Origin of the sequence: Pseudocolwellia sp. AS88 (genome assembly GCF_030551755.1) — a bacterium.
GTDB lineage: Bacteria > Pseudomonadota > Gammaproteobacteria > Enterobacterales > Alteromonadaceae > Pseudocolwellia.
This window is the reverse complement of record NZ_JAUPEC010000010.1, coordinates 57,672-115,342: the sequence shown is the minus strand read 5'-3', so window position 1 is coordinate 115,342 and position 57,671 is coordinate 57,672. Positions and strand designations below refer to the sequence as shown.

53 protein-coding genes (2 of these 53 cut by a window edge) are annotated in these 57,671 nt (G+C 35.3%); 39 read left to right on the top strand and 14 right to left on the bottom strand.

Going from position 1 to position 57,671, the window contains the following annotated elements; genetic code table 11:
* The 6 genes from flgL to fliD all read left to right on the top strand — a co-directional run.
* A protein-coding gene (flgL, locus tag Q5N69_RS09330; RefSeq protein WP_304368623.1) for a flagellar hook-associated protein FlgL crosses the window boundary here: on the top strand, positions 1-694 show its 3' portion. 515 nt of this gene lie to the left of the window's left edge; only the last 694 of its 1,209 coding nucleotides appear in the window; its start codon lies beyond the left edge, outside the window; its stop codon occupies positions 692-694.
* A 163-nt stretch (positions 695-857) separates the two neighbouring features.
* Positions 858-2,333 (top strand): flagellin, encoded by a 1,476-nt coding sequence (locus Q5N69_RS09325; RefSeq protein ID WP_304368622.1) that lies wholly within the window; start codon positions 858-860, stop codon positions 2,331-2,333.
* Positions 2,334-2,569: 236 nt separating this feature from the next.
* Positions 2,570-4,030, top strand: coding sequence for a tetratricopeptide repeat protein (locus tag Q5N69_RS09320; RefSeq protein WP_304368621.1), 1,461 nt, complete (start codon positions 2,570-2,572; stop codon positions 4,028-4,030).
* A gap of 216 nt (positions 4,031-4,246) precedes the next feature.
* On the top strand, positions 4,247-5,725 hold the full coding sequence (locus Q5N69_RS09315) for a flagellin (protein WP_304368619.1): 1,479 nt from the start codon (positions 4,247-4,249) through the stop codon (positions 5,723-5,725).
* Between the two features lie 147 nt (positions 5,726-5,872).
* Entirely contained in the window at positions 5,873-6,268 is a 396-nt protein-coding gene (locus Q5N69_RS09310) for a flagellar protein FlaG (protein WP_304368617.1), read from the top strand.
* A gap of 99 nt (positions 6,269-6,367) precedes the next feature.
* A complete protein-coding gene (fliD, locus tag Q5N69_RS09305) occupies positions 6,368-7,786 on the top strand; it encodes a flagellar filament capping protein FliD (protein ID WP_304368616.1) in 1,419 nt (472 codons plus the stop codon).
* Positions 7,787-7,800: 14 nt separating this feature from the next.
* On the opposite strand, the gene Q5N69_RS09300 is transcribed toward fliD, so the two are convergent.
* Positions 7,801-8,142: a hypothetical protein gene (locus Q5N69_RS09300; protein ID WP_304368615.1), complete on the bottom strand. Its 342-nt coding sequence runs from the start codon at positions 8,140-8,142 to the stop codon at positions 7,801-7,803.
* On the bottom strand, positions 8,142-8,540 hold the full coding sequence (gene fliS, locus Q5N69_RS09295) for a flagellar export chaperone FliS (RefSeq protein WP_304368614.1): 399 nt from the start codon (positions 8,538-8,540) through the stop codon (positions 8,142-8,144). The genes Q5N69_RS09300 and fliS overlap by 1 nt, the downstream gene beginning before the upstream one ends.
* 549 nt (positions 8,541-9,089) lie before the next feature.
* Here fliS and Q5N69_RS09290 point away from each other — a divergent pair.
* The 33 genes from Q5N69_RS09290 (at position 9,090) to wecA (ending at position 45,231) form a co-directional block, all read left to right on the top strand.
* Positions 9,090-10,556 (top strand): sigma-54 dependent transcriptional regulator, encoded by a 1,467-nt coding sequence (locus Q5N69_RS09290; protein WP_304368613.1) that lies wholly within the window; start codon positions 9,090-9,092, stop codon positions 10,554-10,556.
* Between the two features lie 319 nt (positions 10,557-10,875).
* Positions 10,876-12,099: a PAS domain-containing sensor histidine kinase gene (locus tag Q5N69_RS09285; RefSeq protein ID WP_304368612.1), complete on the top strand. Its 1,224-nt coding sequence runs from the start codon at positions 10,876-10,878 to the stop codon at positions 12,097-12,099.
* Positions 12,086-13,429, top strand: coding sequence for a sigma-54 dependent transcriptional regulator (locus Q5N69_RS09280; RefSeq protein WP_304368611.1), 1,344 nt, complete (start codon positions 12,086-12,088; stop codon positions 13,427-13,429). The genes Q5N69_RS09285 and Q5N69_RS09280 overlap by 14 nt, the downstream gene beginning before the upstream one ends.
* 267 nt (positions 13,430-13,696) lie before the next feature.
* Positions 13,697-14,038 (top strand): flagellar hook-basal body complex protein FliE, encoded by a 342-nt coding sequence (gene fliE, locus Q5N69_RS09275; RefSeq protein WP_304368610.1) that lies wholly within the window; start codon positions 13,697-13,699, stop codon positions 14,036-14,038.
* Between the two features lie 76 nt (positions 14,039-14,114).
* Positions 14,115-15,821 (top strand): flagellar basal-body MS-ring/collar protein FliF, encoded by a 1,707-nt coding sequence (gene fliF / locus Q5N69_RS09270; protein ID WP_304368648.1) that lies wholly within the window; start codon positions 14,115-14,117, stop codon positions 15,819-15,821.
* On the top strand, positions 15,814-16,872 hold the full coding sequence (gene fliG, locus Q5N69_RS09265) for a flagellar motor switch protein FliG (RefSeq protein ID WP_304368609.1): 1,059 nt from the start codon (positions 15,814-15,816) through the stop codon (positions 16,870-16,872). The genes fliF and fliG overlap by 8 nt, the downstream gene beginning before the upstream one ends.
* On the top strand, positions 16,872-17,651 hold the full coding sequence (gene fliH, locus Q5N69_RS09260; protein ID WP_304368608.1) for a flagellar assembly protein FliH: 780 nt from the start codon (positions 16,872-16,874) through the stop codon (positions 17,649-17,651). The genes fliG and fliH overlap by 1 nt, the downstream gene beginning before the upstream one ends.
* 29 nt (positions 17,652-17,680) lie before the next feature.
* The gene (gene fliI, locus Q5N69_RS09255; protein ID WP_304368607.1) at positions 17,681-19,036 is read left to right on the top strand and encodes a flagellar protein export ATPase FliI; all 1,356 of its coding nucleotides are present in this window, start codon (positions 17,681-17,683) and stop codon (positions 19,034-19,036) included.
* A 72-nt stretch (positions 19,037-19,108) separates the two neighbouring features.
* The gene (fliJ, locus tag Q5N69_RS09250) at positions 19,109-19,549 is read left to right on the top strand and encodes a flagellar export protein FliJ (RefSeq protein ID WP_304368606.1); all 441 of its coding nucleotides are present in this window, start codon (positions 19,109-19,111) and stop codon (positions 19,547-19,549) included.
* A gap of 107 nt (positions 19,550-19,656) precedes the next feature.
* Complete coding sequence (locus Q5N69_RS09245) at positions 19,657-21,786, top strand: flagellar hook-length control protein FliK (RefSeq protein WP_304368605.1); 2,130 nt, start codon at positions 19,657-19,659, stop codon at positions 21,784-21,786.
* 78 nt (positions 21,787-21,864) lie between these two features.
* Positions 21,865-22,413: a flagellar basal body-associated protein FliL gene (fliL, locus tag Q5N69_RS09240; protein ID WP_304368604.1), complete on the top strand. Its 549-nt coding sequence runs from the start codon at positions 21,865-21,867 to the stop codon at positions 22,411-22,413.
* Positions 22,414-22,521: 108 nt separating this feature from the next.
* A complete protein-coding gene (gene fliM / locus Q5N69_RS09235) occupies positions 22,522-23,589 on the top strand; it encodes a flagellar motor switch protein FliM (RefSeq protein ID WP_304368603.1) in 1,068 nt (355 codons plus the stop codon).
* 76 nt (positions 23,590-23,665) lie between these two features.
* Positions 23,666-24,058 carry a flagellar motor switch protein FliN gene (gene fliN, locus Q5N69_RS09230; protein ID WP_304368602.1) on the top strand — a complete coding sequence of 131 codons (393 nt, stop codon included), beginning with the start codon at positions 23,666-23,668 and terminating at the stop codon, positions 24,056-24,058.
* A gap of 10 nt (positions 24,059-24,068) precedes the next feature.
* Positions 24,069-24,521, top strand: coding sequence for a flagellar biosynthetic protein FliO (gene fliO / locus Q5N69_RS09225; protein ID WP_304368601.1), 453 nt, complete (start codon positions 24,069-24,071; stop codon positions 24,519-24,521).
* A 58-nt stretch (positions 24,522-24,579) separates the two neighbouring features.
* Positions 24,580-25,302: a flagellar type III secretion system pore protein FliP gene (gene fliP / locus Q5N69_RS09220; protein WP_304368646.1), complete on the top strand. Its 723-nt coding sequence runs from the start codon at positions 24,580-24,582 to the stop codon at positions 25,300-25,302.
* Positions 25,302-25,571, top strand: coding sequence for a flagellar biosynthesis protein FliQ (fliQ, locus tag Q5N69_RS09215; protein WP_304368600.1), 270 nt, complete (start codon positions 25,302-25,304; stop codon positions 25,569-25,571). The genes fliP and fliQ overlap by 1 nt, the downstream gene beginning before the upstream one ends.
* The gene (fliR, locus tag Q5N69_RS09210; RefSeq protein ID WP_304368599.1) at positions 25,571-26,353 is read left to right on the top strand and encodes a flagellar biosynthetic protein FliR; all 783 of its coding nucleotides are present in this window, start codon (positions 25,571-25,573) and stop codon (positions 26,351-26,353) included. Before fliQ ends, fliR begins: the two co-directional genes overlap by 1 nt.
* Complete coding sequence (flhB, locus tag Q5N69_RS09205; RefSeq protein WP_304368598.1) at positions 26,353-27,483, top strand: flagellar biosynthesis protein FlhB; 1,131 nt, start codon at positions 26,353-26,355, stop codon at positions 27,481-27,483. Before fliR ends, flhB begins: the two co-directional genes overlap by 1 nt.
* Positions 27,484-27,589: 106 nt before the next feature.
* Complete coding sequence (gene flhA / locus Q5N69_RS09200) at positions 27,590-29,695, top strand: flagellar biosynthesis protein FlhA (protein WP_304368597.1); 2,106 nt, start codon at positions 27,590-27,592, stop codon at positions 29,693-29,695.
* 37 nt (positions 29,696-29,732) lie between these two features.
* Positions 29,733-31,298 carry a flagellar biosynthesis protein FlhF gene (gene flhF, locus Q5N69_RS09195; protein ID WP_304368596.1) on the top strand — a complete coding sequence of 522 codons (1,566 nt, stop codon included), beginning with the start codon at positions 29,733-29,735 and terminating at the stop codon, positions 31,296-31,298.
* Positions 31,299-31,480: 182 nt separating this feature from the next.
* The gene (locus Q5N69_RS09190; RefSeq protein WP_304368595.1) at positions 31,481-32,323 is read left to right on the top strand and encodes a MinD/ParA family protein; all 843 of its coding nucleotides are present in this window, start codon (positions 31,481-31,483) and stop codon (positions 32,321-32,323) included.
* Positions 32,324-32,350: 27 nt separating this feature from the next.
* Positions 32,351-33,070, top strand: coding sequence for an RNA polymerase sigma factor FliA (locus Q5N69_RS09185; RefSeq protein WP_304368594.1), 720 nt, complete (start codon positions 32,351-32,353; stop codon positions 33,068-33,070).
* 56 nt (positions 33,071-33,126) lie between these two features.
* Positions 33,127-33,510, top strand: a complete 384-nt coding sequence (gene cheY, locus Q5N69_RS09180) for a chemotaxis response regulator CheY (RefSeq protein ID WP_304368593.1) — start codon at positions 33,127-33,129, stop codon at positions 33,508-33,510.
* 39 nt (positions 33,511-33,549) lie between these two features.
* Positions 33,550-34,305, top strand: coding sequence for a protein phosphatase CheZ (locus tag Q5N69_RS09175; RefSeq protein WP_304368592.1), 756 nt, complete (start codon positions 33,550-33,552; stop codon positions 34,303-34,305).
* Positions 34,306-34,315: 10 nt separating this feature from the next.
* On the top strand, positions 34,316-36,457 hold the full coding sequence (locus Q5N69_RS09170) for a chemotaxis protein CheA (RefSeq protein ID WP_304368591.1): 2,142 nt from the start codon (positions 34,316-34,318) through the stop codon (positions 36,455-36,457).
* 11 nt (positions 36,458-36,468) lie between these two features.
* Positions 36,469-37,557: a chemotaxis response regulator protein-glutamate methylesterase gene (locus Q5N69_RS09165; RefSeq protein WP_304368590.1), complete on the top strand. Its 1,089-nt coding sequence runs from the start codon at positions 36,469-36,471 to the stop codon at positions 37,555-37,557.
* Positions 37,558-37,632: 75 nt separating this feature from the next.
* Entirely contained in the window at positions 37,633-38,406 is a 774-nt protein-coding gene (locus Q5N69_RS09160; RefSeq protein WP_304368589.1) for a ParA family protein, read from the top strand.
* A gap of 7 nt (positions 38,407-38,413) precedes the next feature.
* Complete coding sequence (locus Q5N69_RS09155) at positions 38,414-39,217, top strand: chemotaxis protein CheW (protein WP_304368588.1); 804 nt, start codon at positions 38,414-38,416, stop codon at positions 39,215-39,217.
* Positions 39,218-39,268: 51 nt separating this feature from the next.
* Positions 39,269-39,763, top strand: a complete 495-nt coding sequence (locus Q5N69_RS09150; protein WP_304368587.1) for a chemotaxis protein CheW — start codon at positions 39,269-39,271, stop codon at positions 39,761-39,763.
* 17 nt (positions 39,764-39,780) lie between these two features.
* Positions 39,781-40,236, top strand: a complete 456-nt coding sequence (locus Q5N69_RS09145) for a DUF2802 domain-containing protein (RefSeq protein ID WP_304368586.1) — start codon at positions 39,781-39,783, stop codon at positions 40,234-40,236.
* A gap of 152 nt (positions 40,237-40,388) precedes the next feature.
* Complete coding sequence (locus tag Q5N69_RS09140; protein WP_304368585.1) at positions 40,389-41,150, top strand: VacJ family lipoprotein; 762 nt, start codon at positions 40,389-40,391, stop codon at positions 41,148-41,150.
* 173 nt (positions 41,151-41,323) lie between these two features.
* On the top strand, positions 41,324-43,981 hold the full coding sequence (locus tag Q5N69_RS09135; RefSeq protein ID WP_304368584.1) for an SLBB domain-containing protein: 2,658 nt from the start codon (positions 41,324-41,326) through the stop codon (positions 43,979-43,981).
* A gap of 191 nt (positions 43,982-44,172) precedes the next feature.
* Positions 44,173-45,231, top strand: coding sequence for a UDP-N-acetylglucosamine--undecaprenyl-phosphate N-acetylglucosaminephosphotransferase (gene wecA / locus Q5N69_RS09130; protein WP_304368583.1), 1,059 nt, complete (start codon positions 44,173-44,175; stop codon positions 45,229-45,231).
* A 148-nt stretch (positions 45,232-45,379) separates the two neighbouring features.
* On the opposite strand, the gene rfbD is transcribed toward wecA, so the two are convergent.
* The 12 genes from rfbD to Q5N69_RS09070 form a co-directional block, all read right to left on the bottom strand.
* Positions 45,380-46,240, bottom strand: coding sequence for a dTDP-4-dehydrorhamnose reductase (rfbD, locus tag Q5N69_RS09125; RefSeq protein WP_304368582.1), 861 nt, complete (start codon positions 46,238-46,240; stop codon positions 45,380-45,382).
* Between the two features lie 111 nt (positions 46,241-46,351).
* The gene (gene rfbB / locus Q5N69_RS09120) at positions 46,352-47,413 is read right to left on the bottom strand and encodes a dTDP-glucose 4,6-dehydratase (RefSeq protein ID WP_304368581.1); all 1,062 of its coding nucleotides are present in this window, start codon (positions 47,411-47,413) and stop codon (positions 46,352-46,354) included.
* 42 nt (positions 47,414-47,455) lie between these two features.
* Entirely contained in the window at positions 47,456-48,004 is a 549-nt protein-coding gene (gene rfbC / locus Q5N69_RS09115; protein WP_304368580.1) for a dTDP-4-dehydrorhamnose 3,5-epimerase, read from the bottom strand.
* Positions 48,004-48,882 carry a glucose-1-phosphate thymidylyltransferase RfbA gene (rfbA, locus tag Q5N69_RS09110; RefSeq protein ID WP_304368579.1) on the bottom strand — a complete coding sequence of 293 codons (879 nt, stop codon included), beginning with the start codon at positions 48,880-48,882 and terminating at the stop codon, positions 48,004-48,006. Before rfbA ends, rfbC begins: the two co-directional genes overlap by 1 nt.
* Before the next feature lie 862 nt (positions 48,883-49,744).
* Complete coding sequence (locus tag Q5N69_RS09105; protein WP_304368578.1) at positions 49,745-50,521, bottom strand: glycosyltransferase family 2 protein; 777 nt, start codon at positions 50,519-50,521, stop codon at positions 49,745-49,747.
* A gap of 214 nt (positions 50,522-50,735) precedes the next feature.
* Complete coding sequence (locus tag Q5N69_RS09100; RefSeq protein WP_304368577.1) at positions 50,736-51,668, bottom strand: SIS domain-containing protein; 933 nt, start codon at positions 51,666-51,668, stop codon at positions 50,736-50,738.
* A gap of 2 nt (positions 51,669-51,670) precedes the next feature.
* Positions 51,671-52,423, bottom strand: a complete 753-nt coding sequence (gene kdsB / locus Q5N69_RS09095; protein WP_304368576.1) for a 3-deoxy-manno-octulosonate cytidylyltransferase — start codon at positions 52,421-52,423, stop codon at positions 51,671-51,673.
* Positions 52,423-52,878, bottom strand: coding sequence for a hypothetical protein (locus Q5N69_RS09090; RefSeq protein ID WP_304368575.1), 456 nt, complete (start codon positions 52,876-52,878; stop codon positions 52,423-52,425). Before Q5N69_RS09090 ends, kdsB begins: the two co-directional genes overlap by 1 nt.
* Before the next feature lie 1,080 nt (positions 52,879-53,958).
* The gene (locus Q5N69_RS09085) at positions 53,959-55,047 is read right to left on the bottom strand and encodes a glycosyltransferase (RefSeq protein ID WP_304368574.1); all 1,089 of its coding nucleotides are present in this window, start codon (positions 55,045-55,047) and stop codon (positions 53,959-53,961) included.
* The gene (locus tag Q5N69_RS09080; RefSeq protein WP_304368573.1) at positions 55,044-55,628 is read right to left on the bottom strand and encodes a DapH/DapD/GlmU-related protein; all 585 of its coding nucleotides are present in this window, start codon (positions 55,626-55,628) and stop codon (positions 55,044-55,046) included. The genes Q5N69_RS09085 and Q5N69_RS09080 overlap by 4 nt, the downstream gene beginning before the upstream one ends.
* A complete protein-coding gene (locus tag Q5N69_RS09075) occupies positions 55,615-56,730 on the bottom strand; it encodes a glycosyltransferase (protein ID WP_304368572.1) in 1,116 nt (371 codons plus the stop codon). Before Q5N69_RS09075 ends, Q5N69_RS09080 begins: the two co-directional genes overlap by 14 nt.
* Positions 56,731-56,732: 2 nt before the next feature.
* Positions 56,733-57,671 carry the 3' portion of a hypothetical protein gene (locus tag Q5N69_RS09070; RefSeq protein ID WP_304368571.1) on the bottom strand. Its footprint extends 45 nt past the window's final position, so 939 of the gene's 984 nt are visible here — the last part of the coding sequence; its start codon lies off the right edge, out of view; its stop codon occupies positions 56,733-56,735.

Below are 57,671 nucleotides of genomic sequence, written 5' to 3'. Positions count from 1 at the left end.
TATACCAATTAACCAATCAGGTGAAGAAGTTTTTCAGAACGTTGCTAATGCAACGGGTGATTTTTCAGCAAACTACACAGTCAATGAATCAGGTGTATCACTTGCGAGTGCCACTATTACTAATCGTGATACATACAATAGTACCGCTAATAATCCTCAAGATTATACCTTTACTTTTTCAGACCCAGACCTTTTAACTGTTACTGATTCTGGCGGTAATGACGTTTATCCGGCAACACCTTATGTTGCAGGGCAAACAATTACCTTTGAAGGTATTGAAGTAGAGCTAAACGGCAATCCATTGCCGGGTGACACATTTACTATAACTCCAGAAAGTCAGTTAAGTGTTTTTGACACCATAAAAGATTCAATTAATTGGTTAAATTCAGGTAGTTCAGTTGCTTCAACTGAGCAAGGGCAGGTTGATTTTAATACTATTTTAAATCAATTCAATAATGTACTAAATCATATTACCTATCAACAAGCTGATGCAGGTATAAACCTTCAACAAATTGATCGCCAAAAAAACATTCATTTAGATACAGAGCTGTATTTAGAACAAGGTCGAAGCCAAATTGAAGATTTAGATTACGCTCAAGCTATATCAGGTTTTGAACAGTCACAGCTCGCTCTACAAGCGGCTCAGCAAACCTTTACACAAATTCAAAGTATGAGTTTGTTTAATTATATTTAAAATATTTAGTCATTTTTTTTTAGAATAAATGTTTTTTGGCAAGTGTTTTGCATTTTAAAAGTTAGTTCCGCATAAACGTGGAAAGTAAGAGGCTATAGTTGTAACAGCTTCTAATTACATAAAATTTATTTAAGCAATTATTTAAACATTAGGAGTTTATATTATGGCTTTATCTGTCGTAACAAATACATCATCATTGAATGCACAACGTAACTTGACTAAATCAGGTGAAGGTTTAGCCACTTCAATGCAACGTTTATCATCAGGTATGCGTATTAATAGCGCCAAAGATGATGCCGCAGGTTTACAAATTTCAAACCGTTTAACATCTCAAATAAATGGTTTAGGTGTTGCACAAAGAAATGCTAACGATGGTATTTCAATGGCGCAAACCGCTGAAGGTGCAATGCAAGAGTCTACTAATATATTACAACGTATGCGTGAGCTTGCATTGCAATCAGCTAATGGTTCAAATTCAGCATCGGATAGAGAAGCATTACAAAAAGAAGTCGGTCAATTACAAACAGAATTAACCCGAATTGCAAATACTACTTCTTTTGGTGATACACAGTTACTTGACGGCTCTTTCGGAACTCGATCTTTTCAAGTGGGTGCTAATGCTAACGAAACTATTTCATTAGGCTTAAACAGTATTAGAGCAACCGATATTGGTACTAAACGTCTTGATATAGGTGGAGCTACGCTAGGTTTAGGTGAAGCTACAGCAGCATCTGGTACATTACCTGCGGGTAATGGTGTTGTAGGTAATGCAGCAGGTTTAGTTATTACAGGTAAAGGTGGAGAGTCTGTCGATATATTTGTTGGAGATGATGGTACTGCTGCAGATATTGCAGCATCAGTAAATTCATCAACAGACACTACAGGTGTAACGGCTGACGCTAAAACACAAGTTAAACTTTCAGGTTTAACTGCTGGAGGGTTATTATCGTTTTCACTTAACGGTTCAGTGGTATCTGCTAGTCCAGAATCACAGTCAGATGTTTCAGCGATTGCAACGGCGATAAATGAAAGGTCTGGTACAACAGGTGTTAGTGCAACTATCACGAGCGATAATGCAATTATTTTAACAGACGAAATGGGTTCTGATATAACAATTGAAGATTTTACTAGCGCAGGTGATATGGATGTTGTTGGTCTTAATTATGATGGCACTGATGGTGCTACATCTTCAACTTTAACATCTGCAAACCATTCAACGAGAGTTGCAGGTACTATTCGTCTTGACTCGAATGAATCATATTCAGTACAAGCATTTTCAGACACTATAGCTGGAGACACAAACGCAAATGTATCTGGTTCTGTTTTTGTTTCAGAGGTTGATATATCTACAGATACTGGTGCGCAAAGCTCATTAGATGTAATAGATAGCGCTATTTCGCAAATTGATGCACAACGAGCTACATTAGGTGCAATTCAGAACCGTTTTAGTCACACTATTAGTAACTTGGCTAACATTCAAGAAAATGTTTCAGCATCACGTAGCCGTATTCAAGATACCGATTTTGCAGTTGAAACAGCAAATATGACGAAGAACCAAATATTGCAACAAGCGGGTACGTCTATTTTGGCGCAAGCGAATCAAATACCACAAGCGGCTATTAGTCTTATTGGTGGATAACTTATTAAGTTAGTTCAAAAAGGTTGAAAGTGATTTCAACCTTTTTTTTTAAGTATAAGTTTTGTTATAAAGGTATGGATCAACTTTTGCAGCTGAAGCTCCTCATATTATAAATCATAAAAATATCAATCATACTTTTTCAGAAATATATCTTATGTATAGTTTGTGAAGAAAAAATCCATTTTTTGGTGAGTAATGATGTAAGAGTTCACTTATAAATAGGTATTGAAATAATTATGAATATTAAAAACAATATTAACCAAGCAGAAATTTTATATAAAAAAGGAATGTACCAAGAGTCCCTTGATATTTGTGATAAGTTGTTAGAAAAAAAACCTAATTTATTTAACGCTTTGCAAATTAAAGCTTTAAATTACCAGGCTACTGGCAATTTAAAAAATGCACTTATATTATTTGAGAAAGCTATTTCAATTAAGCCTCAACATGCATCAACTTATAATAATATAGGGAATATATACTTATCTTATAATGACTTCAGAAAAGCTAGTAAATCGTATATCAAAGCATTATCTATAGAGTCTCTAATGCCTGAGGCTCTTAATAACCTTGCTACATGTCAAGTCGAGCTTAATGATAATTTAAGTGCAGTTGCTAATTATAAAAAAGCTATCTTATTAGAGCCTTTAAAAGCAGAGTTTCAACTTAATTTAGGTATATTACTAACCGACGATGGTGACTTTGCACAGGCACAAGAATATTTGATGAATTCACTCTCGCTAGATCAAAGTATAACATCTGTTTATTGGCAAATATTTAAAATCCAAATATATTCACATCGTTATCAAGATGCTATTGAAGTTGCAAATATGGCGATTATGAGTCAGTCATTACCAGAACATGAACTGTGTGAGCTGTTGGTAGGACGAGCTATAATATTCTGGCTTTTTTATAACTTTGATGAAGCAAGTCAGTCGATTGAACTTAGTCAAAAGATTTATGAATTTGAGCACTTATCCGACAATATAGTTAATATGGCAATCTTTCACCGTTACATTAAAAAATTACTTGTAATTAGAAATGCAAGGACTGAGCTTTACCTCCCTAAAAAAACAAACGAAGTTAAAGAAATATACTTTATTTCAGAAAGCCATGGTTTTGCTCCTAATGGTGTAATCGTTGAATATAATAAAGAAGAATATCAGATACGCTCTTTGTTTGTGCTTGGAGCTAAAATATTTCATTTGATTTCTAAAAATGAAAATAAATACCAAGTGAGCTTAGCTTCACTCTTAGATGGCCTCACTCCAGGTAGTAAGGTAGTTCTGGGTTTTGGAGAAATTGATTGTCGTAATAATGAAGGTATCTATGCGTATTGTTTAAAGTCAGGTGAAGAACCCAAAAAAGTTATTGATAATATGCTCGTTAAATATGTAGACACATTAAAGGCAATCGCTGAACATTATCATTTAGAAATAATCTTATATGGAGTTCCTGCACCTCACCCTTATCATGTTAACAGCCTTGCAAAAGAGGAACAGCAAGTATTTAAGGATGTAATATTCTCTTTTAATGAGTCACTAAAGAATGCATGTAAAACAAATAAAGTAAATATGTTGGATGTATATTCACTTACTAATGATGATGGTCAGAGCAACCTAAAATATCATATAGATAGTATCCATATAGCCCCAGATGCGGTGCCCAAACTTTTTTCTTGTATGATAAAGAATAATTAAAAAATGCCTATCAATATTAAATATTTTAATAAAAACAACAACTTGTACACCTTGTTTGTTTTATAAAATACAATTTTAAATTATATTAAAAAAAAGATTAAAGTTATTTTTGGCGCTGCCGTTACTGTAATTAGAACGGGAGCTTGATGAATAATTTGTAAAGCGCCTGACTAAAATTAACCAACATATTACATTATAGTAATTAGGAGTTTTAAAATGGCTTTATCAGTAATCACTAATACATCTTCACTTAACGCACAACGTAACTTATCTGCATCTGGTTCTGACCTTGCAACTTCAATGGAACGTTTATCATCAGGTATGCGTATTAACAGTGCTAAAGATGATGCGGCTGGTCTACAAATTTCAAACCGTTTAACATCTCAAATCAACGGTTTAGGTGTAGCGCAACGAAATGCTAACGATGGTATCTCAATGGCACAAACGGCTGAAGGTGCAATGCAAGAGTCAACCAGCATATTACAACGTATGCGTGACTTAGCACTACAATCAGCTAACGGTTCAAACTCAGCAGCTGACCGAGAAGCACTACAAAAAGAAGTAGGTCAATTACAAACAGAATTAACACGTATTGCAGAAACAACTTCGTTTGGTGATACACAATTATTAGATGGTACTTTTGGTACTAAATCATTCCAAGTAGGCGCTAATGCTAACGAAACAATTTCATTAGGTTTAAGTAGTATTGCTGCCAATGATATTGGTACTAAACGTCAAGACCTTCAAGGTGTAACTGGATTTGGTCAAGTTGGGGCGGCGGTAGCTGATGCAGCTGCAAACACTACTGCTACCAACGGTGTTGGCGCAACAACTTTCTCTATTACAGGTAAGAGTGGTGCAGCTGTTGATGTTGCAATAGGAGCCGGTGCATCTGCTGCATCTGCTGCAGATTCGATTAATGCTGATTCAGCTGAAACTGGTGTTACGGCTGATGCAAGGTCACAAGCTCAATTGTCTGGTTTTTCTGCAGGACAAACATCATTTCAACTAAATGGCTCAACAATATCTGCCAATGCTGAAGGTCCAACGGATTATTCTTCAATCGCATCAGCTATTAATGAAAAAACAAGTAGTACAGGCGTTTCTGCAACGGTAACAGACGATGGTGTTGTTCTTACTGATGAAACAGGTGCAGATATTAAAATTGAAGATGTAACAGGTGGAAGTGTTACTGTTACTGGGATGAACTACGCTGGTGAGGTCAATGGTGCTGGTGCAGTTACTCTAGATGGCGCAGCAACTGGTGGTGACTCTACAACTATAGCTGGTACTGTCCGTTTAAACTCTACAGAATCTTTCTCTACAACGTCTAGTACTACGAGTGTAGCTGCTGCTACTACAGCGACTACATCAACACGTGTTAATGTAGATTCAGTTGACTTAGGAACACAAGACGGTGCACAAAGTGCTTTAGATATTATTGATGGTGCGATTGCTCAAATAGATAGTCAACGAGCTGACTTAGGTGCGATTCAAAACCGTTTTGACCACACTATTAGTAACCTTGCAAACATCCAAGAAAACGTATCTGCATCACGTAGCCGTATTCAAGATACTGATTTTGCGACTGAAACAGCACAAATGACGAAGAACCAAATATTACAACAAGCAGGTACTTCAATTTTAGCGCAAGCGAACCAATTACCACAAGCAGCACTAAGCTTAATCGGTTAATTGATAGCGTTTCTACATAGTTGAGTGATGTAGTAATTACTCAAAATAATTTGGAAGACCTATCTTAGATAGCGTCTTCCTTTTTCGCTTTATACCGTTTTGCTGAGTATTGTAAATAGTGTAGAAAGTTGAATAAGGAACACGATTATGAATACTATTAGTAATAATTCTGTTGTTGATCCCAGTGTTAGTGAAGTAAATACTAAAAATAACCTCGGTAACATTGATCGTCAAAATATTGAACCTAAAAAAACAGAACAATCTCAACCAGTAAGCGTTGAAAGTAAAGACAATGATAACGTACCTAAAGCTGACTTTTCTGTTAAGCAATTAGAAATGGTGGCGCAACAATTGCAGGATTTTGTTGGTGAAATGAGTAAAAGTCTTGAATTTGTTGTCGATAAAGATTCAGGTCGAGATGTCATTAAAGTGGTTGATAAAACCAATGGCGATGTTATAAAACAATACCCGTCTGAAGAAGTATTAGATTTAGTGTCTAAACTTTCAGAAGCTACGGGATCGTTTATTAACGAAGAAGTTTAATTTTACGTTTATCTCATTAGTTTAATTATTTATTAGTTTGTTTTTATTACGTTGATGCTTAAGTATATGAGCTAGGGCGTTAATTCGAGGAAAGTTGTTATGTTATCATTTACAGGTATTGGATCGGGTTTAGCCGTTTCTGACATAGTTGATGCACTTGTTGGTGCGGAACGCACACCTTTCGAATCTCGATTAAACACTCAAGAAGCAAAATATACCACGGATATTTCTGCGGTAGGCGCATTAAAATCTGCAGTAGAAACGGTTCAAGCATCCATTGAAAGCTTATCTGATGCTGATAACTATCAACAACGAACAGCTTCTGGTAGTGATTCATACTTATCATTAACATCGACAAAAGATGCTGAAGTAGGAAGTTACTCTATTAAAGTAGATGCTTTAGCTTCAGAACATAAGTTATCGTCAGCCGCTTTTACTGAAACAGATGCTTTAGGTGAAGGAACACTCACTTTTGCGTCAGGTGAAAATAGCTTTGATATTGTTGCATCAGATACAGATACACTATCTGACATTAGAGACGCTATAAATGACAGTGCTGATAATGAATCTATAATAGCTACTATTGTTACAGGTGTTGATGGCCAGCATTTAGTGCTGGCGTCAAAAGAAACGGGGTTAGAAAGTGCGATTACTATAACTGTTGACGATACCAGTGACAGCAATAATACCGATAATACGGGTCTTTCTAGATTAGCTTATCAACCTGATAGCTTAGAACCAAATTTTGCCACTAATATGACTGAAGTTATAGCGGCATCAGACGCACAAATCACACTAGATGGTAGTATTATTGCTACAAGCTCTACTAATACCTTTACTGAAGTTATTGATGGTATTGATGTTACTGTTAAGAAAGCCCACGACGAAGACGATGATAATAGCAATATAAGCATATCTGAAAATAATAGTAATATAGCTTCAGGCTTGAATAGTTTTATTGAAAGCTATAATGAGCTTTTAGAATTATCAAATAACTTAGGTAGTTCAAGTGCTGATGGTGTAGGCGTAATGGCCGGCGATTCTTTACTTCGTGGTTTAATGAGTAAATTACGTAGTCAATTAAGTACTTCGTTTTCTTCAGGAGAAGACAGTAGTTCATCACTTTCACAATTAGGTGTTAGAACCGATAGATACGGTGTATTGAGTCTTGATAGTGAAGACTTAAATACCTTTATTGATGAGAACGTTGACGGTATTCAAGAGTTTTTTGTTGGTACTGATTCTGAACCAGGCTTTGCAGCGTCAATGGATACCTTGATGAGCTTTTATACTGATTCAGGTGGGTTGATTCAAAGTCGTATTGATAGTCGTACAGGCCAATTAGAACGTATAGACGAAGACAGATTATCGTTTGAACTAAAAATGGATAATTTAGAAAGCCGTTTGTTAGCTCAGTATAATGCCATGGATTTATTGGTTGCCAACCTTAACTCTACAAGCAGTTATGTGCAGGCTCAGTTAGATAATATGCCTGGTGTAGTTAGAAGTGATAGCTAACGAAAAGTTATAAATTAATATTTTTTGTAGGTGCTTGCTGCTTTTTGATTTTTTTTCATTTTAAGTAAACTTGTTTTTAGTACGAGTTTATTTTTTGCAGCTTGTTCAGTTAATTGATTATCAAGCGCTACCATCTGATTAATCAATGTTAAATGTTCGCTGTAATTTTCAGACTGCTCTTCATTAAAGGTTAATTTGATTAACTTATCTCGCTCTAAATTCCATGCTAATAGCTCTTCAGCATTCAACTCTTCTTCATCGTTATTTGTTTGTTCAAACTCATTACTTAGCCATAATAAAATTTTTTCTGACAAAGTAATGATCTGATTTAGTTGCTGATAGAAGGAGTCAGACATTAGAAGCTTACAGAGGTTTGAGCTTCAGCAGGAATAGAATCCCAACCAGCTTTAATAGGTAAAAGAATTTGAATAACTTCATCAAGCAATTCAATACTGTTATTTATATTAGCTTGCAGTAACTGCTCAGAACTGTAGTTATATAACGCGGCCAAATTGTTAGAAACTTCACCACCATTTTCAAAATCAATCGATCCTTCCAACACTGAAATAATGGTAATCGCTTTCGAAATAAGCTCACCTTTTCTAGCTAAGTTTTTTTGTTCAATAGCGCCTTTAGCTGAAGCAATGCTGCCAAGTAGTTCTTGAAAAAGCATAGCCACAAGTTGATAAGGTGAAGCTTCTTTAGCGGCACTTACTGTGGTTTGTTTGTACTTTTTAAGAGAGATATGAGTCATAGGAAATTCCAATTATTACTTTTAACTAACAAGCAAGTTATCAGTATACATCATCAAAGAAAAAACGCCTGCAATGTACTGGATAACAATTTATATAAAATATAATAAACAACTTAGTGAGTTTTTATTCATTAAAGCTTATTTATTAATGAATAGAGTCTTCAATATTAATATGTAAACACTAAATTGTTTTGGTTAAATTTACGTCACAAATTATTAAGCATTTTTTATGCCTTTATTTTTAATTAAATTAAACTTATATCTCCCTTTATGTTTATTAGGATTGGGTTTTCTTTAAGTGATTTCTCAATTTTTGTTGGATAGCAAGGTGCTTTCTATGAGTTATAAAGTCATTAAAATATAAGAATATAAATCTAATGATGCTTTTTTAAACTAAAATAATTATATATAACAATAAATTAACATCTTTAAAATAATAAATTAACACAAGTCAAATAACTGACAACAAGTGTCAATTTTTTATTGATTATTCACTAAAGCGCGTCAATACTAAAAGCATATTAATAACAAAATAAGCTTCAGGAAGTTATGCAAGGGCAGAAATATATTCTCGTTGTCGACAATGACTCGGAACGAAGAAATCAAATAGAAACTGTATTAGCATTTGTCGGTGAACACTTTCATGTGTTTCCAGAATCTGACATTGTTAAATACTTAGTTGATGTTCCAAATATTCTCGCGGTAGTTGTATGCGGAGAAATTTCGGATCAAATTGCTGCCATCATAAAATCTCATCCTGCTTGCCCATTTATTTATCATGACTTAATCGATAAATCTCAAGTAGAGCGATTCAGCAACATTATTGGTGAACTATCGGTTCCATTAAACTATGGTCAGCTAACCGAGTTGATACATCACAGCCATCATTACCATAATAACTTACCTAATAAACGCCGAGACAATTGTCCTAATGTACTGTTCCGCTCATTAGTAGGAACCAGTGAACCGATGCAACAAGTTCGATTTTTAATTGAGCAAGTAGCAAGTACTTCGGCGAATGTTTTAGTTTTAGGTGAATCGGGTACGGGTAAAGAAGTTGTTGCTCGTAACATCCATAATTTATCTGACCGCACTAAAGGGCCTTTTGTTCCCGTTAATTGTGGCGCTATTCCTCCTGATTTATTAGAAAGTGAATTATTTGGTCATGAAAAAGGTGCATTTACTGGCGCTATTTCAACCCGAAAAGGGCGTTTTGAAATGGCTGAAGGTGGTACTTTATTTTTAGACGAAATTGGTGATATGCCTCAACCTATGCAAGTTAAGTTGTTGCGTGTTCTTCAAGAACGCACATTTGAACGTGTAGGTGGAAGTAAAAGTATTAAAGCTGATGTACGTATTATTGCTGCTACGCATCAACATTTAGAAGAAATGATCAAAACTAATGAGTTTCGTGAAGATCTTTATTACCGATTGAACGTTTTTCCTATTGAAACCCCAGCATTAAGAGAACGTAAAGACGATATTCCATTATTAATGAATGAGCTTATATCTCGTTTTACTGCTGAGCAAGGTCACACCGTTCGCTTTACTGAAAAAGCCATTGAATCTTTAAAAGAGCATCAGTGGTTAGGTAACGTTAGAGAACTTTCAAACTTGATTGAGCGGATGATTATCATGTATGGCGAGCAAGTCGTTAATGTAGGGCAGTTACCTTTCAAATATCGTCATGTAGAAGTAGAAGATTATGAGCCTGATTATCCAGAAGAATTGCAAGAGCGTGATGCAATTAACGAAATGTTTGCTGGCTTTGACTACGAAGATACAGATGAAGAAGAAGCATCTTTAGCTTTGGAAGATGTAAACGGAACAGAGAGTATTACTATTTTACCTACAGAAGGTTTTAACCTAAAAGATTATTTAGCTGAACTTGAAGTGTCTTTGGTGACTCAGTCATTAGATATTAATGATTGGGTTGTTGCTAGAGCTGCGGAAACTTTAGGTATGCGTAGAACAACCTTAGTTGAAAAAATGCGTAAATATAGCTTACAGAAATAGCTTTAAAGTATTCCCATATAATCTTCATAAAAGAGATAACGTAACCTTCGCAGGATTAAGTTATCTTTTTTTTACACCTAATAAACATCCACATAACTAGTGCAATTCATTACCGTGTCGATACTTTCAGTAGCTAACGTTCATATATGAAATTATTAATGGATAAATGAAGGTAATTTAGTTTCTAGCCAAAAAATTGACCTTTAATTTTTTTCATTTTTAATAGGTTTTTCTTTTTAATCTGTTGTATTTTAAGTGTTTATTGTTTGGCACGGTAAATGCTTTGTTGTATATGTAATCAATAATCGAGTGATCCATTATGACATATGCAACATCAGCAGTAACAAACATCAATAATACATTTGAACAAAGTACATTTTCTTTCTATGCAGGTGGACCATCTGCGAATGTAAAATTGCATTCGAATACTGATGATATCTCCGAGTTGAAAGAACAAATCAAGCAACTCAATCAAGTCATTGATGTTATGCCAACAGGCATGATTATCCTTGATGGTAATGGTGTTGTTGTAAAAATTAATGATGTTGCTCGAGAATTACTTGATGAACCTATTTTAGGTCAGCCTTGGTTTAACGTGATCAAACGGTCTTTTAAACCGCGTGCTGATGATTGGCATGAAGTGTCATTAAATGATGGCCGCAGAGTTAAGTTAGAAATCACTGCATTGGGTGATCAACCAGGTCAACTTATTATGATCACCGACTTAACTGAAACTCGATTACTACAAGATAAATTAGGCCAGCTACAACGCCTTTCTTCTTTAGGAAGAATGGTATCAACACTTGCTCATCAGATCAGAACACCACTTTCTGCGGCTATGTTATACGGTGCTAATTTACAGAATAAAAAAATAACTGCTGAATCGAGAGAAAGTTTCCAAGAAAAGTTGATGACTCGATTGCAAGATTTAGAACAACAAGTTAACGATATGCTACTTTTTGCTAAAAGTGGTAAACAGCAAGTGGTAGAGCCTTTATCAATTAATGAACTTCTGAAGAATTCAGTTCAGTCGATTGATGCCATTGTTAAAAAAGAAAATGCAAAAATCACCTTCAAATTATGTGAAACCGATTGTCAAATTTTAGGTAATCAAAGTGCATTAGTCGGCGCAATTCAAAACTTAGTGCTTAATAGTATTCAAGTGATTAAAGAAGGTGCTGAAATTGAGTTAACTTCTTATTGTAAAGATGGTTATGCATTGTTAAGTGTTCGCGATAACGGCAAAGGTATTGATAAAGAGCTGGCGGATAAAATATTCGAACCTTTTTACACATCTCGTTCGCAAGGCACTGGTTTAGGTTTAGCTGTTGTTAAATCAGTTGCTAATGCTCACCAAGGCGATGTTAAGTTAGTGAGTCAAGCGGGTGAAGGCGCACATTTCTGTATTCATATACCCTTGCTCGAAACTACGATTAAACAAACCCATAATCAAAAGTCAGCTCAAGTAAATAAAGCTGAACAACATTCATCAGTCAGCAGTTTTCATGCTTCACCAATGGAGAAAGCTAATGAACACAAGTAAGATTTTAGTCGTTGAAGACGATTCAGGATTAAGAGAAGCTTTAGTTGATACATTAATGCTCGCAGGGTTTCAGTGTATTGAAGCTGAGTCTGGAGAAGTCGCACTATTACAACTTAAAAATCATAAAGTAGATTTAGTGGTAAGCGATGTTCAGATGGGCGGTATGTCAGGCTTAAGCTTATTAAAAAGTATTAAAAATAATTTACCACAAATGCCCGTATTAATTATGACTGCATACGGAACTATCGACGATGCGGTTCAAGCCATGAAAGATGGCGCAAGTAACTATATGGCTAAACCATTTTCACCTGAGGTTTTGTTAAATACAGTTAATCAATATGTGCCTCTTGAAATTCCTAATCAATTTGAACCTGTTGTGGCTGATGCCAAAAGTATTGAATTGTTGTCTCTTGCTAAAAAAGTTGCAGCTACAGATGCTTCGGTTATGGTTTTAGGTCCGAGTGGCTCTGGTAAAGAAGTACTTGCTCAGTATGTGCATTACAACTCAGATAGAAGTGAAAACCCTTTTGTTGCAATTAATTGCGCTGCGATCCCTGAGAATATGTTAGAAGCAACATTATTTGGTTATGAAAAAGGTGCTTTTACTGGCGCTATTCAAGCATCGCCAGGTAAGTTTGAACAAGCCCAAGGCGGTACTATTTTGTTAGACGAAATTACCGAGATGGATTTAGGCTTACAAGCAAAAATATTACGTGTATTACAAGAGCGTGAAGTTGAACGTTTAGGTGGTCGTAAAACTATTAAGTTAGACGTAAGAGTGATTGCGACAAGTAACCGTGATTTGAAACAAGCTGTTGGCGAAGGTGTATTTAGAGAAGATTTATATTATCGACTTAATGTATTTCCATTAACTTGGAAGGCGTTAGCAGAAAGACGAGATGATATTTTACCTTTAGCTAAACATCTTGTGGAACGCATAGCACAAAAAAGTTCAGATGCTATCCCAGAATTTACAGCCGCCGCCCGTAGCAAGTTAACTGCTTATGATTGGCCTGGAAATGTACGAGAGCTTGATAATGTGATCCAAAGAGCACTTATTTTACATAGTAACAATGTAATTGATGCTTCTGATCTACTTATTGAACAGTTTGAAACAACTACTTTACCAACTGCCAATGAAGCGCAAGTTACATCTGATGATAAGTTAGGTAATGAGTTGAAAATTCAAGAGCATCAAATTATTTTAGATACCTTAAATGCGTGTCAGGGTAGTCGTAAAAATGTTGCTGAGCGCTTAGGCATTAGCCCAAGAACACTGCGTTATAAAATAGCTAAAATGCGTGATTCAGGTATTCAAATACCAGCATAAAGGACAAACATTTTAGCTACTTTCTGCTTATTGTTTATTGATTAACTAATCTTGAAACTAACTTAAGCATAAATACATAAAACCCAGTAGATAAATACTGGGTTTTTTATTATCTATAGTTTAATTATTCCAATAGGTTATGTTTTTATCTCATTGAAAATATTAGACTAATTACTAATGTAAATTTATATTTCTACCTTGGCATTATGATTGCTTTATCACTAGTATCAGAATAAACATCAAGAAATTGACACAAGCGAGAATACTATGGATATCAAATCAAATTCTTTATTTGCTCAAATGCAAAGTATGTCTTTAGAGGCAATGAACCATAATACGCAAGCTATTACATCGGATAACGCAATTCCGGCTGTAAATAAGTCAGGTAGTAATTTTGGTGATTTATTAAAAGATGCCGTAAATTCAGTAAACGACCTCCAACAAACTGCAGGCGCTGAGCGAACTGCTTTTGAGATGGGCGATCCTAATGTAACCCTTGCGCAAACTATGATCTCAGCATCAAAAGCCAGTATTGGGTTCGAAGCTACCGTTCAAGTACGTAACAAATTTGTAGAAGCCTACAAAGAAATCATGAATATGCCTGTTTAGGCATTTCCCTTTATTCATTATCCTTATTCGAAATTGGCGGAGAAATTAAGTGGCTGATACAGTTGATAACACAGGAATGGTAGTAGCCGATGATGGCTCAGATAGCATTTCAGAAGAGCAAAAGTCAGGCTTTGCATCAGCACTTGGTAACGTTGATGTTCTAAGACAACTTACGCTAATCATGGCTTTGGCTATTTGTTTAGTTATCGCCATCTTCGTGATCATGTGGGCAAATCAAGCTGAATACCGTGTAATTGCCAAACTTCCAACTCAAGAATTAATCAAAACAATGGATTACCTTGATGCGAATAAAGTTGATTACATTCAAGAAAACAATTCTATTTCAGTTCCCGCTGATGATTATCAAGATGTTAAATTACTTCTTGCTCGTGAAGGTTTAACTAATGAGAAAGTAGAAGGTAATGAAATTATTATGGAAGATATGGGCTTCGGTGTAAGCCAACGTCTTGAAAGTGAACGCCTTAAACATTCTCGTGAGCAACAACTAGCTAGAACAATAGAAGAGCTACAATCAATTACTCGCGCTAAAGTACTACTTGCTATTCCTAAAGATAATATTTTTGCTAAACGCGTTAAATCACCTTCAGCCACTGTAGTACTTACTTTACAAAAAGGTCGTCAATTACCTGAAGAAAAAGTTGACGCTGTTGTCGATATTATTGCTTCGGCAGTACAAGGCTTAACTCCAAGTAAAGTAACCGTTACCGATCAAAATGGTCGCTTATTAAACTCAGGTTCACAAGACTCTCTTTCATCTCGCTCACGTAAAGAGTTTGAAATAGAACAAAAACGTGAATCTGAATATATGAATAAAATAGATTCTATTCTTATACCCGTTGTTGGTTTAGGTAATTACACTGCACAAGTTGATGTAACTATGGATTTCACTAATACTGAAGAAACACAACGTCGTTATAATTCAGATTTACCTGCATTGCGCAGCGAAATGAAAGTAGAAGATAAAACCATAGGTGGCATGTTAGGTGGTATTCCTGGAGCACTATCAAATCAGCCTCCTTTAGAGTCAGATATTCCTGAAGATGCTACGGGTGGTGCGCAAACCCGAGCAATGCCTAGCAGAAATCATTTAGAATCAACTAAAAACTATGAATTAGATGAAGCTATAAGCCATACTAAACAACAGACAGGTATTATTCGTCGCGTAAGTGTTTCAGTTGCACTAGACTATTTATCAACGGCAACACCAGCAGAGCCTAATGCTGATGGCGATGAAGTTGGCGCTCCATCTATTTCGTATGCACCAAGAAGTGAATCAGAAATCGCTAATATTCGTCGTTTATTACAAGGTAGCGTAGGTTTTGACTTACAGCGTGGAGATGTACTAGAGGTTATTACCTTACCGTTTTCTCGTGCAGACATTGTTGCTGAAGTACCCGTACCAATGTACGAGCAGCCGTGGTTCTTGAAAATGCTAAAACTAGTACTTGGCGCAATTGTTATAATTGTTTTGATTATGGCTGTAGTTCGTCCAATGCTGAAACGTTTAATTTATCCAGACCAATCACCAGATGACTACGGTGACAAATCACTTGATAGTCATATTGATTTAGGTGATGAAACTATGGATATGTTAACCACAGAATTCGATGCAGGCGCAGTAGGCTTCGCCCCTGATGGTAGCTTACAATTACCAGACCTACATCGAGACGAAGATATTTTAAAAGCTGTTCGGGCTCTAGTTGCAAATGAACCTGAATTATCCTCTCAAGTAGTTAAAAGTTGGTTAGTTGAAGATGAGTGATCAATCCCAAGAGCTAGCACCTATGGCAAATGCCCCTGCGGGATTTGATGTAGATAAACTAGATGGAACAGAAAAAGCCGCTATCTTACTATTAAGTTTGTCTGAGGAAGATGCTGCGCAAATTTTAAAACACCTAGAGCCAAAACAAGTACAGCAAGTAGGTACTAGCATGGCGGCTATGCAAGATTTTACGCAAGAAAAAATAACGGCGGTACACAAGTTATTTATTAAAGAAATTCAGAATTTTAGTACCATAGGTTTCCAAAGTGAAGAGTTTGTACGTAAAGCATTAACCGCAGCATTAGGTGAGGATAAAGCTGGTAATCTAATTGATCAAATTGTTATGGGCGGCGGAGCTAAAGGTTTAGATTCATTAAAATGGATGGACTCTAAACAAGTAGCTAACATTATTCGTAATGAGCATCCTCAAATTCAAACCATTGTTTTATCTTATTTAGAACCTGATCAGTCAGCTGAAATTTTAAGTCAATTTGCTGACAAAGTACGCTTAGATTTAACCATGCGTATTGCTAACCTTGAAGAAGTTCAACCCGCAGCATTGCAAGAATTGAATGAGATCATGGAGAAACAATTTGCTGGTCAAGCGGGTGCACAGTCAGCCAAAATGGGCGGTTTAAAAGCTGCTGCAGACATTATGAACTTCTTAGATACCAACGTAGAAGGCGCCTTAATGGATGCTATTCGTGAACATGACGAAGAGATGAGCCAGCAAATACAAGATCTGATGTTTGTATTTGAAAACCTTGCTGATGTGGATGATCGTGGTATTCAAGCTATACTTCGAGATGTTCAACAAGATTCATTAATGAAAGCCATTAAAGGTGCAGATGATGCTCTTAAAGACAAAATCATGGCTAATATGTCTAAACGTGCAGCTGAAATGATGGCTGATGATTTAGAAGCTATGGGGCCTGTTCGAATTACAGAAGTAGAAGCAGCACAAAAAGAAATTCTTGCTATAGCACGTAAATTATCTGACGCTGGCGAAATTATGCTTGGCGGCGGTGGCGGCGGAGATGAGTTCTTATAATGAGCCAAAAAATCGTAAAAGGATCGACTGAAATAGAGACTGATCTTTGGTCTATTCCACATGTTGAAAAAACTCAGCAGGCTAGTGATGAGAATAAAACCAATGCATTAGGTAGAAAAAGTACATGGAAGTATGAACCACCAGAAGAAGTCAAAGTAGACGAACCTGAACCTTTAACGGCAGAAGACATTGAAGAGATTCGTCAAGCAGCCCACGAAGAAGGTTTTAATCAGGGTAAAGAAGAAGGTTACTCAAAAGGCTACGAAGAAGGTTTAAGTTCAGGCAAAGAAGAAGGTTTAAAATCAGGTCATGAAGAAGGTAAAGAAATAGGGATAACGGAAGGTAAAGAAGTTATCGATACTTTAGCTGAAGAATGGAAAGTGCTTATTCAACAATTACATACACCTTTAGCTAATGTTGAAAAAAATATAGAAGAACAACTTTTGCATTTAGTTGTGCAACTCACACAAGCAATCACCTTACAAGAAGCTAAAACTAACCCAGATATTATTACTGCGGCTATTGGTGAAGGCATCAAAATATTACCGAGCCAAGAAGCAAAAACGCAAATACTTATTCATCCCGACGACATAAAAATAGTAGAAGAACAGTTTGGTAGCGACTATATACTAGAGCAAGGTTGGAAATTACTCGCAGCACCGCAACTAGAAAGAGGCAGCTGCCAAATAGAAAATAGCACATCAAATGTTGATCTCAGCATTAAATCACGTATGACAGACGTATTGGAATCATTTTTGCAGGATGCATTACATCAATAAGTAAAAGGTCATAACGTCAAAAAACTATTATGCTTGACTATAACCGCATCACCGAAAGACTTAAAAACTGCCAAACCATGATCAACCCACACAAAGTTTCTGTAGCGGGTCGATTAGTGCGTGTTGTTGGTTTAACCCTTGAAGCCGTAGGTGTTAAAGCACCTGTTGGCAGCCAATGTTTAGTTGAAACCTCTAACGGTGACTTAATTGCTGAAATTGTTGGCTTTGAAGAAGACAAAACTTATCTTATGCCAGAAGAAAGCCTTCAAGGGGTTTTACCTGGCGCTCGCGTAGTTCCTTTAGCAACTAAAGCTCGATTACCTTTTTCAATGGAGCTATTAGGTCGTGTTATTGACGGTGTCGGTAAACCTATTGATGGTAAAGGCCCAATAAAACAGCCCGAATCTTATCAATACAGCGGAAAACCGATTAATCCATTATCGCGTCGTGCCATAACCGAACCTTTAGATGTTGGCGTTCGCGCTATAAATAGCTTTTTAACGGTAGGTACAGGTCAACGCATGGGACTCTTTGCTGGTTCTGGTGTCGGTAAAAGTGTGCTTTTAGGTATGATGACCAAAGGCACAACGGCTGATGTTATTGTTGTGGGGCTTATCGGAGAACGAGGCCGAGAAGTTAAAGAATTTATTGAAGAAATACTTGGTGAAGAAGGGCGTAAACGTTCAGTTGTTATTGCTGCACCTGCTGATAACTCACCTTTAATGCGTTTAAAAGGTTGTGAAACTTCGGTACAAATTGCGGAGTACTTTCGTGATCAAGGTTTAAACGTTTTACTGCTGATCGACTCAATTACTCGTTATGCTCAGGCTCAACGTGAAATTGCATTGGCTGTTGGTGAACCACCAGCGACCAAAGGTTATCCGCCTTCAGTGTTTTCAAAGTTACCGCAATTGGTTGAAAGGGCAGGTAATGGTGGAGAAGGGCAAGGTTCAATTACAGCTTTTTTTACCGTATTAACAGAGGGTGATGATTTACAAGATCCTATTGCTGATGCTGCTCGCGCCATTTTAGATGGTCATATTGTATTATCAAGAGACCTTGCTGATTCTGGTCATTATCCAGCGGTTGATATTGAAGCGTCCATTAGTCGTGTAATGCCTATGGTGACGACACCTGAGCATCAACAACTTGCAAGGCAGTTAAAGCAAGTTTATTCCTTATATCAGCAAAACAAAGATCTTATTTCGATTGGCGCTTACAGTAAAGGTAGCGATCCTCGCATCGATCAGTCTATTACTTTATTACCCGTTATTAATTTCTTTTTACAGCAGAAAACCTCAGAAATTATTCCTTATGAACAAAGCTTAAGTCAATTACAAGAAATTATCTCAGCAGCCCAAGCGCATGCTCAACAAGGTCAATAAACATATGTTTATTTTTATGAAAGACCTCGTTTTTACTTTTTGCTTTTACTCATGTCTTGAAGGAGATTTGTAATGCCAATGAAACAACTGAATACGCTACACAAATTTGAGCAAGATAAAGTTGATAAAGCTGCTCAAAATTTACGACAAGCAGAATCTGATTACCAACAAAACTTACAACGTTTAAATAGTGTTAGCGACTACCGATTAGAATACATGAAACGATTAGAGCAACGTTCTGTTGAAGGTATAAATAGTCATACTTTTAGTCACTTTCACGCCTTCATTAAAAAACTAGACAATGCATCACAACAAGTCGAAATAGCCTTAAATCAAGCAAAAGCCATGGTAGAAAAATGTAAGAGAGAGTGGTTATTGCAAAGGCAAAAAGTACAAGCCGTTGAACTGTTGCGAGACAAAAAGCTAAAAGGTTTAGCGATGATTGAAAATAAGAAAGAACAGAAAATGTTTGATGAGATAGCTACTCAACAGTTCGTCCGAAGGAATCGATAATATATAGATCAAACACCTATTGGAACGCGTTTTGCTTTACTTTAAGTAACGTGGTTTTTATTTGTAATAAATAAAAGTAATGAAAGTAACTTTTTGCAGGAAAATTTATGTCTAATATGAATTATCTAACATTGGAATTATCTCAAGGTACTGATAGTAAAGTACTAAGTAGTAACTCAGTTGGTTATGAAAAAGAGAGTTCATCAGTGTTTTCTAATTTAATGGAGCAGCACAAAGCGTCCAAAAAAAGCGGCAATAATGCAGCTAAAGCCGGCAATGAAGAGCAAAATCAAATTAGAGATAATAACAATTCTGAGAATATAGCCGAGGCAGAAAAAAAGAATAGCGAAAATAATACAGAAATAAAAAGCCCAAAATCAGACGCCGAAAACCTTTCCACCGATACTACAGATAGCAGCGAAACTGACTTATATACTCAAGCCCAGTTAAACAAAACTGAAGCCGCAGAAGCTAAAAATGAAAACTCTTCCGAGTTACTGTTAGATAGTTCTGGTACATCAGATGACGCCAACTTATTTACCAACCCTGAACAGCTTTTGTCTTTCCTTAATGCATCAGAAAAGGCGTTGAGTGGTAAAGATGGAACAAGCTCTGAAGATGCCGAAAAGAATCCAGTAACTCCAGTTGTTCCTATTACTTCAGGTGCTGGTATAGCATCAAAAACAGATAAAGTACTTGTTGAACAAGCTACTTCACAAGTAACTTCTAAAGAATTAGTTGAGCCAAAAACTGGCGAAGAATTATCATTAAAAACGGATAAAACCCTTATTGCGCAATCTTTATCAAAACAGAAAGATGAGAGTGATTTAGACGTGATAAACAAAGTAAACGAATTACTTAAATCAAAATCATCAGAAAGTAGCGACGAGATAATTAATAACAAAGAACTTGGCTCGAATAAATCAGCCGATATAACTAAATTGTCGGGTCTTCAGGAAGCTTTAGGTGAAGGAAGTAAAGACGTTATTTCAGAAGAAGAGCTAACATCATCTACCAAAGCTAAACTAGAATCTTCAATAGACAAGATAACTAATGGCGTTCAATTATCAGGAGAAGTTGTTGAAACGTTAGACGAACAAGTAACTTCATCATCTACCAAGGCTAACTCAGAATCTTCAATAGGTAAGATAACTAATGGCGTTCAATTATCAGATGAAGCTGTTGAAACGTTAGACGAAGAAGCAACTTCATTGGCTAACAAGGCTTTAACTAACGAACAAATTTTAACTCAACTAAAGTCTCAAAACACTGAGCAAGCAATAAATAAAGAAGCAACAAAAACAGATAGCAAAACAACTATTTTAAATAATGCACAAGATTTAGCGAAGTCATCTAGTGCTGACTTAACTGACACGCAAGAAGCTGAGCAATTAGATACAGCGAAAAGTGACTCTAAAGAAAGTCAGTTCAATGGCATTAATCAAGCTGCTTTTAAACCAGAACAAGTTAATTTAAAAAATAAAGATTCGGTTCAAGCTAGTGTTGCTGATAGTTTGTCAGACAAATCTGTTGATAGCTCTGATGAAGCTGAAGCTAGTGAGTTGGCTAAAGATGAATTATTAATGTCAGAAGCAAAATCAACAAGTAGCCCACTTAATAATGTAGCTAATAATACAAAACTAAACCAAGCGATAAATCCATTATTTGATACATTATCTCAAACAGAAGCCAATGACGCTGCAGATAGCGAAAGATATATGCAAGACGAACACTCTTTTGAAAACGTTATGCAAACATTGTCTGCCGATTTAGCACAAACGCAAAAGAATACTGTTATACAACAAGCTGAAACTATTTCTATTATGCGCAAAGATTTTACCGATGCAGTAAAAGATAAAGTTATGGTGATGATCAATCAGAAGATTCAGCAAATCGATATTCAATTAGATCCTCCAGAGCTGGGCAGCATGCAAGTTCGTATTAATATGCAAAATGAGCAAGCAGTCGTTAGTTTTGTTGTACAAAACCAACAAGCTAAAGAAGCGCTTGAACAAAATATGGATAGATTAAGACATATGATGGCTGATAATGGTGTTGATGTTGGTGATGCTAATGTTAAGCAAGATTCTAATCAATCAGCTATGAACGGAGAAAGCAATCAAGGTTCTGCTGCTCAAGGTGAGAATGGTGAAGAGGGAGCTTTAGAGGGCGCTATGAATAGCGAAAACGCAAAAGTGCTTAAAGCTTCATCAACTGGTGTTGATTACTACGTTTAATTGTATAAAACACATTGGCTAGACAGCCATTCAAGGCTATAGTTAAACCATTGGTATGTATAAGCTTAAGGATCAAAAATGGCAGATGATAAAGAAGAAGAGTTAGAACTGGATAATGCAGGTGGTGGTAAAAAGAAATTAATCATCATTATTGTTGCTGTTGTAGTTTTGGCTGCGGCAGGCGCAGGCGCTTTTTTCTTTATGGGAGGTAGTGACGAACCTACTCCAGAACAAGTTGAAGCTGCATTAAATGGTGGTGAAGCTGGTGATTCTGAAGCTAGCTCTGGATCTTCTAGTGTAGAAATTGGCACCGCAATTTATGTTCCTGTACCTGCTCCATTTAAATTTAATGTGCCGGGTGCAGCACGAGATCGATTTGTTGAAATTCGAGTGCAATTGTTAGTACGTGGTGGTGACGACGAAGAAACCGCTAAAAAACATATTCCTTTAATCGAGAGTGTATTGCTTGCTGTATTTTCTCAATCGAATGCTGATGATCTTGCGACAAGTGCAGGCAAAGTGTCTTTAAAGCAAAAAGCATTAACAGAAATCCAAAAAGAATTTATGGATATTGAAGACAAAAAAATAGTTGAAGAAGTACTATTTACTAGTTTTGTAATGCAGTAGCTATTCAGCGGTTAACAACTACTAGGTAGAGTAAACAATTGGCAGAAATGAATATTCTAAGATTATGTTGAAAAAATTGAAATATCATAACTATAAAGAGACTATCAAGTGAGTGATTTATTATCGCAAGACGAGATTGATGCGCTATTACACGGTGTTGACGACGTTGAAGAAGAAGAGCTAGTAGAGGATAGTGCCGACTCAGGTAGTATGTCTGACTACGACTTTTCATCACAAGATAGAATTGTTCGTGGGCGTATGCCTACCCTCGAAATGGTTAATGAACGCTTTGCGCGCCATATGCGTATTAGCTTATTTAATATGATGCGTAGAACGGCCGAAGTCTCAATTAACGGCATTCAAATGATCAAGTTTGGCGAATATGTTCATACATTATTTGTTCCAACAAGTTTGAATATGGTACGTTTTCGCCCCCTAAAAGGTACAGCTCTAATTACCATGGAAGCTCGACTTGTATTTATTCTTGTTGATAACTTTTTTGGTGGTGACGGGAGATATCACGCAAAAATTGAAGGTCGAGAATTTACACCAACCGAACGCCGAATTATTCAAATGTTACTTAAATTAATATTTGAAGATTATAAAGAAGCTTGGTCGCCCGTGATGGATGTTTCTTTTGAGTATTTAGATTCTGAAGTTAACCCATCAATGGCGAATATTGTCAGCCCAACTGAAGTTGTTGTGATCAGCTCATTCCATATTGAACTTGATGGTGGTGGTGGTGATTTTCATGTTGCTTTGCCTTACTCAATGCTTGAACCCATTCGAGAGTTGTTGGATGCCGGTGTTCAAAGTGATAAAGAAGACACTGATATGCGCTGGTCTAAGGCATTACGCGATGAAATTATGGATGTGCCTATTGAGATATCCACTAAGTTTATCGAGGTAAACTTACCTCTTTCTCAAATTATGGAGCTTGAAGCGGGAGATATTATTCCTATTGATATGCCTGAGCATGTAACCGTACTCGTTGAAAACTTACCAAGCTTTAGAGCTAAACTTGGCCGCAGCCGTGAAAATCTTGCTTTAAAAATTGAATCTAAAATTAAGCGTCCTGAATCAGTTAAAAATGAATTAACCATTTTAACTAAAGGTGGCAAACGTTTAGACAGTGACGCAGAACTTCATCTACTCGAAGATGATTTAGAATATTAACCTTATACGCATATCGCCAATGTCGGTGTGTTTGTAGATACAGAATTAAATAAAAATATTATAGAGGTCAATGGCGATGAGCGATGACAATGAAGATTTAGGAATGTGGGATGAAGCAATGGAAGAGCAAGCAGAATCAGAAGCTGCTGATGCCAAACCTGTTGAGTTAGATGAATTAGAAGCTGAAGCGCCTATCACGGGTGATGAAAAACGTAAACTCGATGCAATCTTAGATATTCCCGTTACGATATCAATGGAAGTAGGGCGCAGTAATATTAGTATTCGTAACCTATTACAATTAAACCAAGGTTCAGTTGTAGAATTAGATCGTGTAGCAGGTGAAGCGCTAGATGTTATGGTAAACGGTACCTTGATTGCTCATGGCGAGGTTGTTGTGGTGAACGACAAGTTTGGTATTCGTTTAACCGATGTTATCAGTCAAATAGAGCGTATTAAAAAACTTAAATAATGGATTATTAATGCGAGCATTTTTTGGCTTTATAGGCCTATTTTATACAGCAGCTGGTTTTGCTGAAGAAACAGTTAAACCCTTAGTAGAGCCTATTGTAGAAAAAACAGTACAAGTAGGAAAACATGTTTCTCCTAGCACTGATGCTGCTACCATGATTTTATCATTATTAATTGTATTATTAGTTGTTATTGTTAGTGCTTACATACTTAAGAAATTTCAAATAACGGCTCAAGGTGGGCAACAAGCGTTAAAAGTTGTGTCTAGTGTTCATTTAGGATCTAAAGAGCGTGTTGTTGTGGTACAAGTTGGAGCTAAGCAATTGGTTCTAGGCGTAACTGCAAACCAAGTTAACTTACTTGATACTTTAGATACACCACTAGATACAGGCAAAAGCACTTCTGAAATGTTCGATAAGAATGTTTTCAACATGATAAAAAATGGCCTCAAAAAGAATGATTAAACTTATGACAAAAATGGTCAATCAACGTTTAGCTTTATTTGTATTTATTCTTATCTCTATGCTGACATTCAGTGGCGTGAGTTATGCCGAAGATTTAAGTATGTCGGCTTTAAAGTTAACTACTAATCCAGATGGCTCCCAAGAATACTCAGTAACCCTTCAAATTCTTATTTTCATGACGGCACTCAGCTTTATTCCAGCTGCGGTGATCATGATGACTTCTTTCACACGAATACTCGTGGTGATGGCAATTTTAAGACAAGCTATTGGCTTACAGCAAACACCTTCTAACCAAGTGGTAGTTGGTTTAACGTTATTTATGACCTTGTTTATTATGACTCCGGTGTATAACGAAATTAATGCTCGAGCTATTCAACCTTATTTGCAAGATCAACTAACTTCAGTTCAAGCTATTGATAGAGCTAAAGTACCATTGAGAGCTTTTATGCTTGAGCAAACACGTATTAAAGATTTAGATACTTTGGCAGCAATGGCGGGCATTGAACAAGTAAACGAACCCACTGATTTACCGATGACGGTTATAGTGCCTGCATTTGTGATAAGCGAATTAAAAACAGCATTTCAAATTGGCTTTATGTTATTTATACCTTTTCTCATTATAGATCTAGTGGTGGCAAGTATATTAATGGCAATGGGTATGATGATGTTATCACCCATGATCGTTTCTCTGCCCTTTAAATTAATGTTATTTGTGTTAGTTGATGGTTGGAATTTAGTTATTGGTACTATTGCTACAAGTTATGGGATGGGAGCCGGCTAATGAATCCAGAGGTTTTTGTAGACATTCTAAGTGATGCTTTGTTTTTAGTTATTGTGCTTGTATGTGCGGTAATAATACCAAGTTTGCTTGTAGGTTTACTGGTTGCTGTTTTTCAGGCGGCAACGTCAATTAACGAACAAACCTTAAGTTTCTTACCTCGTTTAGTGGTTACCTTACTTTCTCTGATTATTGGTGGGCATTGGTTAGTTCAGCAATTAATGGACTATACCATTCGTTTAATAGGTAGTATTCCCAGTGTGGTTAGCTAATGGAATATACCGACGCTGTTGTTAATCAATTTATAGCGGATTTTATTCTTCCTTTTACCCGTATTTCTGCCTTAATCATGAGTATGGTTGGTTTTGGTGCTAGAACTATTCCTACTAAAATTAAATTAGGCTTATCGGTTGTGGTAACTGTTGCTGTTATGCCTGCAATTCCGCCAACAAATGTAGGAAATCTTTTCTCTCTTGCTACAGCGTTACTTATTGGCGAACAAGTAATCATTGGTATTATGCTTGGTTTTGTTACTACCTTAGTGGTGGAAACCTTTGTGTTAGCAGGTCAAATTATTGCTATGCAAACAGGTTTAGGTTTTGCATCATTAGTTGATCCTGCTAGTGGTATGAATGTGCCAGCTGTTGGGCAATTTTTTCTTATTCTTTCATCTTTATTGTTCTGGGTTATGGATGGGCATTTGGCTTATCTACAATTTGTTGTTGCTAGTTTTGATACTATTCCTATTCCCGCTGAAAGCTTTGATAGCACTAAATTTCGTGAAGTAGTGGAGTGGGGCGGTTGGATGTTTGCTAGTGCATTATCTCTTTCTATCGCACCACTTACTGCTATGTTATTAATTAACTTTTCTTTTGGGGTTATGACTCGAGCTGCGCCACAGCTAAATATTTTTGCTATTGGTTTTCCTGTAACCATGTGTGCAGGTTTACTAATTATGTGGTTAACCATGGGTAACTTCTTTACTCATTTTCAAATCCAGTGGCAACGAGCGCTTGAGTTTAGTTGCTACCTTATAGACTGTCAGGTGATTTAATGGCTGAGTCTGATAGTGGTGAAAAAACAGAAGAACCCACGGCGAAAAAGCTTGCTGATGCCAAGAAGAAAGGTCAAGTTGCACGTTCTAAAGATTTAGGCACTATGTTTGTACTGGTTGGCAGTGCTGTAGCGCTTATGATCGTAGGGAGTGCTTTAGTTGAATCATTAAGTAATATCATGAAACGGCTTTTCACATTATCTCGTGAAGAGTCTTTAGATATGAATGCATTATTTGCTGTGTTACAGGGCACGCTAACCGACATCATTTCTCCTCTTATGTGGATCTTCGTTATTATAGTTTTTGCTGCTTTTGTCGGGAATACCATGCTAGGTGGAATGAGTTTTTCTGCCGAAGCCATGGCGCCTAAAGCCAGTAGGTTATCGCCAATTGAAGGTTTTAAAAGAATGTTTGGCGTTAAGGCTATCGTAGAGTTTGTTAAGTCTTTGTTGAAGTTCTTTGTGGTATTTATTGTTGCTTATATTTTGTTAGCTGGGCTATTTGAAGAAATCTTAGGTTTAAGTTTAGAAGCCACACCTATTAATTTCGAACATGCTACCTCAATGCTTTTGTGGATGTTTTTAGCACTGGCATTATCCATTGGAATTATTGCTGCTATCGACGCACCCTACCAAGTTTGGGAGCATAATCGTCAGTTAAAAATGACTAAGCAAGAAGTTAAGGACGAGTTTAAAAATACCGAAGGTAGCCCTGAAATTAAAGGTCGAATAAGACGTGCGCAGTATGAAATGTCACAACGACGAATGATGCAAGATGTACCTGACTCTGATGTAGTTATAACCAACCCCACACATTACGCTGTGGCGATTAAATATGATCCTGCTTCAGGCGGTGCGCCTATGCTAGTGGCGAAAGGCATTGATGAAATGGCTATTCATATTCGAACTATCGCGAAAGAACATGAAGTAGAAATTCTACAATCTCCGGCACTTGCTCGTTCTCTTTATTACACTGCTGAAGTGAATAAAAATATACCTGAAGAACTGTTTGCTGCTGTCGCACAAGTACTAGCCTTTATTTATCAATTAAATGAGCATAAAAAAGGTAAAGCTAAACGTCCTAAGGGGCTTGCCAAAAATCTCCCCATTCCGGATGAATTCAAATATTAATCCTATTTCTCATGCTCTGAAGTTATTTTAATTCCCTCTGTTATAAATATATTGGTCTGGATATTGCTCTAGTACTAGCATGTGTCAATTAATTAACAGCCTTTAGATGCAATTATCATCAACTATTAATCAAGTAAAACAATTAAAATTCAACCAGTTAAAAGGTATTGGAACGCCATTTTTAGTAATGGCAGCCTTGGGGATGGTTATTCTTCCTATGCCTGCACTTTTACTGGATGTGCTATTTTCCTTTAATATCGCTCTGTCTTTAATTGTACTTTTAATCACGGTATATACATTAAAGCCGCTAGAGTTTGGATCTTTCCCTGCGGTTTTACTTATCGCCACTATTTTGCGTTTAGCGCTTAACGTTGCCAGTACTCGTATTGTATTACTCGAAGGTCATGAAGGGCCTGATGCTGCAGGTAAAGTTATTGAAGCTTTCGGTTCTGTGGTTATTGGTGGTAATTACGCTGTTGGTTTGGTGGTGTTTTTAATCCTGATTATTATCAACTTTATGGTAATCACTAAAGGTGCTGGTCGTATTTCAGAAGTAACCGCACGATTCACTTTAGACGCGATGCCAGGTAAGCAAATGGCGATTGATGCCGATTTGAATGCTGGCTTTATTACAGCTGATCAAGCAAGAGAACGTCGTATTGAAGTAACTAGCGAAGCTGACTTTTATGGTTCGATGGATGGTGCAAGTAAATTTGTAAAAGGTGATGCCATCGCGGGTATTCTTATTTTACTTATTAATATTATAGGTGGTTTAGTTATCGGTATGGTGCAACACGATTTATCATTTGATAGCGCTGTTGAAATTTATACTTTATTAACTATTGGTGACGGTCTTGTTGCTCAAATACCTGGTTTATTGTTATCGGTAGGAACAGCAATTGTTGTTACACGCCAAAATACTTCTCAAGATATGGGCGAGCAAGTTAGTTCTCAGCTTGGGCAAGAGAAGTCTTTATATATCGCTGGCGCTGTTATGTTCATCATGGGCGTTATTCCAGGTATGCCTCATGTTGCCTTTCTAAGCTTTGCTGCGATTATTTTAGGTGGTGCATTTTTTAGCGCTAAATTTAAAAAGAAAACAGCAGCAGACCTTATCGAAAAAGATAAAGCAGATGAAATTGAAAGCAAGCAATTAAAAGCAGATGTAAAAGATTTAGGTTGGGATGATGTAAATCATGTCGACATTATAGGGTTAGAAATAGGTTATCGCTTAATCCCACTAGTTGATAAAGCACAAGGTGGCGAGTTATTAAATCGCATTAAAGGCGTTCGTAAAAAGTTATCACAAGAGTTTGGCTTTTTAGTGCCAGCTGTTCATATTCGAGACAACTTGGACTTAGATCCTAATACTTATCAAATATCATTAATGGGTGTAACTATTGGTGAAGCTGAAATTAGACACGACCACGAACTTGCCATCAATCCTGGCCAAGTTTTTGGTAACTTAGAAGGTACATCAACTAAAGACCCAGCCTTTGGATTAGATGCTGTTTGGATAAACCAATCCCAACGTGAACATGCTCAATCTTTAGGTTACACAGTAGTCGATTGTGCCACAGTTCTTGCTACTCATTTAAGCCAAATATTAACAAATAACGCATCACAGCTGCTTGGTCATGAAGAAGTACAAAACTTATTAGACATACTGGCTAAATCTTATCCTAAGTTAGTTGAAGGCTTTATTCCTGACACATTAACACTTGGCTGTTTGGTTAAAGTATTACAAAACTTAATGAACGAAGGTGTGCCAGTAAGAGATATGCGTAGTATTGTACAAACACTTTCTGAATATGGCCCTAAGAGCCAAGACCCAGAGGTATTAACGGCTGCAGTAAGAATAACCCTACGTAAATTTATCATTCAAGAGCTCATTGGATCAGCAAATGAAGTACCTGTCATAACATTGTCACCAGAGTTGGAACAGATGTTGCACCAGTCTATGCAGATGGCTGGAGATGATGGTGCCGGTATTGAACCAGGCTTAGCTGAGCGATTACAAACTTCACTTGTTGAAGGAGCGCAAAAGCAAGAAATGGCTGGTGATACACCTGTTTTATTAACATCAGGTATTTTACGAACAGTATTATCGAAATTTGTAAAATATACGATTCCAGGTTTAAGAGTTATTTCTTACCAAGAAATACCAGATGATAAGCAAATAAAGATCATTAGCGTAATCGGCAATACATAAGATAAGCCAATTACGATAAAGAAATAAGGGGTCAATTGTGAAAATAAGACGTTTTGTTGCCGTAGATATGAAAACTGCATTAGCTCAAATTAAAGAAGAGTTAGGTGCAGACGCCGTGATTATGTCTAATAAAAAAATTGTTGGAGGTGTCGAAATAATGGCAGCTATCGACTATTACCCATCACAAACTCAAGTAGATCCAACTTCTAAACAAGAAGACAAGGCTACCAACGATTTAAACAATGATGTTGTTAGCTTAAGTTCACATGCTCAAAAGCAAACTGAGCAAGTTAACCAAAGTGAAAATAATGAGCCTCAAGCACCTGATAGTTTATCAGCTTTGCTTAATCGTAAAGTTCAACAAGAACCTAAAGTTGATGCTTTTAACCCTCATTCTATTCAAGAGTCATCTATTAACGAGCCATCAATTACCCAAGCCGTAGACAACGGTACAATCAATACGGGTACTTCATCTAATAGTGACATTGAATTACAGTTTAAAAATTTCACAGACCGTTTACAACAAACAACCCAACAAAGAAATACTGAACAAGAGCAACAGCAAACTAGCTCACCTATTCAGTCTTTGCATAACGATGGTGGTTTTAAAGAAAATACTCAAACAACAAATGCCAATCACGCACAAGTTAATACTTCCGCTGATAACGGCTCTGTTGAATTTGAAAATATGAAGAAAGAAATGCACACCATTCGTCATTTATTAGAGCACCAATTGTCTGGTTTAATGTGGCAAGATATGGCACAGAAGAATCCACAAAAAGCGCTATTAATAAATAAGCTTGTTGCCCTTGGATTAACAGATCACATGGCAGACCAAATTGCTGGGTTTATTCCTCCTCAACAAAATGATCAAGATGCATGGGAGCAAGCGAAAAAGTTTATTACTCAGCAATTAAATACAACGAATAACGATATTATCCATCATGGTGGAATTATTTCATTAGTAGGTCCTACTGGTGTTGGTAAAACTACGACTATCGCAAAGTTAGCTGCTAGATTTGCTCAAATACATGGCGCTGATGAAGTCGTGTTAATTTCTACCGATAGCTTCAGAATAGGCGGTTTTGAACAGTTAACAACTTACGGCAGAATCATTGGTTGCCAAGTTAAATTAGCTAATGATGCTGAAGCTTTGGATACACTATTACAACAGTTTGGTCATAAAAAACTTATCTTAATTGATACAGCTGGTATGGGCCAAAGAGATATGCGTTTAGCACAACATTTAACAGATTTAATTGCTAATGCTCGTGTAAGAATTCGTAACTATCTTGTTTTATCAGCAAATACTCAGCAGCGAGTAATGCAAGAAAATGTTGAACGTTTCAAAAAAATTCCACTAGCTGGCTGTATTTATACTAAGCTTGATGAAAGCATTAGTGTTGGCGAAATCATTTCAACATCAATTCAAAATGGTTTACCTATTGGATATTTAACTGATGGACAAAGAGTTCCTGAAGACATAAAAGTGGCGAATGCAGAGAAATTAGTTGCACTAGCAGATAAAATGACAAGTAGAATAAATCAGCAACACGCAAGTACTTGGCGTCCGATGCCGAAAAAAGAAGCAACCACAGCATAAATTGAATGTGATTGCTAAAACTAGCTAGCTTAAATTAATGAAATTAGTTAAATTAAATTAGTTGAAATGAAAAATATTGAAAAAAATGCTTATAATTTCACTAGTTAAAATGTACTGAGCTATACTAGATATAATTAGAAACATTTTCGACATGGTGAAGTGATAGTGACGAGAAGATTTAAATGATAGACCAAGCGAGTGGTTTACGTAAAATGCATGAATTACAACAAATTAAAGTAATAGCTGTATCTGGTGGTAAAGGTGGTGTAGGTAAAACTAACGTATCTTTAAACACATCCATTGCATTAGCTCAATTAGGTAAAAAAGTTTTAGTTTTAGATGCCGATTTAGGATTAGCTAATGTAGACGTTATGCTAGGACTTCGTGTTAAGCGTAATCTCTCACATGTACTTTCTGGTGAATGTGAATTAGACGATATTATTATTGAAGGCCCTGCAGGTATTAAGATTATTCCTGCTACCTCAGGTTCACAATCTATGGTTGATTTAACGCCAAGTGAGCATGCTGGATTAATTCGTGCTTTTAGTGACATGAGAACAGAGTTTGATGTACTGATTGTTGATACTGCAGCAGGTATATCAGATATGGTGCTAAGCTTCTGTAGAGCTTCTCAAGATGTCATGTTAGTTGTATGTGATGAACCAACATCAATAACCGATTGCTATGCCTTAATGAAACTTCTCAGTAGAGACCATGGCATATTCAAATTCAAAGTTGTTGCAAATATGGTTCGTAGCCCAAGAGAAGGGCAACATTTATTCGAAAAACTGTCAAAAGTAAGTGATCGATTTTTAGATGTAAGTTTAGATCTTGTAGGCGTGGTGCCTTTCGATGAAAATATTCGTAAGTCTGTTCGCAAGCAAAAAGCGATTGTTGAAGCATACCCAGATTCTCCAGCAGCAATAGGTTTTAAAAATTTAGCGAATAAAATTACAAAATGGCCAATACCACATCAACCTTCAGGTCATTTAGAATTTTTTATTGAACAATTATTAGAACATTAATATGTTCATAGTAGTGAGTGTATAGATTTGTCAAAAGCAGATGCTTACAGTGTTCAAATAGACAAAACTGCTTTAATCGAGCAGCATACGGTATTAGTTAAACGTATTGCTTATCATCTATTAGCTCGATTACCAGCAAGCGTACTAGTGGATGATCTGATCCAGTCGGGGATGATTGGACTACTTGAAGCCTCAAGTAATTTTGATCACTCTAAAGGTGCTAGTTTTGAGACGTTCGCTGGTATAAGAATTCGCGGCGCTATGTTAGATGAAATTAGGCGTGGAGATTGGACTCCTAGATCCGTTCATAAGAACAGCCGTATGATAAGTGAAGCGATTAAAGTACTAGAAGCGGAGCTTGGACGAGACGTAACTGATATTGAAGTTGCCGAAAAACTTGAGCTTTCCTTAAATGAGTACCATCATATTCTTAATGATGTTAGTTCAGGTAAAATTATCGGCATAGACGATCTAGGTGTTAGTGAAGACGCTTTTAATACGAATAAAGATAATGCGGTTGATGAACCTTACGACCAAATTGAACAAGTTGTTTTTAAGAAAACTTTAGCAGAATGTATTTCATCATTACCAGAACGAGAAAGTTTAGTGCTTTCACTGTATTATGATGAGGAACTTAATTTACGTGAAATTGGTCAAGTTCTTGATGTAAGTGAATCAAGAGTTAGTCAAATTCATAGCCAAGCGATGCATCGATTAAAATCTCGTATGCAAACATGGCAACACTAATAGTAAAAATTAAATATAAATAATTTAAATTTTTAATGTACTCACCGGAGGGTGCCTTGGATAAAAATATGAAAGTTCTCGTTGTTGACGATTTTTCAACTATGAGACGTATAATTAAAAATTTGTTGCGAGATATAGGTTTCACCAATATTCAAGAAGCAGATGATGGTAGTACCGCTTTACCTATGCTTCAATCAGGTGAATTCGATTTTGTTGTAACTGACTGGAACATGCCTGGAATGCAAGGAATTGACTTGTTGAGAGCTATACGTGCAGACGCTAGCCTTTCACACATTCCTGTATTAATGGTTACAGCTGAAGCGAAAAAAGAACAAATAGTTATGGCTGCGCAAGCAGGTGTAAATGGCTATATTGTTAAACCTTTTACCGCAGCTACCTTAAAAACTAAACTCGATAAAATATTCGAACGTTTAGGATAATTGAAATTTTCTTTTCAAGCCTAATAGAGGATATTTTGCATGAGTAATTTACCCAAAGTCAGTGTAACGCTGGAACAGGCTAAATTGTTAGTTCAATATTTAGAGTCAGAGCAGCAAGACAAAGCAGATGAGCTTATTGCAGAAATTCAAAGCCCAGTAAATATTGAGCTTTTTGCTGAAATAGGCAAATTAACACGTCAACTACATGACTCATTAAATAATTTTCATGTAGATCCGCGTTTAAGCGATCTCGCTAATGCAGACATACCTGATGCTAAAGAGCGTCTTAATTACGTTATTGAACGTACTGAAGACGCTGCTAATAAAACAATGGATGCCGTTGAAGCAATTTTTCCTGTTGTAGATTCGCTCCAGAAGCAAGTTGAAGTAGTTAATCCTCTATGGTCAAAATTGATGAATAATCAATTAGCTTTACCTGAATTTAAAGCACTGTGTATGGACATAGATAAACTACTAAAATCAACGGAACATGATACCGAAACAGTACGAACTTTAATGACCGACGTTTTGATGGCGCAAGATTTTCAAGACTTAACGGGACAAGTTATTCGTAAAGTGATTGAGTTAGTAAGAGAGGTTGAAGACAGTTTAATAGGAATGCTTACAGCATTTGATATGTCTTCATCAACAGCTCATGGCAAAGCTAAGACTAAACCTAAACCTTCAGTAGGTGAGAATTTAGTCGAAGGTCCGATTGTTAATAGTAAAGAACGTGATGATGTTGTTTCAGATCAAGATGATGTAGACGATCTTTTATCAAGTTTAGGGTTCTAGGAGTTATTTAATGTCGTTTGAACAAGATGAAGAAATCTTACAGGATTTTCTAATTGAAGCAGGTGAAATTCTTGAAGCCTTATCTGAGCAATTAGTTGAGCTTGAAAATAATCCTGATGATGCAAATTTATTAAATGCCATATTCCGTGGTTTCCATACGGTAAAAGGTGGCGCTGGATTTTTAGCATTATCAGAACTTGTTGACGTTTGTCACGGCGCTGAAAATATATTCGATCTCCTAAGAACTAACCAACGTTCTATAACATCTGACTTAATGGATGTGATCCTCCAAGCAACCGATTCTATCAATGAAATGTTTGTTTTAGTGCAAGCTGGCGAACCTCTTATTCCAGCCGAAGCTGAATTACTTGCTGAATTAGAACGTTTAAGTGTTCCAGAATCAGAAGATGCACCTGCCGAGCCTGAAATCGTCGAACAAGTGCAAGAGCCTGTACAACAGGTTCAAGAAGAAGTCGCTGCAGATTCATCAGAAGAAATGACTGAAGATGAATTTGAAAGACTATTAGATGAATTACATGGCGGTGGCGCCGTTAAAACGCCTCCACCTGTAAGTGCTCCTGCACCATCAGTTCAATCAAATGATAGTAATGAAATCTCAGATGATGAGTTTGAAAACTTATTAGACGAACTACACGGACAAGGTTCTTTCTCTTCACCAGCTAAAGCTGTAGAAAGCACACCAGCACCGAGCAGTAAAAGTAACTCAGATGATATAGATGATGACGAATTTGAAAGCTTATTAGATGAGCTTCATGGTCAAGGTAAAGCGCCTCAAAACTCTACGGCTAAAGTACCGCCTAAAGTTGAAGCAACGCCGCCACCGGCACCAAAACCAACTCCTGTTCAAAAGCCAGCTGCGCAACCCGTAGCAAAAGCAGCAGCAAAGCCTGCCGCTCCAGTTAAAGATAAGAAAGTAGCACCGCCTCCAGTACCACAAGCGGAAACGACTGTTAGAGTTGATACAAAACGCTTAGATCAAATCATGAATATGGTGGGCGAACTTGTATTAGTACGAAATCGCTTAACGAGCTTAGGTGTTACAAAAGACGATGAAGATTTGACTAAAGCTGTTTCAAATCTTGATGCAGTAACTACTGACTTGCAAGGCGCGGTAATGAAAACGCGTATGCAACCAATTAAAAAGGTTTTTGGTCGATTTCCTCGGGTTGTACGAGATTTAGCACGCAGTCTTAATAAAGAAATAAAGCTTATTCTCGAAGGCGAAGAAACTGATTTAGATAAAAACTTAGTAGAAGCACTAGCAGATCCTCTAGTGCATTTAGTAAGAAACTCTGTAGATCATGGTATTGAAGATCCTGATGCGCGTGAGAAAAATGGAAAAAGTCGTGAAGGAACAATCATACTTTCAGCCTCTCAAGAAGGTGATCATATTTTACTGACCATCCGAGATGATGGTGCTGGTATGAATGCAGAAAAACTCAAAGAAATTGCAATCACACGCGGTGTATTAGACACGGATGCCGCTTCCCGTATGACGGATAACGAAGCCTTTAATTTGATTTTTGCTCCAGGCTTTTCAACAAAAACTGAAATTTCTGAAGTATCAGGCCGTGGCGTAGGGATGGATGTTGTTAAAACTAAAATCACTCAGCTTAACGGTACCGTAAATATAGATTCTGAGTTAGGCGTAGGTACCGTACTAGAAATTAAAGTACCACTTACTTTAGCTATTTTACCTACATTAATGGTTATTATTGGTAAGCAAACATTTGCTTTACCACTAGCTGCTGTAAACGAAATATTCCATTTAGACCTAACAAATACTAACGTAGTTGATGGGCAATTAACCATTATCGTTAGAGAAAAAGCTATCCCATTATTTTACTTAGATCAATGGTTAGTAAGAAATCCAGTTAATAAAACAAAAGATGCAGGGCATGTAGTTATTGTTCAAGTTGGTACTCAACAGGTAGGTTTTGTTGTTGATAACTTAATAGGTCAAGAAGAGGTTGTTATTAAACCACTTGATCGACTTTTACATGGTACTCCTGGCATGGCAGGTGCAACAATTACAAGTGATGGCGGCATTGCGCTAATTATTGATGTTCCTAATTTACTGAAGTACTACGCAAAAAAATCTAGTCTCAATAACAAATTGCGTACAAAATAAAGAGAGAATTAATGCCATATAAGGTGTTGGTAGTTGATGATTCAAGTTTTTTTAGACGTCGTGTAACTGATATTTTAAATGCTGATCCTAATCTAAGCGTTATTGATGTTGCTATAAATGGTATTGAAGCTGTAGAAAAAGCTAAGTCGCTTAAGCCAGATGTTATTACCATGGATATAGAAATGCCTCAATTAAATGGCATTGACGCGGTAAAGCAAATAATGAAATATGCGCCAACATCTATCATTATGTTTTCTTCTTTAACACATGCTGGTGCTCAAAAGACACTAGAAGCTTTAGATGCTGGAGCATTAGATTTTTTACCCAAAAAATTTACCGAAATAGCATCAGATGCTTCTGATGCGGGTCGTTTACTTCGACAACGTGTTATACAGTTAGCACGTAAAAACCCTCGATTAAGAAGTAGTATAACTGAACGACATACACCTATAGTTGCAAGTAAACCTATAAAAAGAGATGTTCAGTCTAGCTTTCAATCTCCAAGAACAAGCATAAGAAAATCAAATACAGATTATAAAATTCTTACCATAGGAACCTCTACCGGTGGGCCTGTAGCATTGCAAAAAGTATTAACGCAATTGCCTAAAGACTTTCCGCTACCTATTCTTGTTGTTCAACATATGCCTGCTTCATTCACTAAAGCATTCGCTAATAGATTGAATAACCTTTGTGAAATATCAGTACAAGAGGCCGCTAATGGTGATGAAATAAAACCAGGCTGTGCTTATGTAGCTCCTGGCGGTAAACAAATGATATTAAGTAGCGCTAATAAATTAAAAATTGTTGAAGACAATTCAGAACGTATTTCATTTAAGCCAAGTGTTGACGTTACCTTTGGCTCTGCTGCTAAATTTTTCAATAACAGTGCTTTGGCTATTATTTTAACGGGCATGGGGTCTGACGGAAGAGAAGGCTGTCGTTTACTCAAAGCAAAGGGCGCAACTATTTGGGCACAAGATGAAGATTCAAGTGTTGTATATGGTATGCCGCAGGCTATAGTTAATGCTGGTTTATCACATCAAACTTTATCTATAGACGAAGTTGCACCTTCGATTTTAAAAGAGTTGAAGCTAAATTAATTCTAAAACGTAAAAAATACGCTAGCATTAAATAGTGGCTATGTTTTTACATTATACAGTTTATAGGGCATTTCATTGGTAGTTTGGACAATTGCAAATCAAAAAGGTGGTGTAGGTAAAACAACCACAACGATAACACTTGGAGGTATTCTAGCCGACCAAGGTTTTCGTGTATTGCTTGTTGATACCGATCCTCATGCATCTTTAAGCTATTATTTTGGTATAGAATCTGAAGAACTTGATTTAAGCATCTATAATCTATTTATAGAAACTGCAACAAAAGAGCAAGTTTTGCAAAGCTTATGTCCAACTCAATATAGTAATATTGATATTCTTCCTGCGACAATGGGTTTAGCAACACTGGATAGAGCTCTTGGAAATAAAGGCGGAATGGGACTTGTTGTTAAAAAAGCTTTGAAGTTATTAACTGATGAATACGACTATGTTTTGATAGATTGTCCACCTGTTTTAGGTGTGCTCATGGTCAATGCTTTAGCAGCGTCAGATCGCATAATTGTACCGGTACAAACAGAGTTTTTAGCATTAAAAGGCTTAGATCGTATGATCACGACCTTAGATATTATGCAAGGGGAGCAAGCAGACCCTTTTAAATATACAATTGTTCCAACCATGTTTGATAAGCGTACAAAAGCTTCTTTAACTACTTACAGAAAGCTACAAGATAAATATTTTGGAAAGGTTTGGTCTGGTGTTATTCCAATAGATACTAACTTCAGAAATGCTAGCCAAGCGCGGAAAGTTCCGTCTGATTTTTTACGTAGTTCTAGAGGTGTAGTTGCTTATAAAAAACTTTTGCATTCTTTAATAAACGAACAACAAACGAGTTGATGAGTTAATGGATAAACCGCTTGCCGCTAGTAAGAAATTGATGAAAAGCTACCTGTCAGAGCTTTTAACTGAAGACAATTTCGAGCAAAAAGCAGAACAAAAAGCTGAAGAGACTGAGAAGCTAAATAAACTTTTGCAGTCAGTTACAGTGACTGAAACAAATACAGATAATGAACTTGATACTATAGTTTCAACAAAATCAGCAGATATTAAAGTACCAGAAGTAATAGTAGAACCAGAATATAAGTTAGAAACTGACACAGAATTAAAAGCACCAACAATAGAGCAAAACGATCCTACAATACAGTTAGCGACTCAAGATACAACAGAAAATGTTACCAAAAGTCATTCAACTGAATACCGTAAAGGTAGTTTTCAAGCCATGTTTTTTGATGTTGCAGGACTTACAGTAGCTGTACCTTTAGTTGAGTTAGGTGGTATTCATAACTTAACAAAAGCAACTCCTTTGATGGGGAAACCTGATTGGTTTAGTGGTGTTATGCTGCATAGAGAAGACAAAATCAATGTTGTTGATACAGCGCTTTGGGTAATGCCAGAAAAATATAATGATGAATTAAAAGAGTATATAAATTATCAATTTGTCATTATGTTAAGTAACAGTAACTGGGGCTTACAAGCAGAAACATTAGTAGACACCGTTACCTTGCAACCTGAAGATGTAAAGTGGATTGAAGCAAGCTCTAAACGTCCGTGGTTAGCAGGTTTAGTTAAAGACAGAATGTGTGCACTCCTAGACGTTGAAGCTTTAATTAAATTATTAAATAACGGCATTAATGTACAGCAAGTATAAAAATTATTTTGTCTTTTAGAGTAGTAAATATTTAGAATTGAGGAATATTAGATGTCTAAAGAATCAACCAATGAAACATCTGTTAAAAAAGATAATGATGAAGTTCTACAATGGGTTACTTTTAAGTTAGACTCAGAGAAATACGGCATCAATGTAATGCAAGTTCAAGAAGTTTTGCGCTACAGTGAAATTGCACCTGTTCCTGGAGCTCCTATATACGTACTCGGTATTATTAACTTACGTGGTAATGTTGTTACAGTAATCGATACTCGCTCGCGCTTTGGTTTAGAATCAAGCGAAATTACTGATAATACACGTGTTGTTATTATTGAATCAGACAAACAAGTGATTGGTATTTTAGTTGATAGCGCAGCTGAGGTTGTCTACTTAAGAGCTTCAGAAATCGATGTTGCTCCAAATGTGGGTAACGATGAAAGTGCTAAATTTATTCAAGGTGTAACCAACCGCGATGGTGAACTACTGATTTTAGTTGATTTAAATAAATTACTTTCAGACGACGAATGGGATGAAGTTAAACAATTTTAATTGTTTGAAACTAACGTATGTTTAATACACCAGAGTTCTTAATTCTTGCCATAGTAACAACGCTTTTGTTTCTAGTGATCATAGTGTTGTTTAATTCAGTACGTACTTTATCAAAACAAGTTCGTTTAACAGAAACTAATATTGCTTCGAATGAACTCATAGTCAATCAATTACAAACTTTATTTATTACCTTAGATAAGTCTTTAACAGAATTGAATAATCAAAATACATCAGAAAATACTGAATTGAACCAAGTCACAAAACAGCTTGAACACAGAATTAAAAGTATTCAAGAAGATATTTCTAAGTTACAGCAAACCCAAGCTCAACAACCAGAAGATAAATTATATAGTCGAGCATTTAAAATGGTTGAGCTAGGAGCAGACGCTGAAGAACTTGTTAGAGAGTGTGATATTCCAAGAGCTGAAGCAGAAATGCTCATCTCAATTCATCAAAAACAAAGTACCCCTTAAACACGTTGTTACCCATTTTTACAATATTTAACAATTTTGCATCTAAAATATTCATTAGTTTTGAATATCCATTGTGCTAAAATCCTGCTGCATATAAATATTGCTTTATAACACATTATAAAGTTTTTAACTTCTGGAACAGTGAACGTCTTATGGTTAGTTTTTCAAAAACATCTCCACTAATTTTAGTTATGCTTTGTGTACTAGCAGTTTCTGGCTGTTCATCAACACCTTCAAGCCATAGCGACTCCAAAGATCCATTAGAATCAATCAATAGACCATTCTGGACGTTTACTTGGGATTACGCAGATAAGTACGTCGCAAGACCAGCATCGTCAGCCTATGTCGAATATGTGCCATCAGGTTTACGCTCAGGTGTTTACAACATGGCGATGAACTTAAATGAGCCATCTGCAATCATTAACAACTTACTACAAGCTAAATTTGTTGATGCAGCTGAAAGCACTGGGCGCTTTTTGTTAAACTCTACAATAGGTTTATTAGGTTTTTTTGATCCCGCAAGCGACTTTGGTTGGGGCAGAAAACAAGAAGAGTTTGGCGAAGTATTAGGAACTTACGGTGTGGGTGATGGTCCTTATATTGTTATTCCAGGTTTAGGTCCTTCATCCGTAAGAGAAGAGGTGGGCGATTACGTTGATAAATACTACTGGCCACTCGCTGTATTAGATTTTTGGCCTAACGTTGTAAGAGCTTCAATCGTGGGTCTTGAACAAAGAGCTGCATTATCTCAACAAGAAAAACTTATAGATGAATCGATCGACTCATACGAATTTGTAAAAAATGCATATTTTCAAAATATGAACTTTAAAGTCTATGATGGTAACCCGCCGATTGAAGTGAATGCAGAGGACGAAGCTGCACTTGAAGCATTTTTAGATGAAATAGACGAGTAACTTTTAAAATTTACACCATATTTCTATGACTTACACTTAACTTTTAAGTATTAAACCATTAAATAGATACTTTATGGAGAGCTGCTTAAATGCTAGAATTCGGCAATCAAAGGATTGTAACTACATAAAGTTATAAACCCTAAAAAACATTAATACACTAGGATTGGCTTTTAATGACAAACTTTATTCAAAAATTAACACTTTCGGTGTTTTTTCTTTGTACTTCACTTTCGGTATTTTCAGCGCAGTTACCTAGTAACATATCTTCAGCACAAATTGAGCAATTTAAAAGCCTAAGTCCAGCTCAGCAAAAAGCCCTAGCAAGCAGCATGGGTGTAGATTTAAATTCAATACAATCTCAAATCAACAATTCATCTTCCTCAGATAAAAATGAACCAACAGAATTAGAGCAATACACACCTAGAGAAAGAAACTTTGATGATTCGTCTTTTGATACTATGGATGAAAAGAAAATAACGGCATTTGGTTATGACGTATTTGCTAATGTTCCTAGCTCTTTTGCACCAATAAATGATGTAGCTATTCCTGAAAGTTATATGATTGGTACAGGAGACACACTTAATATCAAAGTTTTTGGTAAAGAGAATGACGAATACGAAATGCCAGTTTCGAGAGAAGGCAAAGTTATAATCCCAAGATTAGGTGCTTATAATGTTTCAGGTATGACTTTTTCCGAAGCTAAAGCTTATTTACGAAATGAAATTCAGAAAAAGGTAATAGGTGTTGAAGTTGTTATTACTTTAAGTGAGCTTCGTTCAATTCGTGTTTTTGTATTAGGTGAGGCATTCAAGCCGGGTAATTATCTTTTAAATTCTTTATCTACAGTTACTCATGCAATTTTTACGGCGGGTGGTATTAGTGATATTGGTTCTTTACGTAATATCCAAGTAAAACGTGCAGGTAAGCTTGTTCAAACTCTCGACTTATACGATTTATTAATCAAAGGTGATTCATCAAAAGATATCATGCTTAAATCTGGTGATGTTGTTTTTGTTGCTCCTGTGGGCAATAGAGTTACCGTTGAAGGTGAAGTGAAAAGACCAGCCATATACGAACTATCTTCAAACGAAACAATAAACGACGTATTATCAATGGCAGGGGGCTTGTTACCTTCAGCACATTCGTCATCAACCATTATTGAGCGTTACAATGCAAAGAGTTTACGTTCAGTTATTAATGTAGATTTATCGTCAAATGCAGAAAAAAGTAAAAAAGTTCAAGCTGGTGATGTTGTTCGTATTATGAAAAGTTCTGCAACATTTCAACAATCAGTATCAATTATTGGTGCTGTTTCTCGTCCTGGTGTTTATCAATGGGAAAGTAATCAAAGAGTTGCAGATTTATTACCAAGTATTCAAGCTGATTTATTAGAAGATGCAGATTTAACTTATAGTTTAGTGATCAGACAATCCGGCCTAGGTAGAGATATTGAAGTGCATCAATTCAGTTTGAAAAATGCCTTAGCCAATTATGATTCTGAAGACAACTTGTTGTTAAAACCTTTAGACAAGCTTTTAGTTTTCTCAAATCAAGACGTCATTATTAATAAAGTTAATACGTTAAGTAATCTAGTTATGACCGAAGATAAGCTTATTGATGATGAAAGAAATAAAGCTAAAGCAAGATTTAGCGATAAAGAGTTTTGGTCAGAATTTGGTGAAAAAGAGCTAGATGAAAATGATGACCCACTAAAAGAAAAAAGTGAATTAGATGAACTAAAACCTAGAGAACTTAGCTTCTTTTCAAGACAACGTTTATTACTACCTGTTATTCGTAATTTAACACAACAAGCTGCATCTAATAGTTCAGTTCAAGTTGTAGATATTGCGGGTGCGGTAAAATATCCAGGTACTTATCCTTTACCTGTAAATGGTAGTGTTAAAGATTTAATAACCGCTGCAGGTGGTTTGTCAGAATCAGCTTTTTTAGGTAATGCTGAATTATCACGAAATGATTTAACTCATAATGAAGTAAGAAAACAACTGCTTGCTATTAACTTACAAGGCGCTCTGAATAATACTTCAGATAATGTTTTACTAAAAAGTAGAGACAGATTAAACGTAAACAAAATACCTTATTGGCAAGAAGAACAAGTTGTTACTCTAAACGGAGAGTTTAGGTTCCCAGGTAAATATATAGTTCGAAGAGGTGAAACTTTATCACAACTTATTGATAGAGCTGGAGGTTTAACAGATTATGCTGACCTTAATGCAACCCTGTTTACGAGAGAAAGTTTAAAGCGATTAGAAAGCAAAAACATATTAGATGTTACGGAACAATTAAGGCGTGAAATAGCAACAAAAACCTTATCACAACGAAATGGTAGCTCAATTGACTACGAACAAGTTAATCAACTGTTAGAAGATTTAATTAAGGTTAAGCCTATAGGCCGATTAGTTATCAATCTCCCTAGTTTATTGTCAGGGCAAAGTAACAACATAACGATGGAAGATGGCGATAGTATTTTTGTTGCTAGTAAACGGAATACAATCAATGTTGTTGGGCAAGTACAAGTAGCAGGCTCTCATTTATATGAAAACCACTTAACTTACACAGATTACATCAAGTTAAGTGGTGGTATTAAAATCCAAGCGGATGAAGACCGTATTTATGTGATTAAAGCCAATGGTGCAGTACACATACCAGAGAGTGGTAATTGGTTTACTTCTAATAATAATGAGATTAAAGCTGGTGATACTATTGTTGTGCCTTTAGATACTTACTTTATGGAAGATATCACCTTGTGGCAAACTGTTACTCAAATTATATATCAATCAGCCATTGCTGTTGCAGCAATAACAAGCCTATAATATTTAGGTAAGATTATATAAGTAAAGCTATATGGTAATAGCATTTACTCATATAGCGCTGTATTATTTACAGAGTGTTTAATTGTAAACTGCTTTAGAGTGATTTAGTTAATAAATTAACTTTGGAACTGGGCTTTAGGTAACAAATGTATTTGTTACCTAAAAAACTATAAATTTAAATGGTATTTCGAATGATTTTCTTATTTCCCGCATTGTGCGTTGCTTTTTTAGCTTCTATTTTTACAATAAAAGTTTTACTTCCATTAGCACCACAAATCGGATTGATCGACTATCCAACAGATCGAAAAAATCATAATGGTGCTATCCCTCTTATTGGTGGTATTTCAATATTCACCGGCGTATTAATTGCCTCAACATTATTTATTCAACAAAGCCAATTATTAAACTTATATTTAATTTCTTCAGCCATCTTAGTATTTATTGGAACACTAGATGACATATATGACTTAAGAGTTGCTCCACGTATGCTTGCTCAAGCACTTATCGCGAGTGTTATGGTGTTCGGTGGAGGGATTTATATAAGTGATTTTGGTAACCTTTTTGCTTTAGGTAATGTAGATATAGGTCATTTTGGCATTATATTTACAATGTTAGCTGCAATTGCTGCAATCAATGCTTTTAATATGATTGATGGGATTGATGGCTTAGCTGGTTCAATGAGCATTACCTCGGTACTGTCTATCGCAATCCTTACCTTATTAGCCGGTGGTGAAAGAGATGTCTTATTACCTCTTATATTGGTGGTTGCTACAATCCCTTATCTTTTCTATAACGTTAAAAGGCAGAAAACTAAAGGTAAAAAAATCTTTATGGGAGATGCAGGAAGCATGTTCATGGGCTTAACGGTTATATGGTTACTCACAATTGCTACCCAAGATAATGAGCTTCAATCAGCTGCTTTTAGACCTGTTACGGCTTTATGGATAATAGCAGTGCCGCTTATTGATATGTTTGCCATTATGTTACGTCGTATTAAGAAGGGCGTATCACCATTTCAAGCTGATAATGGTCATTTACATCATATATGTATGCGACTTGGTTTAACGTCAAGACAAGCATTATTAGTTATAACCTTACTCGCTATCGTTCTTTCTAGTGTTGGTATTGTTGGTGAGTTATTACATATACCAGAATCAATTATGCTTGTGTTGTTTGTTGCATTATTTGTTGTGTATTCGTTTGGTTTACAACACGCTTGGAAGTTTACTAAAGTATTGAAAGCTGAATAAGCTAAGCTATGTAGAGTAAATTTAGTAATATGAATCTATCTATAAAACGATAAAACAACAGATGAATAGACAAAAAAATAGCGAATATATTTAATATATTCGCTATTTTTTTGCTTACAATTAAGTAAAAACCAAATAGGTACTCTCTTTATTTATTATATTTAGCCAAACAGTCACTTAGCTGTTTTTGCCAATCTATTGAAGCTAGTATTTCTTGTGAGCTTGTACAATCTAAAACACTGTATTTTGGTCTTTTAGCTGGAGTGGGGTAGGCTGAACTAGGAATACCTTTTATCGGTATTTTCTTTGTTAACAAACCTCGTTTTAATCCTTCTTCTTGAATTGCCAAAGCAAAATCAAACCAACTTGCACTGCCAGAATCACACCAATGATAGATCAAATCAGCTTTAGGTTGAGCTATTAAAGCCCATATAAACTTTGCTAAACCTTTAGCTGATGTAGGAGATCCTACTTGATCATTTACTATGCCTAACTCTTCTTTCTCTTCCATCAATCTAAGCATGGTTTTAACAAAATTATTAGCAAAAGTAGAATAAAGCCAAGAAGTACGAATAATACTAGCGTTTTCAGGGTAGTTATCAATAATAGCTAACTCACCTGCACGTTTAGAAGCTCCGTATACGCTTGTAGGCGATGTAATGTCATCAACCTTATAGGGTGTTGTGTTTTCACCGTTAAAGACGAAATCTGTTGATACATGAACTAATCGAGCAGAATACTTCTTGGCTATTTTAGCTAAGTTTTCTACCGCAATATGATTTATGGCATAAGCTGCTTCAACATCAGATTCAGCTTTATCTACTGCAGTATAAGCAGCTGAATTAATAACTACAGTAGGTTGATACTCAGCAACAATACTATCCAGGGCTTTAAAGTTAGTAATATCAACATCATTTCGCCCTAAAGCTAATACTTCGTAGTTTTGTGGTTGTTCAACAAGCAGTTCATTTGCAAGTTGCCCACTTTTTCCAATAATAAGAATTTTCACTGAATTACCATTTAATTGTTTAACAAAAAGTTAAAATAAAGCCGTAGTTTTGGCTACGGCTTTATTGATTTTATGTATCGAGGTGAGCTTGTAACGCTTTAGCTAAAATAACTAGTTACCTAAACGCTCACGTTGGTATGAGCCATCTTGAACATGCTGACACCATTCTGTTTCAGACAAATACCATTCAATGGTTTTTTTAATGCCAGACTCAAAAGTTTCTTCAGGATGCCAACCTAACTCTTTATTGATTTTATTTGCATCAATCGCATAACGAACATCGTGACCAGGCCTATCTTTTACAAAAGTAACGAGATCATTGAAGTTTGAAATACCATCTGGTTTATCAGAAATTAAATCATTCAAATGGTTACAAATAGTGGTAACAACCTCAATATTTTGCTTTTCGTTAAAGCCGCCAATATTGTAGGTTTCGCCAATAGTACCTTCAGAAACTACCTTATAAAGAGCGCGGGCATGGTCTTCAACATACAGCCAATCTCTTACTTGTTTACCATCGCCATATACAGGTAAAGATTTTCCTTCAAGAGCGTTTAATATAATAAGAGGAATCAACTTTTCAGGGAAATGATAAGGACCATAATTATTAGAGCAGTTAGTAACAACAACAGGTAAACCATAAGTTCTATACCATGCACGCACTAAATGATCTGAAGCGGCTTTAGAAGCAGAATAAGGAGAGCTTGGTTCGTAAGGAGTTTCTTCAGTAAATAACCCTGTTTCACCCAAGTCACCATATACTTCATCGGTAGAAATATGATGAAATCTGAAAGTTGATTTTTTCTCTTCAGTTAAAGTTAAGAAATAAGTTCTTGCCGCTTCTAATAATTCGTAAGTACCAGTGATATTCGTTTGTATAAACTCACCAGGCCCATCAATAGAGCGATCTACATGGCTTTCTGCGGCAAGGTGCATAATATAATCAGGTTGATGTTGCTTAAAAACTTCATCTAATATTTTACGATCACAAATATCACCTTGAACAAAAGTATACCTGTCGCTTGAATCTACTGAAGCTAATGACTCTAAATTTCCAGCATAGGTTAACTTATCAAAGTTAATAACATTATGTTCAGTTTCATTTATTAAATAACGTACTAAGGCCGAACCAATAAAACCAGCTCCACCAGTAACAAAAATTGTTTTTTTCATTGTTCTATTTAACTCTTTATAAATTCTAAAAGGGGAGAGCGACTAATCAAAAGTAGGTGCGTCATCAAATAATAAACCATTTGCATCTTTAACAGATAATGAAGGTGAACTGTTTGTCGAAATAGGCCAAGTAATATTTAATTTAGGATCATCCCACTTAACTGAAACCTCATGCTCTGGTGCATAGTAATCGGTGCACTTATAAACAAACTCGGCAGACTCACTTGTAACATAAAAACCATGAGCAAAACCTGCAGGTACCCATAATTGACGCTTATTTTCAGCAGAAAGCAATACTCCAAACCATTGACCAAAGCTTAGGCTGTTTTTACGCATATCAATGGCGACATCGTATACTTCGCCAGAAGTTACACGTACCAATTTACCTTGAGTTTGCTCAAGTTGGTAATGCATGCCACGTAATATCCCTTGTGAAGATTTACTGTGGTTGTCTTGTACAAAAACTACGTCAGCTACATTTGCTCTAAACCAATCATCACGAAAGGTTTCAAGAAAAAAACCACGTTCGTCACCAAATACCTTAGGTTCTATAATCTTTACATCTGGGATACTGGTATCAACAACTTTCATTAAAACACTCGCTCATTAATAAGCTTTAATAAATATTCCCCATAACCACTTTTACGGAGTGGTTCGGCAATAGCGACTAATTTCTCTTTACTTAACCAGCCATTTCTATACGCAACCTCTTCAGGGCAATTAACTTTTAAACCTTGGCGTTTCTCAATGGTTGAAATAAAGTTAGCAGCAGCAAGTAAATCATCATGTGTACCTGTATCTAACCATGCGGTACCGCGCCCCATAATTTCAACTTTTAATTCACCTGCTTTTAAATATTGTTCGATAACATCGGTAATCTCTAACTCGCCACGAGCAGAAGGTTTAACATTTTTAGCAAATTCAACAACGCGTTTATCAAAAAAGTATAAACCAGGAACTGCGTAGTTCGACTTAGGCTCTAAAGGCTTTTCTTCAATAGAAATAGCCGTACCGCTATCATCAAATTCAACTACACCATAAGAGCGAGGATTAGATACATGATAACCAAAAACAGTACCACCTACTTTTTGAGCATTAGCATTTTGTAGAGACTTAGTAAGATCATGCCCGTAAAACATGTTATCGCCAAGTACAAGAGCTGCGGCAGAACCATCAAGAAACTCTTCAGCTAATATAAATGCTTGAGCTAAGCCATCAGGGCTAGGTTGAATTTTATAGGTGATAGAAACACCAAAATTACTACCATCACCTAATAATTCTTCAAAGCGATGTGTTTCTTCAGGTGTTGATATAATTAATATATCTTGAATGCCGGCTTGCATAAGAGTCGCAAGAGGGTAATAAACCATAGGTTTATCATAAACGGGCATAAGCTGTTTACTAACAACTTTGGTTAGGGGATAGAGGCGAGTACCGCTCCCTCCGGCTAAAATAATTCCTTTATGCATTTTATAATTCCTAATAATCACTAAAAAATGAAAGTATAGACTTCATCAGTAATATCAACTAACTCTCATACCATACGCCCAATACAATGCAATCAGAATTGACTGAAGATCTCCAAAATATCATGCATACGAGCACTATTAAAACAGATTTTTATATCAAAGTGTGTAAGATTTAATTACTAGTAACTTTTTATAAGATGAGCGTTCTCGTATTATTGGTATCTAAAAGCTTTATACGTCGGTATATAAACGAATAAGAAATGGACGTTTGAAGAATTATGCCTTTCATCGTAAAAATAGTGAATATTATAACCTGACCAATCAATGTAACAACATTAATATCGATATTTTCAATCATATAACACCTAACAGATACACAAATATATTTAATTCCACCATTATTATAATTCTAAAGTAAAAATAAAATCATACAAAAGATACCAATACTTTAGGTGAAAATAAAACAGTAACAACAAGTTAGGTGTGCATAAATTAACAGGGATATACTTTTTAAAGTTCTTAGGATGAAGTAACTTTTCTTCATTAAAGTTTATTTCTAATTAACCTGAGCTCGAGGTGATGGTCTTTGTAAACTATTTTATTTGTAAGGGCTTTCCCCCTCAATTGATATGGGGTAAGTTTTTTACCTTCCTAATGTTGTTATTTAGCGGGTATACCAAGGTGTTTTTATGTGCTAATGACAGGTTATTAGTACATAAAAATAATGACGGTAGGTAGTTAAATAACAATGTTAGGCATAATTTCTTGTCCCGAGTTAGGTTAATTAAGGATAAAAAAAATTATTAATTCTAGTTATGTGAATATATTCGAAATGTAAAACCCGACAGTTAAGTAAAATGAATTAACTAATTGAACTTTTTACGGTAGTTAATCCACGTTTACTAAGAAGAAAGCGCACAACACTGCTTAAGTGCCAATAAAAATGTTTAGATAGTATTGTCCTATTTGCATGCTCAGCTAAATGTAATATTTTTATCTGAGGGTAAAATATTAATGGCTCATCTAAGAGTTTACTGCGATAACAGATATCAATATCTTCACAGTACATAAAATATCCTTCATCAAAGCCTTTTAAACGGGCATAATGAGAAGCTTTAAATGCTAAGAACGACCCTGCAGCCCAATCTATTTTTATTGGTTTTTCTACTAGATCTTTATTTATGATACTAGAATTTCCCATTCCTAAAAATGATTTTACAAATTGAGTGAAATTAGGGAAATTTCGAATAGAATTATCAGATATCAAATAATTACTGTCTTTAAATAAGTTAACACAAGCCGCTTTTATATTGTCTTTTAACATTAATTGGATAAGTTGGTCTATCGACTCTTCATCTGAAATAACATCTGGATTAAAAACTAAGAAATGATCATCATTTTTCATTGACAGATGTGCTTTACAATAACAATAAACCACATTGTTATTATGACCAAAACCAATACCATAATGTTCATTAATGTACTTGATATTATTTTCCTCTAAGTATTGAACTAGGAACGGCTCTTTTTGGTTGATTTTTACCACTACAGTAAACTTTTTAGCTAGTTTACTTAAACAAGCTAATCTTTTTATTAACTCGCCATGGCCATGTGAAACAACAGATATGAAAATAGACATTCTAATTAAAGCCTTACACTAAAGATTAAATATTATTGATTGAATATATTAAAGAAAGAAGTTGATTTAAGTTAGCTGTTATAGCTGAACCCCATAAATCGTAATAAGTTCTTGCTTTGGTTGATATACTAAATTATAAACCCTATATTGCTTAGTATTGATGAAGTAATCAATCAAAAATAGAAAATTACCATTGACATAAAGTAACAGTTTATCAAATGTTTTTGAGGATTCCGACTAAACCTCTCGACTCTTTTACTAATAAAGCACTGACACCTTTCTCATGCATCATTTCAAAAGCAATTTGACAATTGGTATCTGGTGAGATTTCTAAAGGATTAATAGAGGCAATATCAATGGCTTTTAGATCGAAAATATCTTTACCATTTTTTTCCATGGCTCGTCGTAGATCGCCATCTGTAATAATTGCATTTACTTCACCAGCCGTTTGAATAAGTGCAATCCCCAGCTTCCCACTTGAAATCACATTAATTACATTTAATAAAGTATCTTCAGGACCAACTAATGGTAGTTTCGTCGTAATCATTTCATCTCTTACTTTACTTAATAAACGACGGCCTAAATTTCCTCCAGGATGAAAACGAGCAAAGTTTTCAGGTTTAAAGTTGCGTTTTTCCATTAACGCAACAGTCAAAGCATCTCCCATAGCCAACGTCGCAGTTGTAGATGAAGTAGGAGCTAATTGGAAAGGGCAAGCTTCCTTAGGAACAGCTACATCAAGATGGCAATGAGAATTTTTGGCTAGTATTGAATTAGCATTTCCCGTAACAGCAATTATGTGATTACCATTATCTTTTAGAAATGGCAGAAGTTTTAAAAGCTCATCTGTTTCTCCAGAATTTGATATTGCAATAAATATATCCTCCGATTTGACCATTCCCAAATCGCCATGAAAAGCCTCACCTGGGTGCATGAAAAAACTTGGTGTGCCAGTGCTTGCTAAAGAAGCAACTATTTTCTTACCAATAATACCAGATTTGCCCATACCACAAATAATTGTTCTACCTTTGGTTGAAATAATAGCTTCAACTGCTTGACTAAATTCAACACCAATACGGGAGGACATAAAATCTAACCCTATAATTTCTGTTTGAATAACTTCTTTCGCTATTTCGATTGAACGCATTATTACCTCTCCATGATTTCTTTTATGATTTTATAATCTTTCACTGTATCAACACCATGCGGTAATTCTTGATGAAACACACACGCACCGATAGTTAATCCATTGCTTAGTGCTCTTAATTGTTCAAGTTTTTCATAAGACTCTAAAGGTGCTTCAGGGAAAGAGCAAAATAATTTTAGTGATTCAACGGTGTAGGCATAAATACCGACATGACGGTAAGCAAGTGAAATGTCTTCACTATTATCTCTATTAAAAGGAGCTGGAGATCTTGTAAAATATAACGCCCTTCCTTCTGAACCTAAAATAGCTTTTACGACGTTTGAGTTAATAAAGTCTTCTCTCTTAACTATTGGCGTCACAGCGGTGGTTATTGAAAACTCTGGATTGTTTACAATATAAGTGCTGAGAGTTTTTATTAACTCAGAGGGGAGCAGTGGTTCATCACCTTGAACATTGAGCACAATTGTTTCTTTAGACCATTCTAAAATGTTAGCTACTTCATTAACTCTGTCAGTTCCACTATGATGTTCTGCCGATGTTATTAAAGAAAGAAGGTTTAGCTTGCCCGCTTCATCAATAATACGCTGATCATCTGTCGCTATAATTATATTATTTATATCAATACCTGCGTCAATACAGCGCTGAGCAACGTGCCAAAACATTGGCTTTTCACGAATTAATAACAAGGGTTTACCTGGTAAACGAGAAGAGCCATAGCGAGCAGGGATGACGGCTTTTATATTAGAAAAATTCATTATTGCTCTACTCCAATAATATTGTTTTTAATTATCTTATTTATTAGAAGAGTATTTATTTCTTCTAATGATTTCTTTTTTTGCAAACTAAGTTGTTTGTCAACAAACTCACAAACCATAAGACGACCATCTGGCGGTTTAGTTATCCAACTCGATTTTTTAAGGGAGAATGGATGGATATTAGCAGGAGTATAACTTGGCTCAATATGCTGGAAGATTTGTAGATATAATATATTATTAACAGAAAAAGCCATTTTCTTTAGGTAAATCGAATATTCTGCACCGATTTCTTTTATTTTTGGATGTTTGCCTTTGCAGCTGTTAATAACTCTATCGATTCTCAATCGCTTGCATCGCGATAAAGTAGCATTAACTGCTTTACCTGAAATGATTCGGGTTAAAAAGCTATAGCTACTTAACGGCATAATAAATATGCCGCTTTTGATATTAAGCACTTTAAAATACTCTCCGTGTTTTGATATATAAATAGAATCATCAATTATAACACTATCCAAATCAAATAAGAGATTTTTGATATTTAGGGGGCCACTTTCTCATAATTAAATCATTTTTTATTTAATAAATACATCTTTGATATATAAGTTCATCTATCTTAAGTTGCTCTTTAGTATTAGCTTGATATGGCAAAGTTGAAATATATTTATTTTATCAAAACACCCAATATCTTCTTTTTAATTAAACTATACCTCTCAACAACATAATAAATATTTATAAGGGGCACTAGCCTTCTTTGATATTTACAGCTATGACTATAAGGATGAATTGTTGAATAAAGCCAGTTTGATTCGAAATAAATACAGGTGTTGTTAACACAAGTCAATGACTGACACGATGTCATCTAATAGTTTATGATGAACCTTGATATGCGTTTTTTCACTAATGGCTTTTTTGTTTTTTTGAATTGTTTTTAACTTTTTATAAATATCTAGTTCCTTCAAAAGCAAAAGAATGCTTTGCTTTTGTAAAAAATGTTTAATACACAGTTTATTCATGATTTCTTTTCGATGAGAAAAATAATTTTGATTAAGCTTTTATATTCGATTGAAAAAGGCTTATCGATTAAAAACATATTTTTTATTTCCTCTTATTTAAAAAAGAGGGGAGTATAATATTGATTCGAACTTAATAGATTCTCAATTACTTTATACTAATGTCTTCTTAAATTATGTTATTTATTGTGTTTTTTTATCTCTTCTAAAAAATAATCATTCTTTAACTGCTTTCATTATTTTCGATTCATATTAGTTTGTAAATTAACCTAATAACTAATGTTTGCTATTTTTATTATTCTAAGGTTGTTGTGAAAGTATACATTTCATCGACATCTATTGAGTTTTTATAATATCCATCAGGAAACCATCAATAAATGAAAATAAATTGTACAAATTGCTTTCTTAAAATACAAAAAAGATATTATGATAATACAATCTGTTACCCATGGCACCTTGCATTATAAAATGTTGGGTTTAAAGTATAATTTACATAGCTTATATTCTTTACTTTTTAATTTCTCTTTATAAAATTTTACACCATAGGTCAGACCAAGAACTTATAGCCTTATTAGGTTCTTGATAAGTTATTTTGTTCAGAATGTAATTGTTGTTAATACATTTTATGATCTGAGAAGCTAAGTCATCCGGATTGTCTGGTTCGAAAAAAGAGGCATTATCATAGCTACCCAAAGTTTCTTTAGCATAAGGTAAATTTGAAAGTATTATAGGTTTCTCATAATATTTTGCTTCAGTTATTGGAAGCCCCCAAGTTTCAAGTTTACTAGGAAAAATGAATAAATCAGAAGCTGAAATTTTTTGTAATACTGCCTCATGTGTTAAATTCCCTATAAGCTTGACGTTATCTAAATTAGAAGATTGTTTCAATATTTTTTTTGCATAAGGGTTTTCATCTCCCGTAATAGTAAATTCTACATTTATTTTTAATTGTGTATTACAGTTGATTATTTTTGTTGCTTCAATGATAACTTCAAAGTTTTTAAAACTTCTTGGCAAAGCTGGATATACAATTAACGTCTTTTCACTATTTCTATTTTCTTTAGTTAAGTGGTGTCGTTTAATATTTAGGCTTGGTTGACAAACAATTACTGAAACTTGATTTGTTAATCTTGATAATTGCTCACCAATCCAATGTTGTTGAACTATAATTGCTGAGTTTGAATTTATATTTATTCTATACAAATATTTATATAATTTTGTAAAACAATACATTTTCCAATCAAGTCTGATATCAGATATTGACATCTTATAAAAAGGACTTGGATTATGACAATATACAAATTGCTTAATATTTTTAGGTAAAATAGGGGACATATCATGTAAAGACAACCAATGAGTATATTTGTTTCTTTTTGCAATTCGATAACAATCTATATATTCAAAGATAAAGCGGTATAGCCAATTTTTTTTAGGATACTTTATTTCAATCAGATTTACACCTTGGGTATTATGACCAAAAAATAATGATTTATCATTAGTATATATATCTACACGATCAAATGGTGAGTTGTTAAATGATTTAGCAACTTCCAATAAGACTGTTAATGGGCCGCCTGATACTAAATTGACTGCAGAAATAGCTAATTTATTCATATGTTTACCCATTTACTTTTTGTTCTATCAAACTTCTTTATTACTCGTGCTGGGTTGCCAACAGCTAAAGAGTCAGCTGAAATGTTTTTGGTTACAATAGAACCGGCTCCAATAATTGTATTATCGCCAATCGTAACACCCGGAAGAATATTGACTCCTTCACCTAACCAAACATTGTTACCTATGATTACTATTTTCGAAGAAAGCTTACGTTTAATGACTGGTTTATGAAACTCTGTTTCTTCATTCACAAATTGACCATGATTATGGTCTGTTATAAAAACTTTACTTGCAATTAGAACATCATTCCCAATGATTATCTTCTCCATAACCCCTATATGAACATAATCATTAACTTGAACACGTTCACCTAATATCAATTGACTATTTTTTTTTAAACAATCAATTCTTAAGCCAACGCCAGATGTAAATTCATTCCCAATAATAAGCTCTCCCATATTTCTTATGTAGAAAGGTCGCCTTACAACTTTTACATGCTTTCCAAAATAAATTCTTGAAATTAACACATCAAAAACTAACCGTAGTAAACCAAGAAACCCATACACTCTAAATAATTTCATTATATATACCTACCCAATTCATGATTTCCCTTTCATTTTTTTTGTAAAAAGAATCATAAATAGATTTTCGAGATTCTGAGCCTATAATCGATAATGTTGAATTTATATCAGAGTGTGACTCAACAACATACTGACCCAAAAGTGTATCTTGTAGATTAAAATCCATAGTAACAACAGGGCAGCCATACATTAAAGGTTCATAAAGTTTTATTTGCACACCACCTCCAGAAATGGTTGGGTTAAGCGAACAATAAGCCAGAGAATATAACCTGTCTAGTTCACTCTTATCTACTAGCCCCATATATTTAATGTTGGTGAATTTATGGCTGTTAAAATACCCATCATCCTTACCTGTAACAACTATTTCATATTCGTGTCCGAGGGATAGAGATAAGGGAATAACGACTTTGGTAAATGATTCTAAATTTGGGGGGTGGGTAAAGTTTGTTGGTAATAGAATGATTTTTTTTCCATGCTCACCCATTAATTTTGCGTTAACAAAATTAATGGGTGAGAAATGTATTCCAGAAGTTAAAATCTCTCTTGGGAGAAGTTCATTTAATTTTTCACTGTCTGAATTAGATAAAGTTACAACCTCATCCATTAATGACAATAATTTCTTTTCATACTTTTTTACAGACCATTGTAAATAGTGCCTCAGTAAATATGCCCCTTTTCTTTTTTTATAAATGTCATTAACTAATAAATATTCCACGTTATGGGCACAATAAACAAATTTCGTTTTCTCGAACCTTATTTTAATTCTTTCATCATATAAAGCTGTAGATGTCAGCCCTTCATAGATAACAGCATTATAATCAGTACTAGATAAGACTTCTTCAATAAACTTTTCTCCTTCATAATACATCGAGAAAAAAGGTTGGCCTTTAAATATACATTTTATTAAATTATGAAAATTGACTTTTTTACGGACATGAATATTAGCTTTTTCTTTATCGTCAGTGTTGTTGTCCTTGAAAATAATAACATCAATATCAAAACCATTATTGATTAACGCCTGATAGCGATTATACACACATAGCTGGTAACCACTTGTAGGGGTGGCGAAGTTTTCAGATGCAATAAGAAGTATTTTTTTCATCTTTACCCTTCTTTATTAATACGGTTAATAATCTGATTGTACTCATAAGCAGTTATTTTTTGATCAGAAAAATAATCTATATTAATTAGAAATTTTTCAAGATAACCAGCTAATTCTCGATCAGTAAAATTGCTATACAACGCTCTACCAAGAGTTATTACATTTTTTCCCATAAGTTTCGCTTCCAGACCAACCGTAGAATTTACAGTCACAACAATATTTGAGTTTTTAATCATTTCAAAGGTATTATCATTCATCAAGTAACAATTACTCTGTTTACTAAAATCATTTATAAACCCTATATAATCAGTTTCAGTTTCAGCCGGGTGTGGTTTAATCACCAAAGCAAGCCCTTTTTTTTCTGAAATTTCATACGCTTTAATCAAAGCTTCTTGTAAATTTACGTTGGAGTTTAAGAGCACTTGACTATCCGAAACTACTTGTAATGGGAAAAAAACAAACTTTACGCCACTTGGAATATTTTTAGTTTCATAATAAGTATTAATTTTAGATTTGTTGTTAATAATAGGTTCTGAAATAGGTGTTATACCACACATAAATCCGAGTTTATCAAGGTAATGAATAAATCTTTCACTAAGAGATCTGTTTTTTATAGACTGTTGTACTATATGCACTTTCAACTTTTGTTGAATATATTTTATCCTCCATGTTTCATACTTAGTTAAGTCATCGCATACAAACTGATTATTATCATTTTTTACATCATTGTATAGCTTAGACTTCGCATTAACACCTAATGGGTCGACAAAAACTTTCCCTTTTATATTTGCATTTTCAAAATAAAGAATATTGTTATTTCCATTTTCTTTTGCAGCATCTACTACTGCACTTTCCAGTGTCCTAGAGCCATTCCAAACAAATACTTGATCTTCATTCCTAATATTTTTGCTTGCCGTTATTCTGGCTGAATTATATAAAGT

Coding starts and splice junctions, on each gene's coding strand:
- Q5N69_RS09325 (WP_304368622.1), top strand. CDS start 858: ATGGCTTTATCTGTCGTAACAAATACATCATCATTGAATGCACAACGT.
- Q5N69_RS09320 (WP_304368621.1), top strand. CDS start 2,570: ATGAATATTAAAAACAATATTAACCAAGCAGAAATTTTATATAAAAAA.
- Q5N69_RS09315 (WP_304368619.1), top strand. CDS start 4,247: ATGGCTTTATCAGTAATCACTAATACATCTTCACTTAACGCACAACGT.
- Q5N69_RS09310 (WP_304368617.1), top strand. CDS start 5,873: ATGAATACTATTAGTAATAATTCTGTTGTTGATCCCAGTGTTAGTGAA.
- fliD (WP_304368616.1), top strand. CDS start 6,368: ATGTTATCATTTACAGGTATTGGATCGGGTTTAGCCGTTTCTGACATA.
- Q5N69_RS09300 (WP_304368615.1), bottom strand. CDS start 8,142: ATGTCTGACTCCTTCTATCAGCAACTAAATCAGATCATTACTTTGTCA.
- fliS (WP_304368614.1), bottom strand. CDS start 8,540: ATGACTCATATCTCTCTTAAAAAGTACAAACAAACCACAGTAAGTGCC.
- Q5N69_RS09290 (WP_304368613.1), top strand. CDS start 9,090: ATGCAAGGGCAGAAATATATTCTCGTTGTCGACAATGACTCGGAACGA.
- Q5N69_RS09285 (WP_304368612.1), top strand. CDS start 10,876: ATGACATATGCAACATCAGCAGTAACAAACATCAATAATACATTTGAA.
- Q5N69_RS09280 (WP_304368611.1), top strand. CDS start 12,086: ATGAACACAAGTAAGATTTTAGTCGTTGAAGACGATTCAGGATTAAGA.
- fliE (WP_304368610.1), top strand. CDS start 13,697: ATGGATATCAAATCAAATTCTTTATTTGCTCAAATGCAAAGTATGTCT.
- fliF (WP_304368648.1), top strand. CDS start 14,115: ATGGTAGTAGCCGATGATGGCTCAGATAGCATTTCAGAAGAGCAAAAG.
- fliG (WP_304368609.1), top strand. CDS start 15,814: ATGAGTGATCAATCCCAAGAGCTAGCACCTATGGCAAATGCCCCTGCG.
- fliH (WP_304368608.1), top strand. CDS start 16,872: ATGAGCCAAAAAATCGTAAAAGGATCGACTGAAATAGAGACTGATCTT.
- fliI (WP_304368607.1), top strand. CDS start 17,681: ATGCTTGACTATAACCGCATCACCGAAAGACTTAAAAACTGCCAAACC.
- fliJ (WP_304368606.1), top strand. CDS start 19,109: ATGCCAATGAAACAACTGAATACGCTACACAAATTTGAGCAAGATAAA.
- Q5N69_RS09245 (WP_304368605.1), top strand. CDS start 19,657: ATGTCTAATATGAATTATCTAACATTGGAATTATCTCAAGGTACTGAT.
- fliL (WP_304368604.1), top strand. CDS start 21,865: ATGGCAGATGATAAAGAAGAAGAGTTAGAACTGGATAATGCAGGTGGT.
- fliN (WP_304368602.1), top strand. CDS start 23,666: ATGAGCGATGACAATGAAGATTTAGGAATGTGGGATGAAGCAATGGAA.
- fliO (WP_304368601.1), top strand. CDS start 24,069: ATGCGAGCATTTTTTGGCTTTATAGGCCTATTTTATACAGCAGCTGGT.
- fliP (WP_304368646.1), top strand. CDS start 24,580: ATGCTGACATTCAGTGGCGTGAGTTATGCCGAAGATTTAAGTATGTCG.
- fliQ (WP_304368600.1), top strand. CDS start 25,302: ATGAATCCAGAGGTTTTTGTAGACATTCTAAGTGATGCTTTGTTTTTA.
- fliR (WP_304368599.1), top strand. CDS start 25,571: ATGGAATATACCGACGCTGTTGTTAATCAATTTATAGCGGATTTTATT.
- flhB (WP_304368598.1), top strand. CDS start 26,353: ATGGCTGAGTCTGATAGTGGTGAAAAAACAGAAGAACCCACGGCGAAA.
- flhA (WP_304368597.1), top strand. CDS start 27,590: ATGCAATTATCATCAACTATTAATCAAGTAAAACAATTAAAATTCAAC.
- Q5N69_RS09190 (WP_304368595.1), top strand. CDS start 31,481: ATGATAGACCAAGCGAGTGGTTTACGTAAAATGCATGAATTACAACAA.
- Q5N69_RS09175 (WP_304368592.1), top strand. CDS start 33,550: ATGAGTAATTTACCCAAAGTCAGTGTAACGCTGGAACAGGCTAAATTG.
- Q5N69_RS09170 (WP_304368591.1), top strand. CDS start 34,316: ATGTCGTTTGAACAAGATGAAGAAATCTTACAGGATTTTCTAATTGAA.
- Q5N69_RS09165 (WP_304368590.1), top strand. CDS start 36,469: ATGCCATATAAGGTGTTGGTAGTTGATGATTCAAGTTTTTTTAGACGT.
- Q5N69_RS09155 (WP_304368588.1), top strand. CDS start 38,414: ATGGATAAACCGCTTGCCGCTAGTAAGAAATTGATGAAAAGCTACCTG.
- Q5N69_RS09150 (WP_304368587.1), top strand. CDS start 39,269: ATGTCTAAAGAATCAACCAATGAAACATCTGTTAAAAAAGATAATGAT.
- Q5N69_RS09145 (WP_304368586.1), top strand. CDS start 39,781: ATGTTTAATACACCAGAGTTCTTAATTCTTGCCATAGTAACAACGCTT.
- Q5N69_RS09140 (WP_304368585.1), top strand. CDS start 40,389: ATGGTTAGTTTTTCAAAAACATCTCCACTAATTTTAGTTATGCTTTGT.
- Q5N69_RS09135 (WP_304368584.1), top strand. CDS start 41,324: ATGACAAACTTTATTCAAAAATTAACACTTTCGGTGTTTTTTCTTTGT.
- wecA (WP_304368583.1), top strand. CDS start 44,173: ATGATTTTCTTATTTCCCGCATTGTGCGTTGCTTTTTTAGCTTCTATT.
- rfbB (WP_304368581.1), bottom strand. CDS start 47,413: ATGAAAAAAACAATTTTTGTTACTGGTGGAGCTGGTTTTATTGGTTCG.
- rfbC (WP_304368580.1), bottom strand. CDS start 48,004: ATGAAAGTTGTTGATACCAGTATCCCAGATGTAAAGATTATAGAACCT.
- rfbA (WP_304368579.1), bottom strand. CDS start 48,882: ATGCATAAAGGAATTATTTTAGCCGGAGGGAGCGGTACTCGCCTCTAT.
- Q5N69_RS09105 (WP_304368578.1), bottom strand. CDS start 50,521: ATGTCTATTTTCATATCTGTTGTTTCACATGGCCATGGCGAGTTAATA.
- Q5N69_RS09100 (WP_304368577.1), bottom strand. CDS start 51,668: ATGCGTTCAATCGAAATAGCGAAAGAAGTTATTCAAACAGAAATTATA.
- kdsB (WP_304368576.1), bottom strand. CDS start 52,423: ATGAATTTTTCTAATATAAAAGCCGTCATCCCTGCTCGCTATGGCTCT.
- Q5N69_RS09085 (WP_304368574.1), bottom strand. CDS start 55,047: ATGAATAAATTAGCTATTTCTGCAGTCAATTTAGTATCAGGCGGCCCA.
- Q5N69_RS09080 (WP_304368573.1), bottom strand. CDS start 55,628: ATGAAATTATTTAGAGTGTATGGGTTTCTTGGTTTACTACGGTTAGTT.
- Q5N69_RS09075 (WP_304368572.1), bottom strand. CDS start 56,730: ATGAAAAAAATACTTCTTATTGCATCTGAAAACTTCGCCACCCCTACA.